The following is a 53,536-nucleotide window of genomic DNA, read 5'->3' on the forward strand; positions in this document are numbered from 1 at the left end:
TGCGTTGAAAATGCTAGCGACCTTGGCGTGTGGATCGGCCAGAGCCGCTCGCGAATCGCTGGCGATAAATTCCTGCTTGAGCACCCGCTCGACCTGAATCATCGCTTCCCGCGAGACTGGCTGCATAGCCAGCGTCCGCGTGATAATGTTGATGGCTGCATCGCGCGACATGGCGGCGAGCACGGCGGCAGCGCGATCCGGTCGAAGCTTCGACAGAATAACCGCGGCCGTCTGCGGCTGTTCAGCGGCAAGATAGTTCGCGAGTTGATTTTCGGGAATCTTGGACATTCGCTCCCATACTGGTTGGCTCTGGTCGTCACCCGAGATATCCCGCAGAATCGACTGAGCGCGGTCGCCGGGCAGCACGGCGCTGAGTAGCCGCTGGGCTGTCGTCGGCGATCCTTGCACACCGCCTGCGTCGGCCATGCCATCCAGAAAATCCCGCAGCAGCCGCTCAGCCGTGCCGCCCGCGACGGGACCGAGGTCGATCATCGCCGCCGCGAGGCCGCGGGTCTCCTGTTCGTCGAGCTGCTCCCAGATTGGTCGACCCGTAGTGGGACCCAGCACGAGCATCAGTGCAGCCGCGCGCTGCATCGGGTCTAGCCGTCGCAGATCGGCCGGTGGCTGACTGCGGCGGGGTTCGGCAATCGCGTTCATGTCGGTAAGGCTCCCGGTCTATCTGTGGGCTATATAGCGCATAGGGCATGGCCAGACAGCGGCCGCGCAACACCATAGACAATCGGCAGGGAATGCATGACCAGTCTGACCGCAGCGCTGCAGCTTCTCGCGCCAAGTACGTCCGCGGCGGTTACTCCGGCGTCTCGTGCGGTCGTGAGCGTAGCAACCGCAGCACCCCGCTCCGCTACCATCGAACGTGCCCGACAGGGTTTCACCACGCCGCAGGTGGCTGCGCCTTGGGCTGCGGCAACAAGACCGCATGAACGACTCGCCCGGCAGCTACTGGCGCAGCCAGTCGCGGTCGCTGGCCGCATTCCCGACGCGCGCAGCGTACCTGACGAGCTGAGGCAATTGTTCGAGGCTTGGACTGCGGTTGATCGCATGCGTGCGCTGACGACCATGGCGGCCAACACCATTACGGCGCCTGACCGAGCAGCTGCAGCACAGCGTTTTGATGCGCTGGCAGATGGCCTTCGCAACAGGCTCAGCAGCAATGATGGCAGCCCGGTGCAGTTGTTCTGGAATGAAGCAGCCGTCAGTGCGCGCGCACGTGGCGTCGTGGTCAGCTCGACCAGCTTTCGCGGCGTCGCAGTCGCAGAAAATCGCGGCGATCCCGTTCCCTTGCCCGTAGGTGCGGAACTGCGCCTTGAACTTCGGGGGCCTACGCGCACCGACTATATGAACATTACTCTCGATGCCGGCATGACGCTCGACATGATCGCAGAGCGACTGAATATGGCAATCATCGCCGCGCCCGGCCTGCATGGGGCGCGTTTCGCTGTGGAAAAAGGCGAGGGTTGGGGCCTGGTCGTTCACGGCAACAGCGATGATGTCATTTTGCATGACCTATCTGCAACCATGCAGGCAGCGGTGATCGGTGGGGCGAGCCTATCGCGGATGGGAATGGACGGGGGCGTGCAAACCCGCGAAGTGGTGGGTGGGGTACGCGATGCCACAGGCCGTGACATGGGCTTTGTCGCGACAGCGGCAGTCGGCGACGCGGACGGGTTTCTTTATGCAGCTGGCATCGTCTCTCAGGGTGATAACAGCCGGCATCTCCTGCTAAAGCTCGATCAGAGTGGCGCGCTTGTCTGGCAGGTGGATGCGCCTGCGGTTCGCGAGCAGGGCCTGCTGTTAAGCCAGCAAGGAATCCTGCTGATGCCCGCGGACACCCAGGGTTCCGTGCTGGCGTTCGATCAGCACGGCGATCGCATCATGGCACTGAAGCATCTGACCGGCGAAGCCCTGACCACGACGGCGGCGGCCGCGGACCCATATTTGCCGGGTGCTACGTTGGTCGCCTTACGCAGCGCTGGTGGCTCATCAGAGGTGCGGCGGATCGACGCCACCGGAGCCACGCTTGCGCGTATGGTGATGCCGGGTACCTTTTCGCAGATCTCACATCTTATTGCTACCGAAGAAGGTATCTTGGCGGCCGCTAGCATCGACGGTCGTGCCGAAATGATTGTGATCCCTAGCGACCTTTCGGCCGTGGCGTCCGCTAACCGGCTTGACCTCGGGCCTGGCCGGATTGCAGCAGCCGCCACTAACGCCGGTGTCCGCGCGATCATCCGCATCGGAAGCGATGGTCTGCGGGAACTGGTTACTCTTGCACCAGCAAGTCCGCCCGCCGTGAACGCGCGCGCGACGCTGGACTTCGCGGCGACGGGCGTCGCCATTGGCGACCATGGCATCACCCTCGCCGGCCGTAGCGGCGACCGGATCGTGAGCGAAATACGTGAAGCCATCGGCATCGCGCCGCTCACCCGGACGGAATGGACGGCACTCTCGCGAAGCGGCGAGAACTCATCGCCGTTGGTTGCGCAGTGGCGAGCCGGCCGTTCAACACTGGCCGCGCTAGGGTTGCGTCCGGGGCAGCTGGTTGACGGCGACGGAAGAGTTTCTGTCGCGCGCGCTCAAGGGCCCGCCCCTGGCGACAGTTTTACCATCGACGCGGGCGGTCGCTCGATCACGATCAGTCTCCGCGTCGAGGATAGCCTGAATACGCTATCCCGCCGGATTGCGACCGCGCTGGGCGCCGTTGGGACCGCGCGTGTTGCCACCATCGACGGCCGGCAGGAACTGCGGATCGAGGCCCGCACACCGGAGGGTCTGTCGCTGCGTTCGGGGCCGACCGGCCGTGACCTGCTGTCGGGGCTGGGAATAGCTCCACAGCGAATCGCGTCACCACGTGTATCCCGCGCTGGTGATGCGGTGGTCCAGCCCGGCGGGACGTTTGCGCTGCGGCTAGACGGACTGCCAGGCGTTTTGTCGCGAGAGGCAGCGGCGGATAGCCGGCGTCGGCTCGATGTGGCCGAGGCCCAGCTGCGAAGCGCGTATCGATCGATGTTCTGGGACGCCGGCAAGGAGACACGGGCTGCCGGCCCCGTCCGTGTACTGTCGCCAGCCGAAGCTGCGCGCATCGAAAGCTACACTGCCGCACTGCGGCGTCTAGGTGGGTAAGGCATTGCCATGAAGGATTTTCGCAATCTTCCGCTAACCGGCGGTCTAGAGCGGGCGATGCAGCATCTCGCATTGCGCCAGCGGGTCATCGCGGAGAATGTCGCCAATGCCAGCACGCCGGGATACCGGACACGCGATGTCGCTTCGCCGGATTTCCGCCGGATGCTCAACCAGACGGCGCGAGCAGCGCCTACCGCGGGCTTGGGCATCCAGCGGCCACAGGTGGCTGGCATCGAGCGGCCAAATGTAGGCCGGCAAGGTAGCGCTGATAAAGGTCATATTGTGGCAGCTGGTGGATCTTCTGAGGTGCGCAACGACGGAAACGACGTAAGCATCGAAGCGCAGCTGCTACAGATGGCTGACACTCAAAGCCAATATGCGACAGTAGCTAACCTGTATCGCCGGTCGAGGCAGATCATGCGGATCGCTACCGGCCAGCGATAAGATCGCCTAGTCAGGCGTATGTTAACCTTACCCTAAAGTTTCGCCGCGTGCACCCGTGAAAGCAGATGCACCACTAGTGGTGCGGCTTTTTAGGGGTTTCAATCATGTCCGATTATCATGCCCAGCGACCCGTCACCGTACAGAGTGACCGGCGCCGCGAGGCGGGCGAACGCATCGAAGCATTGGTTGCGATCGCCCAAGCGAACGATTGCCGTCGCCACGGTGATGTCTCGCGGCAGCAGCGATGCCTTTATGATAACGCCTTTGTTGAATTGCGCAGCCTGGTCGCGCCTATCTGTCGCGCTGCGATCCGCCGTGCCCGATTGCTTGACCACGCCGACGATGCGCAACAGGCAGCCGATCTGGCGCTGATGGCAGCGATCGAACGCTACGTGCCGGGAAACTCGGCGTTCACGACCTTCCTGCACTACCAGTTGCTTGACCAACTCAAGCGGATTGTTCGAACCTATTATGGTACGGTTAAAGAGGACGGCGTGGAACAGCGCGTGGCGCCGGTCGCGCTGCCAGTTCTGAACGCCGGCGAAACCGAGGAACAACAAGCCGAATCCGTTGACGATGATGCCCTCCTGCGAATGGAACATCATGTCGGTGCAATGCTTAGTCGCAAGGCGCTGTCGTCCCTCCTGACGCTATTCGAGATGCGGACTGTCGACGTCCTGTCGCGGGCTGCCGCCGAGCCTGCCCTCGATCCCCATCGGGTAGCGCAAGCGATGCGCCGCACGTTCGAGCTGTTGGAGGTGGAGGAATGTGACGCCGATACCGCTGTGCAGGTACTCGGCATCAATCGCGAACGGGCACGCGAAATCGCCACCTGCGTGCGGCAGCAGCTTGCCCAGATCGCGACCGTCCGGCTTTCGGAGGCACGGATGGCTGCCAGGGCCGGTGCGCCGGTCGCGTCGCTGACCAATCTGCCCCCAATCAGTCGTCCGCAACAGCGTAACCTGCAGCGGCTGGCGCGTCTGCTGATACCCTCCGCGCCCTTGTCGCTCGCTGCGTAAACAAGGCTTGTCGCCGCCGGGCTGACAGCCTGGCGGCCATTTCTCCATTCTGAGCTCGATCAGCCTCGGGCCTTGAAGTCCCTGTCTGCCGCCATGATCATGGTAATGACCCGCGCTACCGCCTCGAAAAGCTCGGGCGGAATGCGCTGATCCACTTCGACAGTCGCATGAAGCGAACGCGCCAGTGGCGGATCCTCTACAACCTCGATACCGGTCTCCTGCGCCCGCGTGCGCATGGCGAGCGCCAGAGAGTCAATGCCCTTGGCAACGACGAGCGGTGCGTCGCCCACCGCATGATCATAACGCAGCGCGACGGCAAAGTGGGTAGGGTTCATGACGAGTACGGTGGCGCGTTCCAGCGCTGCCATCGTGTTACGCCGTGAGCGTTCTATTGCGATGGCACGGCGCCGAGCCTTGAACAGCGGATCACCCTCCATGCTTTTGTGTTCATTCTTCACGTCCTCGCGGCTCATGCGCTGCCGCCGCGCCCACGACAGCCGCACCCAGATCAAGTCGATGAGCGCGACGGCGGCTGTTGCGATGACAACACCCCAGACCAGCTTGTTAACCAGCGCTGCGATTCGGTGCGCAAGTGCACCCACAAACGGGGTGTCGGCCACGATCAGCGTGGCGACATCGGGCAGGAGCATGGCGATGACCCAGCCAACGACGACGATTTTCAGCAGGGTCTTTGCAAACTGGACCAGAGCTTCGGCACCGAACAGCCGCTTGAAGCCGGCAAGGGGCGAAATACGCGAGAGTTGAGGCTTGATGCGTGTAGCCGATACCAGCAGGCGGCCTTGGGCTGCGCCGGCGACGCCAACCGCGACCATCGCAATAGCAAGCGGAATCGCGAGCATCGAGACCAAATGTGCCAAAAGGGCCGAGATCAATGCTCTGCCGCCATCGGCACCCAGTGTGAACAGCTCGGCTCTGCCCCAAAAGCTGATGGCAAACCGCCCGATCCGATCACCGGTGAGATCTAAGCCAAACGCGGCCAGCGCGAGCACCGCACCGAACATCGCCAACTGACGAACATCGGCCGCAATCGGCACATCGCCCTTTTTCGCTGCATCGTCGATCTTCTTTTCGGACGCAGGCTCGGTTTTCTGGCTCTGTTCGGTCTCGTCGGCCATCAGCCGAACAGGCCGCCGGCGGCATCGCCAAGGGCGCGCGCGAAGAAGGAAAGCGAAACTCCGAGGCACATTAGTAGCAGCGCAAGCCCCAGCAACAGATTGGCCGGCTGAGCAATGAAGAAAATCTGCAGCTGTGGCGTAAGCCTGGAGAGCAGGCCGAGCGCGAGGTTGAAGAGGAGGCCATAAGCGAGAAAGGGCGCCGACATGCGTAGCGCGATCTCGAACGACTTGCCAAGCATGGCAGCGGCCGCAATCGGCAAGTCCATCGTCAACTGGCCAAGATTCAAGCGATAGCTAGCTACTAATCCGCTGATCAGCACATGATGAAGATCGAGCACCAGGATCATGAGCAGCCCGGCGAGCACGATGATTCGGGTGACCGCAGTGGTATCACCGCCGGCGGCGGGATCGAAGAAGATGGCGCCGGCGATCCCGATCGAGCTTGCGATGTAGGAGCCGGCGATGACCGCTGCGGTATAGACCAGCCGCACCAGCAGGCCGAGCCCCGCCCCTACCGCGCTCTCCATCACGACACCAAGCGCGAGATACTGATAACTCTGCACGACGGGTACGGCATGCGGCAGAGCCGCCAGCGTCAGGCCGATTGCGATCATCATGCGCACCCGCATCGGCACGGCTTCCTCGCCCACGGCCGGCATCAAAGTCAGAAAGCCAGCAATCCGGGAGAAGGTGAGTGCGAACAGCGCGGCTTGGCCTTCAAGCCCCAACTGCGACAGCAAGGCCAAACCCGGCTCCAACGCGACCACGCGCGCAGCGTCCAGGGACTGAAGCGGAGGCACGTCCGCTGTCAGCCGCCTGCGACCAGTGACATCGCATGCCGCGCAAAGCTTCCGAGCGCCTGTCCCATCAGACTGGCGCAAAGCGCGAGAGCACCGCCAACCGCCAGCAGTTTAGGAACGAAGGTCAAGGTGGACTCTTGCACCTGAGTCAGCGCTTGGACAAGGCCGATCACAACGCCGACCGCCAAAGCTGTGGCCAGCAGCGGCCATGATGCTCCCAGTCCGGCGAGCAGCGCGCGGTGCAACACATCGGTAACAGCGTCCGGCGTCATGGCTCAAACCTGCATGCGAATGATGTCGTTGAACGCAGCAACCGCCCGGTCGCGTGTGGCGACCAAGGTTTCCAAGGCAACTTCGGCAGCATTGAAGGAGGCAGCGGTGGCAATCAGGTCGCCTTGACCGGCTGCCGATTTCGCGCCTTCCATTTCTGCCGCGACGCCTGCGGCACGGGCGGTGTCAACCATCCCCGATAGCATCGCGCCGAAGGACCCCGCATTGCCGGCGTCGGATGTTTGCGCCGCGGTACCACTGATGGTGCGACCGACCGTAGAGGCGTACGCTGAGATGCCTTGTGTTCCGATGCTCTCTACCATGACACTGTCCTTCCTGCCGAATTGGGTGAGGTGACGTACGTTACTTGAGCAGTTCCAGCGTGCGACTGGTAATGCTGCGCGCGGCTTCGATCACGCTGATGTTGGCTTCATAGCCACGCTGCGCCAGCCTCATATCGGCGCTTTCAATCAACCCGTTCACGTTGGGGCGCAACACATAGCCCTGGGAATCGGCTGCTGGGTTGCCCGGCTCGAAGGCACGCCCAAAGGCTGTATCGTCAGCGACGATCCGTCCGGCGTTGACCAAGCGCGCTCCGTTGTTGCGATCCACGGTGACCCCAAACGTCACCATGCGACGGCGATAGGGATCGGCGCCAGGCGTTGTGCCCAAGCTATGCTGGTTCGCCAGATTTTCAGCCACCACGCGCATTCTGAGCGACTGGGCACGCAATCCGCTTTCCGCTACCCGCAGGGTCGTCGCCAACTCGTTGGTCATGTCGTCCCTTCCATCCTGCCCATATCGTTTCCGACGGGAGCACCTCTATCCCCGCTATATAGCTGGGGGCACAGGGATGCCCGGGAGAAAAGCGTGCAGGGCCTATTCGCCGCCGAGGCTTCCGTCGAGATTGACCTTGATCCTTGCATCCTGACGCTGGGTGCTATCCGCAATCTCGGTCGTGGCGCTGTCATTCCAATAAGCCGTAGCGCCGCCGACCAAGTGACGCTGCGGGTGAATGGCGAACCGGTGGCACGCGCAACCATCAGCATGACCGATCGCGCGCTCCATCTTCGCCTGGGCGCGATCTGACAGATAGGATTATGCAGATGGATATCGCATCCGGTTTCGGCACCCTCGGCGTCTTGCTGCTTGTTGTCGGGCTGATCGTTGGCGGCGCGTTCATCGCTCGTCGTATCGGCTTCGCGGACACAGTGCCTGCCAATCCTCTTTTCTCAGCTCAATTACTGGGAGGGGGCAAGGGCCGGACTGAGACGTTGGCTCGCTTGCCGGGCCGCCGTTTGGTGGTGGGAGTCACGGTAGAGGGTGCCCGCTATCATATCTTGATCGGTCGTGATGGCGCCTTCGCCTTGGGGCAGGTGCCAGTCGCCTTCGCGCAAACGCTTGCCGCACAGTGCCCGCAGGATCATCCCTGATGCGTCGGATGATCATTATCGCTGCGGCACCGGTGATGCTGCTGCTGCTCGGCGCTGCCGCTCCGGCACCATCTGCGGGATCGGGTCCGTCGCTCACAGGCTCGGCGATGTCGCTGATTGTAGCGCTGACGGTGCTCAGCCTCGCGCCCGCCATCTTGATGACGATTACATCTTTTGTGCGTATTGTTGTGGCGCTTTCGCTGCTCCGTACCGGTTTTGGTGCGCCCGGTGTGCCCCCTAACATGGTCATCGTCGCGCTAGCGCTGTTTCTAACCCTGTTTGTAATGAAGCCGACATTCGACATTGCATGGACCCAGGGCGCGGCACCCTATCTCGCCGGCTCGCTGACCGAGGCCGAAGCGTTTAAGCGAACGATCGAGCCGTTCCGCACTTTCATGCTGGCCAACACGCGTGAGGGGGATATGCGACTGTTCATCGACATGGCGGGCACGACACCGCAATCGCGGGCTGACATTGACCTTCGCACTCTTATTCCCGCCTTTCTGATTTCGGAGCTAAAGCGTGCGTTCGAAATAGGCTTCCTGCTGCTGCTGCCGTTTCTCGTTATAGATTTGGTGGTGGCGTCAGTCCTGATGGCATTAGGCCTCATGATGCTACCGCCAGCGACCATCTCGCTCCCGGCCAAGCTCATTTTCTTCGTGCTTGTCGATGGCTGGGCACTGGTGGTCAGCAGCCTGGTGCGGTCCTATGCGGGGATGGGATGACGCGGCGCGAGCTCAACGGACCCGCACCGATTGGCCTGCGCTGGGTCACGTGTTCGGCTGTTGGTCCCGTTAAACAACTATGTCCATGATCCGGTTCGTGCCGGCGCCGTCCCAAATGGTGAATTCGCCCATGGGATCGACTATCATCTGAATGTCGAAAAAGATCGAGAAGTGCGACGCGCGACGCGCTGCAATCAGATGCTGCTATCGACCGCAACCGGTGCGAAACCTTGGCTCAACAGCGCACCGCCGCTCGTATAGCGGCTAACACGTCGATGGCCTTTCCGGGCATGTTCTTGCTCGATGGCACCGATTAGGCCGCGCAACAGCTCCAGCCGACGGCCGACCACCTGCGCATTCTGTTCGGCAGCTCCCTGCACATCCTGTAAAACAGCAATTACGGATGGGCGGTCTTGCAGTCCATCCGCCTCGGAACGAATGGTATCGACCAGAAAGCAAAAACGATCCGCGACCAGCCGCTTCGTACGCGCGATAGCGGCGAGCTGTTCAGGCGGGTCATAGCTAGCGATCGCATGCTCCTCGTCGCCGAAAATCGCGATCAGCGCGTCGGCCACGTGGCGAAGTTCATCGGTCGTCAGCATGCAGGTCAAGGTCGGCCTCCATCGGCGCGGCGAAGTTCGATTTCAATTGCCGGTGCGATTCCGAGCGCCCCAGCCGACGCCATGTCCCGCCCGATGGCGTCAGCCAGCACTCCTTGCCAGATCTGGCCGGGGCCGTCCTCTCCCATTAGCGAACCACTGTTGGCAGCGTCGAGCATAATGTTAACGAGCTGCCCGGCGACGAGCGCTTCAAATTCACGGGCGGCGGTCCGATGACCGGCCACCGCGGGTACTGGCCCTGGCAGGACTGCACCCGCTGCGCGGTTCTGTGGAACAACTTGGCGCACGTCCACCTCAGCGCACCTCAATGGAGGCCTGGAGCGCACCCGCGGTACGCAGCGCTTGCAAGATTGTGATCAGGTCCCGGGGTGACACCCCAAGCGCATTAAGCCCGGCAACCAGCGATTTAAGTGACGCAGTGCCATCTAAGGTCGCGAGTTTTGCACCACTTCCGTCATCAACCTGGACATCGCTGCGCGGCACTATCGCTGTCTGGCCGCCGGCAAAGGCATTGGGCTGCGAAACCACAGGACGCTCGGTGACAGCGATCGTCAGCGCACCGTGGGCGATCGCCACCTTGCTGACCCGGACATTCTCGCCGATCACAACCGTTCCCGACGCCTCGTCGATGACGACGCGCGCGACCTGGTCGACGTCCACAGCCAGATTTTCAATCGTGCCAACGGCGGCTGTCATTCCTCCTAATTGACCAGCCGGTATGGCAACCTCAACCGTCGCATTGTCGAGCGCAGTCGCCGCAAGCCCAGCACCCCGGATTGCAGTTGCGACCCTAGAGGCGGTGGTGAAATCGGGATTGCGTAGGGCAAGACGGAAATTGCCGGTATCGGGCAGTGCGAAATTGATTTCTTGCTCAACGATGGCGCCGCCTGCGATCCGTGCCGATGTAGGAGAGCCGCGGCTTACGCTTGCGGCAGCGCCACGCGCGGCGAAACCGGATACAGCCACCGGACCTTGTGCAACAGCATAGACATTGCCGTCCAACCCTTTAAGATTGGTTGCGACCAGTGTGCCGCCCTGCAGGTTGGAGGCATCTCCGATGGCTGACACCTGCACGTCGAGTGGGGTTCCGGCGCGAGCAAAGGGTGGCAGGGTAGCTGTGACCATTACTGCGGCGATATTCTGCGTGCGTGGCTGAGTGTCGCGCACATTGACGCCCATGCGCTCGAGCATCGCGCCGAGCGATTCTTGGGTGAAGGGCGCATTGCGAAGGCGATCGCCGGTGCCGGCAAGCCCGATAACAAGCCCATAGCCAACTAAGTGATTACCGCGGACACCGACGACGGAAGCAATGTCCTTGATTCGCTCGGCATGAGCCGCGTGAGCGAAAAGCGTCACAGCGCCTACCGCTAACAGATGCAATACAGTAGCCGTAGCTGGCCGCCTGTCTATACACAGCTTGCGCATCATGCTGCCTCCACGCCTGTCACCGCGACCGCTTTGACCTCGGCGCCCAATGTCTGCCGCGCCGCCTTTAGGATAATTGTTCGAAGCAGTGCGATGTCCAGTGCGCCGGTCCGTTCGGACAGCCCCAGCGGAGAACGCCAGACAACCATGTTAATGGCGTGGAGAGTATGCGGTAGTAGCTTACGAGCCGGCTCCGCGTCAGCGGAAGCAAGCTGCACCTGCGCTTTCACGGTCATATATCCCATGAATGCACCTTCGCCGGTCGTGACCGGGATTGTCAGCGGCTCCAGCGCGATCCAGGCCAGATCGACGGATTTGACGACAGGTGGGGCGCCCTGGGGTGAGCCGGTCGGCGCTGCCCAAGCAACAAGCATTGCTGAGCCGCCGCCGGCCAAAGTCCCAAGCATGATCGCTAGGCCAACAATTACCATGGGTTTCATCGCCGGTCTTTCTTCATAACTAGGCGCTCGGCTTCATCACAGGCATGGCATCGTCCTCGTCCAGCACGATCACGGAAATACGCCGGTTTTCCGGGCGGGCGGGATCGTCTGGAAATGCCAGCCGGGTGTTGGCGAAGGCGACCACCTCCGACACGCGCCCGGCTGCGACACCGGCGTCTGTAAGCAGACGGCGCGCGACGTTGGCGCGATCCATCGACAGGCGCCAGTTGGGGTCGGTAAGGCCGCCAACGCCGTCGCTGTGCCCTTCGATTGCGATCCGCGCCCCACGCGCACCCAGTCGCTCTCCAATGGCCTTAATCACCAGGAGGCCATAGGCATTGGGTTCGGCTGTTCCGAGCCGGAACAATGGACGGGCGCGAGTGTCCATCAGCTCGATGCGGGTGCCGCGTGGATCAGCAGCAATCCGCAGATTGTCGTCGATCCCCATGGTGATGGGTGATGCCCGAAGCGCCATGCGAAGGTCATTGGCAATCGAACGTACGTTGACGGCAGCGGCGGGTTCGCGCGGCGCGCGGCCCGGGCGAACTTCGGCTGCATTGCGAACAGCGCTCACTAAGTCACTGCCGGTGCCGGTGCCGGCGTCGGCTGCGGGTGGCATCGGCGAAAAATAGCGCGCGATACCCTTTAATCGGGCCTTGTCAGGCGAGGATAGCAGCCACAGCAGGAGGAAGAAGGCCATCATGGCAGTCACGAAATCGGCATAGGCCACCTTCCACGCACCGCCATGGTGGCTGCCGGCGATGATCTTGCGCCGTTTGATGATGATCGGTCGCGGTACCGGGAGCGTGGTGATCTCGGTCATATTCAGGCCGCGCCCCGCGCGGTGACGAGCGACCGCTTCTCCTTGCAGGCTACCTCCAGCTCCGTGAAGCTCGGTGCGGCATAGACCGGCACCTGACGTCGACCGATTTCAACACTCACTTCGGGAGCGACACTGTCAAACGCGAGCAGCAGAACCGTGCGCGCCACTGATAGCGGCTTAGCATCATCATCAAGCACTTGGCCCAACCGCGAAGCCAGCGGACCGACAACGCAATAGGACAGCAGTACGCCCAGGAAGGTGCCGACCAGCGCCCCTCCGATCATCGCACCCAGCACCTCAGTAGGCTGGTCGATCGAGCCCATCGTCTTGATGACTCCAAGCACGGCCGCGACGATACCAATCGCGGGCAGACCGTCAGCCATTACCTGTAGGGCATGCTGCGGCTGGGCGTGATCATGATGCCGGCGCTCCAGATCCCGCTCGGTTGCGGTATCCAGATGCTGTCCTTCGATCTTTTCGATGCCCGCCATGCGCACATAGTCGCAGACGAAATCCACCATATCCCTGTCGGCCAGGATGCGAGGAAATGCTTTGAACAAGCTGCTGGCGTTGGGATCCTCCACATCCGCCTCCAAGGCGGCGGCGCCCCCGCTGCGCATCCGGGCAGCAATGACATAAAGAAACACCAGCAGTTCCCGATAGTCGCCGGGCTTCCATTGCGCACCTTTTAGCGCCTGCATGATACCTTTTCCGGCGCCTTTCAGGATCTTTGTCTTGTTTGCAATGACGAACGCGCCGATTGCCGCTCCCATGATGGTCGCCATCTCATAGGGCAGTGCATAGCTGATGATGGTGAAATTGCCGCCAGCGACGACAAATGTGCCGAAGACGGCTGCCAGCACGACGACAAGTCCCACTGCGGCAAGCATGACTGTTATCCCTTCCGCATTTTTCCCAGAACCAACTGCCAGCGTCCGGCTATCACGGTTCAAGGGGTTATAGCCCTTCCCCATCGCCCATCAGGAGAATGATGATGTCGATCAACGCCTATCGGAAGACGACGGTGGCCGCGGAAACGCCGCAGCAGATGGAACAGCGAGCGCTTTCCGAAGCGATCGTCAGGTTGCGCACAGCGCAGGATCAGGGGTTGAAAGGGCCGCCGCTGGTTGCGGCTCTCGAATTCAACCGGGAGCTGTGGCGCTTGCTGGCGAATGACTGTCTTGGCAAAGGTAATGGCTTGCCGGCTGCACTCCGGGCGGCCATCGTCAGCATCGCATTGTGGGTGCAGCGCCACAGCAGTGATGTTGCCGCAGGACGGGAAAGTGTCTCCGACCTAATCGACGTGAACCAGGAGATTGCCCGTGGTCTGGCTGCCCAGAGCACGTTGCGCGCGGCATAGGGAGGGACCGCATCGGTGGGCGTGGCGGCGTGGCGGCCCAACGGAGCCTCCGGTGTGTTACACCCGTGGGCTTTTTCGCGCTGGGATCCGACACGAGATAAAAACCGGGGTGTGCTACGTCGCACACCCCGGTCCATTGCCTAGCCATCAAGACCCGGCCGTACGGATTGCTTTAGCGGAACAAGCCCATGATCGCCTGCGGTGCCTGATTAGCGATTGACAGCGCCTGGATGCCCAGTTGCTGCTTCACTTGCAGCGCCTGGAAGCGCGCCGATTCCTTGGCGAGGTCAGCATCAACAAGTTTGCTGACGCCGCTTTCGACCGCATCGGTCAATCGGGTGGTAAAGCTGATCTGCGCATCAATGTCGCGCGAGGCGGAGCCAAGGGTGGACAGCGCCGTGTTGACGTTCGCCTTCGATGTGCGAAGGGTTTCCACCATGGTCCGGGCATCGGCCGCGGTCGCAACGCCGTCGGCGGTCGTCAGCGTGATCACGGCACCGGCGGTTGCGCCGAAGCCGAGATCGACATTGGCAACAGTCAGGTTGTCGGACTGGAAGCCTGCGGTCCCCGGATCGCCGTCCAACGTCGTCCGCAACGCAGAAACAGTGTCAGTTCCCGGATTGGTCGAGCTCGCACCGCGCAGCAAGTTCGTGTTGTTGAACACCGAGCTGTTAACGACCGAGTTGATCTGGTCGCGCAGTGCAGCGAAATCACGATTGATCGCGGCACGGCTGGCAGTATCGATGCCCTCATCCGAAGCCTGCAGTGCCTTGGCTTCCATCTGGTTCAGGATGTCGGAAATCTGCTCGGCACCCGAGACGGCCACATCTACCACGCTCTTGGCGCGGCTCAGCGAGCCCGAAACTGACTGCATGCCGGCGACGTCGCCGCGCATGCTTTGTGCGATGGTGAAGGCAGCGCTATCATCCTTGGTGCTCGCCACCTTGAAGCCGGTCGTGATGCGGTTTTGGTTGACGGCCATTTCACCAGCAGTGCGGTTCATCCCCTGTAGCGCGACAGCTGCACCGAAATTGTTATTGATTGTGAACGACATGCTTGCTCTCCTGAGCGTTACGCCACCGTCGGTGGCGGGCCTTGATTTCCCGGCCAGAGGCCCCGGAACCGACCGGGGTCGAGCATATTCACGGCAAGATCTGGAACATCTTTAGTGCATCAAAATGGGCTGATGGCGTCGATCAGCTGCTGGCCCCATCGCGGCTGCTGGGCGTCTTGAATGAGTCCCTTGCCACCGTAGGAGATGCGCGCATCGGCGATCTGCGAGTGGCGCACACTGTTGTCGCGCGCGATGTCCTGCGGTCGGACAATGCCCTCGATTACGAGATCGCGCAGTTCCTGGTTCACCCGGGTTTGCTGGCGCCCACGGACCTGGAAATTGCCGTTCGGCAGAACAGCGACGACGACCGCCGCTATGGTCATAGCGATCGCCTCTGACCGGGCGACCTGACCTTGGCCGCTGTTCCCCGACGCCGTTTGCGCTTGCACAAGTTTCGCCGGATCTCGACCACCCAGAAGCTGGCGCAACGCGCCTTCAAGGCCGAACAGATTCGATACTCCCCCTGATTCTGACCCATCCCGCTGGCGTTGCGTACCCTGACGCAGCTGCGCGCTGTCACTTATGTCCACTCGCACCGTCAGGATGTCACCTTCACGGAAAGCGCGCTGATCGCGGAACAAAGATCCCTGGGCTGGATGGAATAGGGATCCGTTCACGCCCGGTACCAGTAGCGGCGCGGCAGACGTGCCTCTTGGCACCTGAATGACTGCAGGACGCTCCGCTGTGCGTCCAGAGGCAGCCGGTTCGGCCAAGCTGGACTGCCAAGGCGGGGCCACGGGTGGCGGTGCAGCAGTAAAGGTCGGCCCACGGCCGATGGATTGAACCCGCTCGACCGTGCCGCAGCTGGCAAGCGCAAGGCCAAACAGAGGACCGGTGGCGGCTACAAACCGCCGGCTAAGGACGTTGCTTTTCCAATACATTTCATCTCTCCTGGTGCGGAGTCGGCTAACGCGAAGCCTGTGGTGTCTGCCGTGCCGCGCCGATGATGACACGGCCGGCAGCATCAGCGATGCCCTCGACCGTCCGCCCATTGACGGACGCGCGGACCATGCCCCCAACCACCGCGCTGGTGAGAGCCCGGCCAGGCGTGACAATCTCGAAATGCGGTCCGGCTACCACAACCGGCACCGGCGAACCCCGTCGGACGACATGGTCAGGGGCCAGGTCATAGGCGAACAACGGCCGCCCCGCGGGGACGGCACGGGCCACCTTTCGCCCGATAGCCTCGGCTGCGGAAAGTCCGCGATTGGACGGGGATGCGGTAATATGAGCAGGCGTGACAGTGGTGCCGGCGGCGATGGGTACGGCGGTGATGGTTCCGAGCATTTCAGCATGTGCGGACGACATGAGAAGGACGGATGCAGCCATGAGCATGACGATGCGGAAGTCGGCGGCCGCAGTGATGCCAACCTGCATCAGCGGACCATCGCCGACGTTTGCAGCATCTCATCAGCGGCTTTAACAACGCGGCTGTTCAAATCATAGGCGCGCTGGCCCTTGATAAGTTCCGTCATCTCCGCAACTGCCGAAACATTGGAGCTTTCGAGGAAGCCCTGTGACAACAGACCGAAACCCTCTTCTCCCGGCGTACCGTTGATTGCATCACCCGATGCCGCGGATTGCCGCAGCATATTTCCGCCAATCGCCTCAAGCCCGGCATCATTCACAAAGGTCGAAAGCTCCAACTGCCCGAGGGTCTGCGGCTCCGTCTCACCCGGCATCTTTACTTGCACTTGCCCAGTGCGGCCGATCATCACATCGGTCGCCTGCGGCGGCACTGTGATGCTTGGCAGAACGCGATAGCCTTCGGAGGTAACCAACTCCCCGCTTTCGGAGACCTGGAACGAGCCATCGCGGGTATAAGCCTCTTCCCCACCTGGAAGCTGGATGCGGAAATAACCTCGCCCCTCGATCGCAAGGTCATAGCGATTGCTGGTCTGGGCAAGACTGCCCTGTTCATTAACGCGGTAGACGCCTGCTGCACGTACGCCGCTGCCAATGTGGATGCCTGTTGGAGCCCTCGTGTCCTCGGCGCTGGTGCCCGCGCCGACGCGCGCTTGAGCAGAATAGAGCAGATCAGCGAACTCGGCGCGCTGGCGCTTAAAGCCGGTCGTCGTCATGTTCGCGATATTGTTCGCGATCACATCTACATTCAGTTGCTGTGCCATCATCCCAGTGGCCGCGGTCGACAATGCGCGCATGGCTTCAAAATTCCTTCCCTTTGCTTCGATCAGAATTGCGACCGCCCGAGCCGCTCGATCATCCGGCGCTGCAGGTCGCCGATGCCATCGCTCATCCGCTGTGATGACTGATAGGCGCGCTGCGCCTCTATAAGCGCCGTTGATTCCACGACCGCCGACACATTGGACCCCTCCAGACCGCCCACAGCCAGCCGCACGGAATTGGGCGGCAATGCGACTGCATCCCCGATGGTCATCACGGTGTTGCCACGTGGATCGATTGTCCGCACCGAGCCCGTCCACACACCGACGCGACCGACCTGTTCGGTGCCCGCCATCACCGTACCGTCCGGCAATATCGCCACCCGCGCAGTTGCTTCCGGTGGTACTTGGATCGGCCGTCCATCCGCGTCGGCCAGGCGGCCGCCGATAGTCTCCAGAAAATAGTCGTCGCTGATTCGAATGGCGCCTGCGCGGGTATGACCAAGCATGCCATCTGCCGAGACGACACCAAAATAGCCCTGGCCGACTATAGCAATATCGAGCGGATTGCCGGTCTGCTGGAAGGGCCCATCGCGCATGTCGGGCGCAACCCCATGGTCCAGCACTTGGAAGACGGGACGATGGCTGGGATCGGTGGCGTTGTCCATTGCGCGGATCGCCGTCGCGAACATGGTTTGCTCGCGCTTGAAGCCGGTGGTGTTGAGGTTGGCAATGTTGTTAGCGATGACATCGACACGCCGCCGCAGCGCCATCTCATTGCCCAGCAGAACAACCGAACCGATATCCACGACGACAAGCTCCCGTTAGATAGATGCAACGTTATAGCCTGCGTCGCAGCACGCCCCGGTTCGAATTTCCGCCGACGGCTGAAACGCCTCTGCGCTATTACTGCTCGTGATCGTAGTAGGTAGCAGGAAAAAGTTAATGGCGAGGATAACAACGCTAGGGGACCAGGCTGATGACACCGTGGCTTCGGTAACCCCGAAGCCGAAGCCCAAAGCTCTACTGCTAATCGGTGCTGCCGTGTTGCTGACTAGTGCATTGGGAACCGGCGGTTTTGTGACGTGGCAGTCGATGTCGGGTAAAGCGGCCGAAGCCGACGAACTGCCGCCGCCTGTCTACGTCGAAGTGCCGCCGATGGTCGTCAACTTGGACAATGGCGGTGGTCCAGCCCGCTTCTTGAAGGCGCGTGTTATGATCGCCGCACGCGACGAGGCGGCCGCCGAACAGCTGCGGGCAAGACTGCCTGAGATCAACGACAGCTTCATTGCCTTCTTCCGCGACGTTCGCCCTGTCGATATGGTTGGAGCTCAAGGCCCGTTCCGCATCAAAGAAGAACTGCTGCTGCGCGCCACCGCGGTCGCGCGGCCACACAAGGTGGACGATGTACTTATCCAGGAACTGGTACAACAATGACGTCGCATCATGGTAACCACGCCGGGCCAATGGATTCCCCACAAGGGACGGCAGGAATTTCAGCTTTGCTCAACCCGCCTCCGCCAAGTCCGCGTCGGCTGCCGATGATGGCAGGATTGCTCGAAAAACTTGCGCGAACAACCTCGACCGCTTTTCGCAATGCCATTGGCGACAGCGCTGAATTGCGACTGACGCGGTTTGCAACCTGCCGGTTCGAGGAGGTTCGCGACCAGCCCTGTCCGCCGTGCGTGTTCGCGATCGGCCATGTCACCCCTTGGGAGACACGCATCCTGATCCGAATGGAAGCGACTATCGTCAAGTCAGCTGTCCATGCCATGATGGGTGGGGCGCGTAAAACCGCTCCGTCATCTGAGAGCGCTTCCCTTTCCGCCATTGAACGCGGGTTCGGCCAGTATCTGGCAGCTATCATTCTGGAGCAGCTGGAGCGCATGTTCGACGGCCTTGCGGCACTACGCTGCATGTTCGAACGGATTGAGCACGATGTCCATCTGGCAGCCGTCATCCCAACAGGCACAGGCGTGCTGATCGCCGATTTTGCGCTCGAACTGCTGGGCAGTCAGGGTACAATGACCATCATTCTGCCGCTGGCGCCCCTGGAGCCGTTGCGACCGATCCTATCGCAACCTTTTGTTGAAGGGCAACTAAACGCCGACGACGATTGGCGGGTCGGACTTCAAGTTGCCCTGGACAATATCGAGCTGCCCCTAGAAGTCGAGATCGCGACAATCACGTTGCCGCTGGTCACGATTGAGCGGTTGAAGAAGGGCGACACGCTTACTCTCCCCGGGTGTCGCGGCCAGCGGGCTAGTTTGAAATCGGCAGGCCAGACAGTTGCAGATGGAAGGCTATTTTCAAGCCGAGGTATCTACACCCTGCTCCTCGACCCGAGTATCCATCCGTCTTGCAGGAGTTACTGATGACCATAGAAATGCTTCGTATCGCGACTGATGCGGCGATTGGCATCGGGTTGGTTGTGTCGCTGAGTGTACATGGGCTCGTCTGGCAGCGATTGCGACGACTGAAGGTAGATGCGGAACCCATTCGATTGATGGTGGCTGAACTGAATGCCGCCAGTGACCACTGCAACGATTCAACCGCTCGCTTGCTCGCCGCACAGATCTCGACGGAAGCCATACTCACCCTTTCCAGTCGGTGCGAAACATCGCTGGCAGAACTGCGCGAGGTCGTGGCCGTCGCAAACTCCGTTGCCGATCGGATCGACATGGCCTGTGCGGCTGCGCATTTGGCACGGCGTGATTTGGAGTTGTGCAAGTCATGAGGGCGGCTATGTTCATGGTTACTGCACTGGCACTGATGGCCGCCGGCGCCGGCGGCCGTATTGCACTCGCTGCCGATGGCACGGGGCGGCAACTGGCGTCGGGGGCCACTACCGGTACCAGTGCCACCACGCGCCTTGGCGCTGCGGTTGAGGATAGCCTGATCGCACGCGGAAATGCGTTGGACGCCCGAGAAAGGCGTGCGGCGCTTCGTGAACAGGTAATCGCCGGGCTGGAACGCCGACTTGTGGCACAATCTGCGGCCCTTGCCACACAGCAGGCCGATATTGCGCGCGCCACAGCCGCGCTGCAATCCGCCCGGGATGCTCGGGTACAGATGCTCGCCCGCGTATACACGGCGATGAAACCGCGCGACGCTGCGCGCCAAATGAGCGAGTTGCCGCCAGAATTGCTGGCGGCAGTCGCCGGCGAGATGCGAGAGCGGGCACTGGCGCCCGTCATGGCAGCGATGCCGCCTGCCGTTGCCGGACCGCTGGCGATAAAGCTTGCGGACCGGAAGAATGACCGCTTGGCAACACCTCCAGCGAATTCGGTAGAAGATCATGTGGGAGCGGCGCAAGCTAGTGCCAGCTAAAGTGCATCGTGCGAACTTGGGATTGATTCTTGTAAAATGACAAACGACAGCTATGAGACATAGCCATATTCCGATCCCCTGGGAATATACCATGAGGATAGAAAGGGCTCAATCTTCGGTGGCGCGAACCGAGGTTACCAAAATCCGCGCGGTGCGAAATCCGGCGAGATGCAGCGCTTCTTCCATAGCAACAGCCACGCGTTTTGCATTAACAGGACGTTCTGGATGGGCTCGTAAACGAGCGAATTCCGCGAGCTGGAGCAGCTGCAATTCGCGTATCGTGCCGCGGCGTTCGTCGAACCGCACTTCGTCTTGCGAAGCGGCGAGTATCACTGTGGACTGCACCGACAATGTGCCGATCACAAGATCGCCATCGATGATCGGAACATCCATCAGAAGTTGCGGCTTTATGATGGTGTTTTGAGCGACCGGCGCATCCGCCGTTGTCGGTGTCCCCATAAGCGCCATCGCAAGAGTGCCAAAGATTGCGAGCAAACGCCATGACAGCTTCGACCAAATATGCCCGTCCATATGGGCTATAACGACCTGCCATCCACAGCCTTTAGCCGCTGCCCGCAGGAGCCGTCATGCCCGACCTTTCGTGTCCGTACCACACCAGTGAATATCGACATTACCCGGCCGATCCGCATAGGCATAATTTGCGTGATCATGGCGAGCGTCTGCTTAGGGAGCCGGGTTGGATAAGTCGGTGTTCGATTGGAGTCGTCAATCGACTGACGACGGCTATCGGCCTTGTTATCGTCACGCTGCTGTTGGCCATTCCCATACCGTCTGCCGGGCGCACCATGGACCCCGGCACTGGAGCGGGTACCGTATCGCAGCGTAGCCCAGCAGCTGAGCTTGCTGCTCCAGCGGACAGGGTGGCCGCCCGGCTTGCCTATGCGCGTGCCATGCTTGCCGCAGGACGGGCTGCCGAGGCGCGCGGCGCTCTTGCCGCTATTGCCGCTAACTCACCCATTGATGCGGGTGCACGGGGTACTGTGTTACTTGCTGCCCGCGTGGCGCTTCGCGCCGGTCGCTTTGAAGAAGCGCAGAACCTTGCCGCCGGTCTGCCGCAGTCGCCCACCGCGTGCGGCATCGCCCTGGTCGCCGCCGAGCGGCTTGCTCGTACGGCAGCGCTTCCGCTTCTTGCCTGCGCGGCGCCTTTGTTTGGGGCGGCCGGTGCCTCAGATCCGCCGCTTGCTCATTCCGTGCGACTTGCGACTGCGCGGATACTGTTGGTCGCTAACCGCCCCGTCGATACCTTACGCATCCTTGACCAACAACCCCGCGGTGACCCTGAGATGCTGCTGATCACAGGTCGAGCGCGTGCAGCCGTCGGTGATGTGGAAGGCGCGCTGGGCGCGTGGAAAATCGTGGCGGCCTCCGCCGACCGACGGCTGTCCGCTCACGCCCGTATCGATTCGATCGCCCTGCAGTTGCAGACCAAGCGGATGACATCAGACGAGGCCCTGAAGGCACTCGAAACCCTGCGCTTTGCATGGCGCGGGGGCGAGGCGGAGAGGCACCTCCATGCCACCCGCTTCGACATCGCGGCACGTGCCCGTGACTGGGAGATGGCGCTGGATGCGGGCGCTACTCTGCTGACGCGGTTCAATTCAAATGCCTTTATCTCTGGTGTCCAAGTGGCTCCCACGGTCAACTGGATCATTGCGACGATATTCGGTCCAGCGTCGAACACACCTTTGTTGCGGATGGTTGATATCTACTGGACCTACCGGGATGTGATTCCACGCGGACCGGACGGCGATGCATTGGCCCGTGGGGTGGCACGTAGGCTGGCCCAAGCCGGTCTTTTCGCTCGCGCGGCCGATATCATCGAGCATCAGGCGACGCTTCGTAAAGGCCAGCCTGCGGAGGCTGTGTTAGGGGCTCACGCGGCAGCGTGGCGTCTCAAGGAAAATGATGCCGCCCGCGCTTATGCTCTGCTTGACAATACGGATGTCGCGAATGCGCCATCGGATGTCGCCCTTCTTCGGCGGCGATTGTCGATCGTTGCCGCACTTCGCAGTGGGCGAATGGTGGAAGGTGCGGCGCTCATTGAGACTATTCCGGCGGAAAACGCCAGCTTCCGTGCGGAGGCGCTGTGGGCCACCAACGATTTCCGGGCATTCCTGACCGAGACACAAGACCTCGACCCAGCAGGCACAGCAGGCCGTGAGCTCGCCTTAATGCGTGCAGTCGCCCGTGCTAGGATCGGAATGCCCTCGGCTACGCCGAATGATGGCGCCACGGTCGCCGAAGCCGTGCTCGCGTCAGAAAAGCCGATGACTCCAAAGGATGTCCGCAGAGCAATCGAGGAAATTCCTGTTTTACCCGGAGACCGACTTCTTACACTAGCCTGGGGATGTTCAGCTCGCCTGACAGCAGAACTGGACTGTGAATGAAAAGGTGTTGCCGGATATTGCCAACTTTTATATCCGTATAATTATTGATGGAGTTCGAAATGCTTGTTTTGATATTAGCATTAGTATGCTCTAATTTATAATATATGAATTATACGTCCATAGCTAGCTGTAGGGGATAAGCTGCCTGGCTACGCGACCGCGTCTGTCGCCCTATGACCTCATGCGACATGTCTTCCAGGCAAAGCTTGACCGCCTCAAGAGTTCGAGGTGCGAGTGTGACGTAGGAACGGCGGCGATCGTTAGTATCTATTGAGCGCTTTAGCCATCCATCTTCGGTCAATCGTCCGATCCAGCGTAGGCCAGTCGTCGAAGGTACACCGGCAGCAATGCACACGCTTGAGACACTATGTCTCCTGCCACGCATGTGCGAGACGAACAGGTCGAGGAAAATGTCCCATGCGGGGTCGGCAAAAAGGTCTTCAGGAAAACGTTTTGTACGCAACCTGCGAACCTTCAGCAGCATTTCCGCAGTCGCGACCAGAGCTTCGCGTGCCACTGGCGGTTTTTCGGCTACTCCCATAGGATCCTGATGCCAGCGCACCAGTCCGGCGGGTCTGCTATCTTGAAGGCTTGCGCGATCAGATCGCGAAGATTGGGCGGCTGGAAGGCGATAGTCGAGCACGGCTGATTGCGGCCGACATGACGTAGAGCCGGAACTGATCCAATGTGAGAGACGTCGCGATGCACCTGTGTGCGCTGCCCAACAGTCTGATAGAGATGCATACTGCAGAGTCATGATCAATACCCTCTGAACTATCAGTACGACGAGAACGGCGCTCTCAGGCCGCCAACGCAAGCTGTTCAGCGTCGGCCATCCTGGCGGCGCCTTCACAGAAGACAATGGGCATGTCCCGCCGCATGCTAGCCGCGTCGTCACTTGTGACAAGAATGTGATCCAGCACATCGAGCTCCACAACGTGCGCTGCAAGGACAAGAGAGCGTGTCGCAACGATATCTTTTTGACTGAATGTACATGCGCCAGATGGATGATTGTGTACAAGAATTAACGAGGACGCGTCGCATTGCAGCGCAGCCCCGAGAATCTGACGTTGGCAGATGAGCGATTGGTGAGCGTCACCATCACTAATGTGATGGTTTTTAATAAGACGATACTGCGCATCCAAAAACAGGACACGCACATGTTCGCGGGCACTGTGCCCTTGCACAAGCCGCAGATAATCGATCAGCGATTCGGAATTGTCCAAGACTGGTCGATCATCGATCCTTGCTTTGGTCACAGAAAAGAGAAGATCCTTTAGCCGTTGAAGGATCGCGATCTCCGATCGTGTTGCACCATGCATCGCTAAGAGGCCATGCGACGCGGTAATGGCGCGCGCGCCGCCGCCCAGAGACCGCACCAAATGCCGGGCTGTCGCACCGGTTGTGCCGGCATTGCAAAGCAACTCGATTGCCATAGCATCAGCACTGGTTAATGGATCGCTGATGGCTGTGCAGGGGTAGTGCTTGGTGAAGCTATCTTGGCGCTCAAATGTCATGGAAATATCAGCCATGGTGTTTTCCTTGATTCGCGCCATGTGCCGAGTGCCAGTGCGACAAGGACCGGATAGGCCCAGATAGCAATGCTGTCGGCATAAACGAGCGGGTTTGGAACCGGGGAAATGTGCAGCGCGTGGATCAGCACTGATTCGCTTTGAAAGGCAGTTGCATATAGGGGCCAAAAACGATTGGCGGTAAACGCAATTCCTCCAAAGCTTACCATCACTCCCATGTCGATCAGGAGAATTCCCTTCTCCACCCTGTCGAACCCTGCACGGTCCGTGAATGGTGTCAGGAACGATGCTGCTAAGATGGTCACGACAGCAAGGCGCTCAGGGGCGCTGCCCTTCCAGACTGCGTAAAAGCAGATAGGAAACAAGACAGCGGCGAACAGGATTTCATTCCAAGTCATGCCTCTGCCCCGTCTCCAGACCGCCTCAAGCAGCCTGGTCCACTAGCCGCAAAGTAGGCGCAGACATGATGTGTCGGCGCCCAGGCTTATCGGAAAAACCGCCAAAAGCAACCGCGTCCAGCCCTAGCTTCGATTGGGCGTCAGCAAGCTCGCTGTGCGCGCCTGCCAATTGCTGCCGTACTTCGGCTATCTTATCGACAGCTGCTGTCATGCGACGAATGGCAACCTGACCAAATCCAATTGAGAGATTTGCATTGCGCCGAGCAACTGGCATGAAAGCGATAAACAAAGCGAGCTTTTCTAAGGCATTATCTACAGCCTCCTCGGTATCGAACAGTTGCTCTGCAATCTGTCTAGCAATTGTGGTAAGATCATTCTCGTTCATCAACGTTACCCTCTCTTTCGTGTCGGCTGGAAACTCGACTCATGAAGATGTTTGTAGGCATGAATACTGGAAATAAGTGAACTGACAGTTAGTGCCGCGAAGGCAGCAATGGCAAAAATCACCACCATTCGTTTGCGCCAGCCGTCCGTGTTGTCCAGAGTCCAGTTGATAATCCAGTTCCAATTTCCTCCAACCATGCCATCATGGATCGACGACAGGGCCACATGGCCCGGCGAGGCATCGGGTTCTGCAAGCTGATATGCAGCACGTATTTGCATAGGCTCGCTTGTTCGATAGTTCACCGGTACATCAGGTCTTGCCGAGGCGACCCAATGCACTCCCGCCAACGCTTCAGCTATGACCGTTGATTGAGACTGACCATCAGTGAAGGATTTGAGCTGCTCATGATGTGCAAGCGCGCGTGCCAATGCTGTCCGTGACGGGGCCCCCGTGCGTGTAAGCATATAACGCAAACGCATATCGACCGCATTAGGCGAGATCGACAGCGCCTTTGCGATCTCTTTTGAGGTCAAGTGCTTGTTAACAAGACGAATTATGATCTTGGACGCTTCAGGCAGTTCTGCCACACGGGCCAATAGATCGGTATTCTCCATGATCGGCTACCCCTTGAAACAACCTGTTGAAAGGTTGTTTCATTTTCAAACCGACCCCATTGCGGCGCTAACAAAGTGGCGTAGACCGTGCAAGCAATCTTTCACATTAATTAACCGATAGACGGTTAATGGATACTATCTAGAATGGGCTGACAGAGGTAGCTCGGTCCATCTGCACAGCTTAGGCTCATGACCCATTAGAGGGATTCTCAAGGTGGTTGGTTTCTGGTTCACTGGCGGCATTGGGAGGTGCTGCCCTGGCGGAGTTTCGGTGGTTGTCGGAGGCGCAGATGCGCCGGATTGAGCCCTATTTTCCGCTGTCGCACGGCATTCTGCGGGTGGACGACCGGCGGGTAATCTTGGGGATCATCTTCGTCATCGGGAATGGGCTTCGGTGGCGGGATGCGCCGGCACAGTATGGCCCGCCCAAGACGATCTACAACCGGTTCATCCGCTGGAGCCGGCTCGGTGTGTTCAACCGCATCTTCGCCGAGCTGGCAGCCAAGGGACGAAAGCCGGACATGCTGATGATCGATGCCACGCATCTGAAGGCCCATCGCACCGCTGCCAGCCTGCTCAAAAAGGGGCTGTTCTCCACGTATCGGAAGGACCAAGGGCGGCCTGAACTCGAAGCTGCATGCGGTCTGCGACGGCAAGGGCCGGCCGTTGGGGATGATGCTCTCCGAGGGCCAGATGAGCGACTACAAGGGAGCCGCCCTGATGTTCGCCAGCTTGCCCAGGGCCAAAGCGATGATCGCCGACAAAGGCTATGACGGCGACTGGTTCCGCCAAGCGCTGGCGGCGCGCAAAACCGTCGCCTGCATCCCTTCGAAGTCGAACCGGAAAGCCCATATCCCGCACGATCCAGTGCTCTACCGCCAGCGCCACCTGATCGAAAACATGTTCGGAAAGCTGAAGGACTGGCGCCGCATCCACACCCGCTACGACCGCTGCGCGCACACCTTCATGTCCGCCATCTGCATCGCCGCCACCAGCATCTTCTGGTTGCCGCAATGAGTCCTGAGCCTATGTGTTTGATCCCAGATTTTGATGGTGCATTATTCTCGCCTGCATGGAGGGAGGCACTATGGGACAGGTTCTGCACGGGGGCGCCACAACGACAGAGGCAGTCCGTCGAGCGATACAGCATAGTCAAGAGAGCCTGAGGGCGTTGGCGAAGCGCCACGGGGTAAACCAGAAGACGATCGCCAAGTGGAAGCGGCGCACGTCGACAGCTGATTTGCCGACCGGCCCGAAGGTAGTGCGCTCCACGGTGCTGTCGATCGAGGAGGAGGCGGTGATCGTCGCGTTCCGAAGCCACACGCTGCTGCCGCTCGATGACTGTCTCTATGCCTTGCAGGCAAGCCTGCCCCATCTCACGCGCTCGTCCCTTCACCGCTGCTTGCAGCGGCATGGCATCTCCCAGCTGCCGTCGGTGGAGGGCGACAAGCCGAACACGCGCAAGTTCAAGACCTACCCGATCGGCTACTTCCACATCGATATTGCTGAGGTGCGCACGGCAGAAGGCAGGCTTTACCTGTTCGTTGGCATCGACCGTACCTCGAAGTTCGCCTTCGTCGAGCTGCATGAGAAGGCCACCACCAGGATCTCGGGTGACTTCTTGCGCCATCTCATCGAAGCCGTGCCCTACAAGGTGCATACCGTTCTCACCGACAACGGCATCCACTTCACGACACCTGGCGCTGGCGGATCAGCCGCCCCGCTTATCAAGGAAGCCATCGCTAACGGTGAGCGGTTCTGGGCGCACTCCTTCGAACTGGCCTGCGCCCAGAACGATATCGATCACCGGCTCACCAAGCCCCGCCATCCCTGGACCAACGGCCAGGTCGAGCGCATGAACCGGACGATCAAGGAAGCAACCGTCAAGCGCTTCCACTACGAAACGCACGACCAGCTCCGGCAGCATCTCGCCGACTTCATCAGCGCCTACAACTTCGGCCGCAGGATGAAGACCCTCAAGGGCCTCACACCCTACGAGTTCATCTGCAAATGCTGGACTTCCCAGCCAAACCGATTCACCATCAATCCAACCCATCAAATGCCGGGACTAAACATCTAGAACTCAACCCCCAGTTCCGCCCCGTAGGTGCGCGGGGGTCTTGCGGCGGAGAAGGTGAAGAGGCCGGCGACGGGCAGCGTGCTGTTGAGGCCGCGGTCGTCGGTGAGGTTGCGGCCGAAGACGGACATGCGGATTTTCGTGCCGCCGACGTCGAAGCGGTAGCCGAGGCTGGCATCGACCACGTTGCGGGCGCCGGCGAGGCCGCGGGGGTCGTTCGCCTGCGGGTTGCCGAAGGCGCCCACGATCGTCGTCTGGTAGCTGCTGACATAGCGGTAGCTGGCGGCGAGCATGAGGTCGCCGGGACCGACGGGGAGCACATAGTCGAAGCCGAAGGAGGCGCTGACATCGGGGGTGCGGCGCAGCTTGCGGCCGGAGACGTCGACGATCGCCGCGCCGATCAGGGTGGGGAAACTGTCATATTTCGCATCGAGCAGGCCGAGCGAGCCATTGAGGGTCAGCTCGTCGGTGGCGCGGGCGCGGAACTCGGCCTCCAGCCCCTTGATGGTGGCGCTGGCGGCGTTGCTGACGATGGTTTCCTGGCCCGCGGGCGGCGGGGCGGCGCGGACCACTTCTTCCTGCTTGTCCTTGTACTTGGTGTAGAAGCCGGCGATGTTCAGCGTGACGCGGTCCTCCAGAAACTCGGTCTTCAGGCCGAGTTCGTAGCTGTCCACCTTTTCCGGGTTGTAGGGGGTGTTGGCGGAGGACAGCGTCTGGGCGCGGCCGTTGAAGCCGCCGGCGCGGTAGCCGCGCGAGTAGCTGGCATAGCCCAGCACATCATCGGAGAATTTATAGTCGAGGCTGGCCTTGGGCGTGAACTGTTTCCATTTGGCGCTGGGGGTGGCGATCAGCGCCGGAATGCCGGTCTTGAAGATGTCGTTGCTGATGCGCTTCGTGTCCCAGGTGTAGCGGCCGCCGACGGTGAGGTTGAGACCCTCGGCGAGCTTGACGACGACGTCGGCGAACAGGGCCGCGGACTTGCCCGTGTGGTTGACGCGGTTGCCGCCCTGCGCCGGCAGGCCGGCGGCGGCCTGGAGGAAGGGACCGAAGAAGGTGGTCTGGTCGAGGGTGTAGTTGCTGTTGAAATAATAGCCGCCGACGACATAGTTGATCGCCTCGCCGACCTCGCCGCTGGCGCGAAGCTCCTGGCTGAACTGGCGGTAGGTCTGTTCGCGGCGGGTGTCGAAGAAGTTGATGCTGGTGGAATCGAAATCCTGCCGCACGGTTTCGACGCTGGAGCGCCAGCCGGTGACGCTGGTGAGGGTGACGCTCCCGAGCTTGTAGTTGGCGTTGATCGTCACATTGTCGCCGTCGTTCCTGGCGAAACCGGGGACGTTGCTGAAGGTGGTGTAGAGGTCATCGCCGGTGTTGCGGTCGCACTGCGCGTTGGGGATGCCGGTGGGGCGGATGAGGCCGACGCCGGGGACGGGCACCTGAAGGCAGATCAGGTCGACGCCGGTCCTGCTGGTGGCGGACTGGTCGATCTCGGTGTTCTCGTTGACGCGCTCGTAGGTGACGGTGGCGTCGAAATCGCCGAGTTCGAGGCGGGCGGTGAGGCCGTAATTGTCGTAGCGGCGGCCGCCATAATCCTTGCCGAGGGTGACATTGTTGTAGAAGTCGCCGCTCTCGTTGTGCAGCCAGAAGCCCTTGAGGCTGAGCGCGTCGCCGATTTTGGGCAGGTTGATGACGGTGCGGAGGTCGCGGCGGCCATAGTTGCCGACGGTGCCCTGGATTTTCGCGCCGAGGACGCCGGTGGGCTTGGTGCGTTCGATATTGATGACGCCGGCGGTGGTGTTGCGGCCGAACAGCGTGCCCTGCGGGCCGCGCAGCACCTCGATCTTCTGGAAATCGAAGAAGTCGAGCAGTTGCCCGGTGTTGGTGCCGAGATAGACGCCGTCGATCAGGACGCCGACGGCGGGGTCGAAGCTCTTCTCGATATCCTCGAAGCTGATGCCGCGGATGGCGATGGCGGCGGCCGATGGCCCGGCGTTGACCGCGTCGATGACGAGGTTGGGGGTGCGGCCGACGAGGTCGCGGATGTCCGGCGCGGCGGCGTTCGCCAGCGTGGCCGGCGAGATGGCGCTGACCGCGACGGGAGTATCCTGGATACTCTCCACCCGGCGGCGGGCGGTGACGAGGATGTCTTCGAGCCCCTGGTCCGCGTTCGCGGCCGGGGCGGCGGGCGCGGCGGTCTGGGCGAGGGCAGGCGCGGCGGCGAGGCCGGCGAGCGTGGCGGACGCGAGCAGCGCGGTGCGGAACAGGGTCATCGGTGGCTTCCTCCCAAAAGTCGGCGCACGCTCTTGCTGGCGTGATGCGCGTTGGTGCGACTTTCTGGCGCGGCGGGTGCGGTTGGCCACTAGCAAACAGGGCAGGGCTGTTTTTTGCATCAGGCCTGTGGCCCGGCGGACGCAGGGCGGTGTGGCCATCCTTCCAATGGCCGTCGTTCGACAGGCTGAGGATGAGCGGAATTTCCGCAAACGGCTGCCGGAGTTGCGCGGTGACGACGGTGATTGCATGATAGCGGCATGTGGTTGTTGAGCCGATTGTTGCGCCGGGCGATCCGGGTGGGGGAACTGATCTTGGTGGATGCGGCGGGTGCCGAGCATCGCTTTGGCGTGCCGCATCCGGACTGGCCGCCGGTCCGGGCGCGGATCACCGACGCGGCGACGGCGCGGGCGATCGGATTGAACCCGGCGCTGGGGGCGGGCGAGGCGTGGATGGACGGACGGCTGGTGCCGGAGGGAGGCGACATCCGGCCGCTGCTGGACCTGGTGGCGTATAATTTGCGCTGGGACGGGGACAATGCGACGCGGGTGGGGCTGTGGCGGCAGCAGGCGATCGCGGCGAAGGTGGACCAGGTGAACTTCGCGCGGCGCTCCCGCCGGAATGTGGCGCATCATTATGACCTGAGCGACCGGCTGTATGACCTGTTCCTGGATGCCGACCGGCAGTACAGTTGCGCCTATTTCGATGGCGATGTCAGCCTGGAGCAGGCGCAGGCGGACAAAAAGGCGCATATCGCGGGCAAGCTGTGCCTGATGCCGGGGCAGCGGGTGCTGGACATCGGCTGCGGCTGGGGCGGGATGGCGCTGTACCTCAACCGCGTCGCCGATGTGGACGTTCTGGGGGTGACGCTGTCCGAGGAGCAGCTGAAGGTGGCGCGGCAGCGGGCGGCGGCGGCGGGGGTTGCCGACCGGGTGCGGTTCGAGCTGATCGACTATCGTGCCGTCGAGGGCCGGTTCGACCGGATCGTGTCGGTGGGGATGTTCGAGCATGTCGGGCGGCCGCATTATGGCGAATTCTTCCGCAAGCTGTACGCGCTGCTGGCCGATGACGGCGTGGCGTTGCTGCACAGCATCGGGCGGGTGAGCGGGCCGGGGGCGACGGATCCCTGGACGGCGAAGTATATTTTCCCCGGCGGCTATACGCCGGCGCTGTCCGAGGTGATGCCGCATGTCGAGCGGGCCTGGCTGTGGCCGACGGACATCGAGATCCTGCGGCTGCATTATGCCCGGACGCTGGAGGCCTGGTATGAGCGGGCGGCGGCGAAGCGGGCGGAGATCGAGGCGCTGTATGACGCGCGCTTCTGGCGGATGTGGGCCTTTTACCTGTGGGGGGCGCGCAATGCGTTCCAGTATGACGACCATATGGTGTTCCAGATGCAGCTGGCGAAGCGGCGCGATGCCGTGCCGCTGACGCGGGATTACATGGCGGCGGCGGAGGCCGGCTATCGGTCGAAGGGGGGTTAAGCCGGGTTAGGGATGATTTGCCGGTGGCGGCTGCATCGGTGCCGCGGGGGGGTTCGTAGTCTGTCCGGGTCGTTCGTTCGAGAGGATATGACGATGAAAGCGATGCTGACGGGCGCACTGGTGGCAGTGCTGGGGATGGGGCCGGTGGCGGCCTCCACCCTGTTGACTTTCGGCCAGGCCAATCTGGATTACCGTGGCGGTGGCGGTGTGCCCGGCGTGGGCGTGCCGCTGAGCGACTGGGGGGTGCTGGAGGTGAGCGCGCTGGGGAGCGCGGCGCCGTCCTATGTCAACCTGGTGGTGGATGGCGAGTGGCGCATCCAGAACATGCCGTTCCAGTCCTTTGGCGGGGCGGGGGCGATGGCCAGCAACAGCTATGCCTTTTCGCTGGGCAATGCGCCGGGGCAGGCGGTTGCACAGGTGAATTACGGCTTTTCGCTGAGTGCCGGGCCGCTGGCGGCGGCGCCGGGGATGGACAGCGTGGCGCGGGTGCTGCCGCTGGACATGGTGATGGGGCCAGCGATCGGTGATGGCGCGTTCCAATATGTCGGACTGCCGATGGCGATGAAGGGCGACGAGGTGGAGAAGGAGGCGAAAATCGAGAAGTTCGAGCAGCAGCAGTGCGGCTCGATGCTGTGCGCGCCGGCGGGCGTTTCCAACGGGCTGAAATGGCTGAACGGCAAATATGACCTGAAGATGGACAAGGACGACATCAGCCTGGAGGCGTTGCAGAAGGGGTTGAAGGTGAACCCGCCCAATGGCGCGGCGATCAACTGGGGCAAGGACAAGGCGGCCTATCTGAAGGACAAGAAGCTGCCGGTCGAGAGTTTCGTGCTGGAGGACTGGTCCAAGGTGCTGGACCTGATGGACAAGGGGGCGGCGGTGGAGCTGTCGGTGTTCGACCGGCGGGAGGTGATGATGGGCAAGCGCAAGGTGGTGCAGCGCATCGGCCATGTGGCGAGCGTGGTGGGCCTGACGAAGTTCAAGGATGGGCGGTTCAGCGTGACGGTGGCGCATGACACCGACCAGAATGACCCGAAGAAGGGGCTGAAGGAGCAGACCGGAATCTATGATCCGAAGAAGGCCAACATCACCAACATCTGGGGGATGGACATGCCGTCGCCGGACAAGATCTTCTTCGTGGTGCAGCGGCCGGTGAAGATGGCGCCGCCGCCGCCGGTGCCCGAGCCGGCGACCTGGGCGATGCTGATCGCCGGGTTCGGCATGGTGGGCTTTGCCATGCGGCGGCGGGAGGCGGTGGTAAGGGTGATGGCGTAGGACGCGGCGCCGGGAACCCACCCCCCGCTCGCTGACGCGAGTCGCCCCCTCCCTTCTCTGTTCGCTGCGCTCACAGGAGGGAGGGGAGGGCCCACCCCCGCTCGGCTGTCGCCGAGTCGCCCCTCCCGTGAACGGGAGGGGTGTGGCTATGGCGTCAGGGTGGCCCTGGCGAGGATGTCGAGGTGGGCGAGCATGGGCAGGGTGGGGGTGCCGCTGGCGCGGGCGGCGGCGATGGCGCGGGTGAGCGGCGCCGTGTCCGCCTGCGCCAGCCAGGCCTCGGTCGCGGCGAGCGGGTCGGCGCCGGGCGGCGTGATGGCGCGGATCTGGGCGAGGCGCATGGTTTCGAAGCCGCGCACCAGCGAGGCCGCGAGCATGCGTTCCCAGCTGTCGGCGGGGGTGAGCGTGGCGGCGGCGCCCTTCGCCCAGTCAAGGCCGAGCGCCTCCCCGAGGCGGGTGTAGGCGTTGGCGGCGGCGGATTCATCGACATTGAGGTCGCCGGCGAGCGCGGCGATGCCGGCGGCGCCGGAGAGGGCATGGAGCTGCGCCAGCCGGTCGGCGAGCGCGGTGGGGGTGCCGAGCGCGGCGAGGGTGGCGCGGACCCGCTCCACCTGGGCGCGGGGTTCCGGGCGCAGCAGCGTGTCGAGCTGGGTGCCGAGCGAGGCGAGGCGTTGGCCGAGGCGGTCGACGAGGCCGGACGGGCTGTCGGCACCCGAGCGGCGGACCAGGTCGGCGACCAGTTCCCGCGTGGCGAGCGCGGCCTGGGCGTGCAGCGCCAGGCTGGTTTTCGCAGGGACGGCGGCGCTGTCGATGCCGCGCCACAGGCCGGGCAGGTCGTAGAGCGCGCGGGCGGCGACGAAGGCCGAGGCGATGCGTGGCAGCGGACAGCCCATGTCGCCGGCAAGGTCGTGCGCCAGGGTGAGGCCGCCACGGTTGACGAGCAGGTTGGCCAGCTTGGTGGCGATCAGCTCGCGGCGCAGGCGGTGGCCGCGGATGTCGTCGGCGTGGGCGCCCTGCATCGCGGCGGGAAAGGCGGCGATCAGGTCGGCTTCGAGCAGCGGGTCGGCGACGACATCGCTGGCGACGAGTGCGTCCTTCAGCTCCATCTTGGCATAGGCGAGGAGGACCGCGAGTTCCGGGCGGGTGAGGCCGACCCCGAGACGCTTGCGCTCGGCAAGCTCCTGCGGGGTGGGCAGCCCTTCGACGCGCGGGTCGAGGCGGCCGTTCGCCTCGAGGGCGTCCATCAGGCGGATGTGGGCATCGAGCGCGGCGCCGCCGGCGGCCTCCGCGACCGAGAGGGCGAGGGTCTGGGCGCTGTTGTCGGCGAGCACGAGCGCGGCGACATCGTCGGTCATCGAGGCGAGCAGCGTGTCGCGGTCGGGGCGGGTGAGGCGGCCGGCGGCCTCCGCGTTGCCCAGTGCGATCTTGATGTTGACCTCGTGGTCGGAGGTGTCGACGCCGGCGCTGTTGTCGATGAAATCGGTGTTGAGGCGGCCGCCGCGGCGCGCGAAGGCGATGCGGCCGGCCTGGGTGACGCCGAGGTTGGCACCTTCGCCGATGGCGGTGGCGCGGAGGTTCTCGCCGTCGGCGCGGTGCGCGTCGTTGGCGCGGTCGCCGACCTCCGCATGGGTTTCGGCCGCCGCCTTCACATAGGTGCCGATGCCGCCGAACCAGAGCAGGTCGACTCGGGCGTGGAGGATGGCGGACAGCAGTTCCGACGGGCTGACGCTGTCGGCGCTGAGGTCGAGCAGTGCCTTCGCCTGCGGGGTGAGCGGGATCGCCTTCCGGTCGCGCGGGACGATGAAGCCGCCGGGGCTGAGCAGCTCGGCGTTGTAATCGGCCCAGCTGGAGCGGGGCAGGGCGAACAGCCGCGCGCGTTCAGCCCAGCTGGTGGCGGGATCGGGCGCGGGATCGATGAAGATGTGCCGATGGTCGAAGGCGGCGACCAGTTTCAGCGCCTTCGACAGCAGCATGCCGTTGCCGAAGACATCGCCCGACATGTCGCCGACGCCGGCGACGGTGATCGGGTCTGTCGCGACATCGACGCCGCGTTCGGCGAAGTGGCGCTCGACCGAGACCCAGGCGCCGCGGGCGGTGATGCCCATCGCCTTGTGGTCGTAGCCGACGCTGCCGCCCGAGGCGAAGGCGTCCCCGAGCCAGAAGCCCTGCGCCTCCGCGATGGCGTTGGCGGTGTCGGAGAAGGTGGCGGTCCCCTTGTCGGCGGCGACGACGAGATAGGGGTCGTCACCATCGCGGCGGACCACGCCGCCGGGCGGGATGATGCCGGCGGGGCCGATGTTGTCGGTGATCGAGAGCAGCGCGCGGATGAAGATGCTGTAGGCTTCGGTGCCTTCGGCAAGCCAGGCATCGCGGTTCGAGGGGGCGGGCAGCAGTTTCGGGTAGAAGCCGCCCTTGGCGCCGGTGGGGACGATGACGGCGTTCTTCACCATCTGCGCCTTCACGAGGCCGAGCACCTCGGTGCGGAAATCGTCGCGCCGGTCGGACCAGCGCAGGCCGCCGCGGGCGATCGGCCCGCCGCGCAGGTGGATGCCTTCGACGCGGGGGGAATAGACCCAGATTTCGCGCCAGGGCAGCGGTTTGGGGAGGCCGGGGACGGCGTGGCTGTCGAGCTTGAAGGCGAGCGCTTCGGGCTGGACGAAGGCGTTGGTGCGCAGCGTGGCGGCGATGAGGGCGTGGAACAGGCGCAGGATGCGGTCGTCGTCTATGGCGGTGACGGCATCGAGCGCGGTGGCAAACGCGCTGTCGGCGGCACTGGCGTCGCCCGTCGCTGCCTGATCGGGGGTGTGGCCGCCGGGGCCGTGGTCGGCCCGAAAGCGGGCGAGGAGCGCGGCGGTGGCGACGGGGTGGCGTTTCAGCGCGTCGACGACGGTTTGCAGGCCATAGGCGACGCCGGTCTGGCGCAGGTAGCGGAACCAGGCGCGCAGCCAGTTCGCCTCCTCCGCGCTGAGGCTGGCGAGGGCGATGAGGGCGTTGAAGGGATCATTTTCCTGCGCGCCGGTGAACACGGCGTCGAGTGCCGGGGCGACGCGGGCGGTGAGCGCGGCGAGGTCGGGGACGGCGACCGGCAGTTCGAGGCGGAAATCATGGATCCAGCCGAGGCTGCCGCCCTTCAGGTCGTACGGCACTTCCTCGATCACGCGGAAGCCGAAATTTTCGAGCACGGGCACCGCGTCCGACAGCGGGATGATGTGCTGGAGCCGGTAGATTTTCAGCCGCAGCGTGCGGTCGTCATCCCCCGGCTGACGGTAGAGGGCGATGTCGCGCTCGTCCGGCGAGCTGAGGCTGGCGAGGCGGAGGATGTCCTCGGCGGCGTCGGTGGCGGTGAATTCGTTGCGGTAGGCGGCGCTGAAGGCGCGGCCGTGGGACAGGGTGAGACGCGCGGCGCGGATGGCGCCGGTGCGCTCGACCAGCGCGGCTTCGATTGCTTCCTCCCAGCCGCGGACGAGGTGGGCGAGCGCGGCGTCCAGGCCGGCTTCGTCCGGCGGGGTGGTGATGCCGTCCAGCATGTAGTGGACGCGGGCGAGGCCTTCGGAGCGGAGTTCGACGTCGAAGCGGCTGATCTGGCCGCCGGTTTCCTGTGCCAGCATGGCACCGATGCGGGTGCGCAGGTCGGCGGAGTAGCTGTCGCGCGGGACATAGACGAGGACGCTCATGGTGGCGTCGGCGGCGGCGCGGGCGAACAGGCGCGGGCGCGGGCGGTCGAGCAGGCTGAGCAGGCCCTGCGCCATGGTGGCGAGGCGGTCGGCGTCGATCTGGAACAGCTCGTCGCGCGGGAAGGTTTCGATGATGTGGGAGAGCGCCTTCCCGGCATGGCCGCGCGGATCGAAGCGCAGGCGTTCGGTGACCTCGGCGACCTTGCGGCGGACGAGCGGCACGCGGCGCGGCGATTCGCTGAGCGCCGAACTGGTGAAGAGGCCGATGAAGTGGCTGGTGGCGACCGCGCGCCCCATGCTGTCGAAGCGGCGGACGCTGATGAGGTCGAGCGGGACGGCGCGGTGGACGGTGGAGCGCAGCGGCGACTTGGCGATGGCGACGGCGTCGGCGGTGGCCGGGTCGGCCGGGGCGGGCCAGCGGTCGGTGGCGCTGAACAGCCCCAGCGGCCCGCTCTCGTCGAGGCTGCCGAGCAGGGTGAAATTGTCGGCGGCGAGCCATTCGAGGAAGGCGATGGTTTCGGCCAGGATGTGCGGGGCGAGCGGGGGCGGGCTGTCATTGAGGCTGCGGGCGGCGGCGCGCAGGCGGGCCAGCATCGGCTGCCAGTCTCGGGTGGCGATGCGGACATCGGCATAGACGTCGGCGAGGCGCTCGGCGAGGGCGGCGCGGGCGCGGGCGGGGGCGCGTTCCACATCCATGACGATCAGCGATTCGGGCGGGCCGCTGCCGATGCCGGTGATGGCGCCGGCGGCATCGCGGCTGACCGGGATGACGGGGTGGAGCAGGCGCTCGATGGCGAGGCCGGCGGCGCCGACGGCGGCGGTGGCGCTGTCCACCAGGAAGGGCCGGTCCCCGGTGTTCAGGATGAGGCGCATGCGGCGGGCGCCGGCTTCGCCTTCGCTGGCGCCGAGATGGACGATGTCGGCGTCGGGGGCGCGGGTGCGGATGGCATCGGCGGCGGCGGCGGCGAGCAGGGCGAGGGCGTGGCGGTCGAGACCGTCCAGTTCGCCGGGCGGCGCGGCGCGGGTGAGCCAATCGGCCAGTTCGGGGGCAAAATCGGCGGTTTTGGGGGCGGATTGGCCCATGATGGCTCCAGAAGCAGTCGGAAAACCCGGCTGCTATGCGCTTTCGGCGTGACCCGTTCAAGACGGGTGCGAATGGGATCAGTGCGCGGGAAGCGAAGAATATTTGGCCATGGCCGCAAGAAATTCGGATTGGAGGGCGCGGGTCTCGGCCGCGCCGAGCAGTTGCCGCCAGCTGGCGACGAGGATGGCGCTGTGGTCGGCGAGCGGCAGGGCGACGGCGCGCAGCAGCAGGGCGCCGTCATGGCCATCGAGCGGAAACTCGCCGTCGATGCGGGCGGGCCAGCCGCGCCGGTGGGCCAGGCGGGCGAGCGCGGCGGCCTGTGAAAGCAGGGGCGCGCCGGTTTCGGGCCGCGGGTCGAGGGGGGCGCCGGGGAGGGCGGCGCGCGGCAGCAGGCGGCGGATCGCGCAGCCGGCGGTGACGAGGCGAGGCGCGCCGTCGAGCGCGGCGATGTGCAGCGCGACGGGGCCGAAGGGGTAGGCGAGCAGCGTCTCGGCGTGCGCGCCGGCGGGCAGGGCGTCGGGGCTGTGCAGCCGGGACCAGAGCGCCTCGGCACGGCGGACGAGGCGGCGTTCGATGCCCATTTCGGCGACCAGGGGCAGGGGCGGCAGCGGCAGCGGCGGGGGGCTGGGCCGGGTGTGGAACATGCGGCGGGTCCGATGATGGGGGTGACGATGGCAGTGACGGCGGGGAGCGGCAAAGCTTGAATCGCATGGGGGCACTGGCAATGTCGGCGCGGCGACCGTAAATGGGGGCGGAATCAGAACAAACAGGCGAGGCATGATGGACGCGTTGGTGACGGCGGAGTGGCTGAAGGGCGAGCTGGGCAAGAGCGATGTGCGGGTGGTGGATGCGAGCCTGTTCCTGCCCGACCATGGCCGGAACGGCCGGGCGGAGTTCGAGGCGGCGCATATCCCGGGCGCGGTGTTCCTGGACCTGGACGAAGTGACCGATGCCTCCTCGGGCCTGCCGCACATGCTGCCGAGCCCCGAGAAGTTCGCCAGCCGGGCGCAGGCGATGGGCCTGGGCGATGGCAGCCGCATCATCGTGTATGACAACAGCCCGCTGCATTCGGCCGCCCGCGCCTGGTGGATGTTCACGCTGTTCGGCGCGCACAATGTGGCGGTGCTGGACGGCGGGCTGGCGGCGTGGAAGGCGGCCGGTGGCGCGATCGAGAGCGGCAAGCCGGTGATCCGGCATCGCCACTTCACCGTGTGGGCGGACAAGGCCGGCCTGCGTGACCTGGCGGCGATGCGCGCCAACCTGAAGACGCATGAGGAACAGGTGGTCGACGCGCGGCCGGCGGGGCGTTTCGCCGGCAGCGAGCCGGAGCCGCGGCCGGGCCTGCGCGGCGGGCACATGCCGGGGGCGAAGAGCCTGCCCTCCTCCGAGCTGTTCAACGAGGACGGCACCTACAAGGATATCGATGGCCTGAAGGCGGCGTTCGCGGCGGCGGGGGTGGATCCGATGAAGCCGCTCGTCGCGACCTGCGGCAGCGGGATCACGGCGGCGAACATCGTGTTTGCCGCGCACCGCCTCGGCAACGGCAAGGCCGCGCTGTATGATGGCAGCTGGGCCGAATGGGGGGCGCTTCCCGATACGCCGGTGGTGACGGGCGCCGCTTGAGCGAGGCCGACACCTGGCTGGTCGAGGCCGGGCGACGGCGGGCGTGGACGCACGGGATCGTCAATCCGCCGCTCTATCGCGCCTCGACGGTGCTGTATGAGACGATCGCCGCGATGGACGCGGCCAACCGCGATGTCGATGCGAACCTTTATTATGGCCGCAAGGGGACGCCGACGACCTGGGCGCTGCGGGAGGCGCTGACCGGGCTGGAGCCGGGCGCCGAGGGCACGATGCTGATGCCGAGCGGGGTAAGCGCGATCACCGCGGCGATCCTGAGCTGCGCCAAGGCGGGCGACCATGTGCTGCTTCCGGACAGCGCCTATGACCCGACCAGTGCCTTTGCCGACGGGCTGATGCGGCGGTTCGGGATCGAGCCGCAATGGTATGACCCGCTGATTGGGGCCGGGGTGGCGGGGTTGTTCCGGGCGAACACCGCGGCGCTGTTGCTGGAGAGCCCGGGCAGCCTGACCTTCGAGGTGCAGGATGTGCCGGCCATGGCCGCGGTGGCGCGGGAGGCGGGGGTGGTGACCATCCTGGACAACACCTGGGCGACGAGCCTGTATTTCCAGGGGATTCGCCATGGCTGCGACCTGGTGATGCAGGCCTGCACCAAATATGTGGTGGGGCATAGCGATTCCATGCTGGGCAGCGTGACGGCGAACGCGGCGCGCTGGCGCGACCTGCAGAAGACGGTGTGGCAGCTGGGGCTGTGCGTGGGGGCAGACGACGCGGCGCTGGGCTTGCGGGGGCTGCGGACCATGGGCGTGCGGCTGGCGCGGCATCAGGAGAGCGGGCTGAAGGTGGCGCGCTGGCTGGCGGCGCATCCGCTGGTCGACCGTGTGCTGCATCCGGCGCTGGAGAGCTGCCCGGGGCATGCGCTGTGGCGCCGCGACTTCAGCGGGGCTTCGGGGTTGTTCGGTGTGGTGCTGAAAGCGGGCAGCCGGGCCGATGCGGCGCATCTATGCGACGGCATGCGGCATTTCGGGCTGGGTTTCAGCTGGGGTGGCTATGAGAGTTTGATGATCCCCTGCTCGCCGGAAAGGCTGCGGCGGGTGACGCGGTGGCAGGCGCCGGGGCTGTGCCTGCGACTGCATGTGGGGCTGGAGGATGTGGGCGACCTGATCGCCGATCTGGAGGCGGGGCTGGCGCGGTTCGCGGCGGCTGTGGGGGGAAGCTGAATGAGCGCGGACGCGATGCTGGCGAGCGATGATGCGGTGGGGCTGGCGGCGCGGGTGGCGGCGCGAGAGGTGAGCGCGGGCGAGTTGCTGGAGGCGGCGATCGCGCGCGGGGAAGCGATGGACCCGGTGTTCAACTTCCTGGCGCAGCGCTGCCATGAGCGGGCGCGGGCGGCGGCGGCGGCGTTCGATGCGGTGCCCCAAGGCCAGCGACCCGGGGGTCCGCTGGCGGGTGTGCCCTTTTTGGTGAAGGACCTGGGGGTGGACATCGCGGGTGTGCCGACCTGGGCTGGCAGCCGCTTCATGGCACAGGTGCCGGCGCGCAATTCGACCTTCATGGACCTGGCGGACGCCGCCGGGCTGATGACCTTCGGCAAGACGACAACGCCGGAGCTGGGGCTGACGGTGACAACCGAGAGCGTCGCCACGGGCATCACCCGCAACCCGTGGAATCCGGGGCGGGTCGCCGGCGGGTCATCGGGCGGGGCGGCGGTGGCGGTGGCAGTGGGCGTGGTGCCGCTGGCGCAGGCGAGCGACGGCGGGGGTTCGGTGCGGGTGCCGGCGTCCTGCTGCAGCCTGCCGGGGCTGAAGGTCTCGCGCGGCCTGATCCCCACCGGGCCGGCACATGTGACCGCGTGGAACGGCCTGTCGGGCATCGGGCCGATTGCCCGCAGCGTGCGGGACCTGGCGGCGTTCCTGGATGTGTTCGCCGGCGCCGAACCCGGGAGTCGAGTGCAGCCGCCGCGACCGGCCGCGGGATTTGCCGCCGCGCTGCGGACGCCGCTGCGGCGGCTGCGGGTCGCGGTGATGCGTCAGTCGGGGTTCGGGGTGGCCAATCATGCCGATGTCGACCAGGTGTTCGAGGCGGCGGTTGCCCGGCTGTCGGCGTTGGGTCATGGCCTCGCGGAGGATCGCCCGGCGATCGACATGCCGGCATTGATGGCGGCGAACATCACCAATATCGCCGCCTGCACCGCCGCCGACATCGACGCACGCGCCGCCGCGCTGGGTCGTTCGTTCCGCGCGGACGAGCTGGAGCCGGCGGTCGCCAACTGGCACCGGATGGGGCATGCCCGGAGCGCGCCGGCGTTGCAGGCGGCGCTGGGCGTCATCGAGGCGGCGGGGGCGGCGATGGATGATTTCTTCGGGCGGCACGATATCCTGCTGACCCCGACGCTCGCCTGCCCGCCGGTAGAGATCGGCAAGCTGAGCCTGTCCAACCCCGACGTCGACGAATTCACCGCGACCTACACCGCTTTCTGCCCCTTCGCCGGGCTGGCCAACCTGACCGGCACGCCGGCGATCACGCTGCCACTGGGGATGTCGGCCGATGGGCTGCCGATCGGGGTCATGGCGCAGGCGCGCTTTGGCGACGATGCGCTGTTGCTGCAGCTGGCGGCCGAGCTGGAGGCCACAGGGGCGTTCACGGCGCGCTGGCGGGGGTAAGACCCGGCGATCGCTCGGCGGCAGCCTGCAAGGCCTCGGCGGCCCATTGATTGAGGCTTTTGCCGGCGAGTTGGGCGGCGCGGGCTGCTTTCGCGTGCACCTCGGGCTGGACCCGGAACATGACGCGGCCGGAAAAGGGTTTCTCGGCCACCTTGCCCAGGCGCGCGCAGGTTTCGACGTAATCGTCGACGGCATCATGGAAGGCGCGGATGAGCGTTTCGGTGTCTGTCGCGTGGAAGCCGACGACATCGTTGATGCCAGCGAGGCGGCCGGTGAAGATCATGTCGTCGGGATCGAATTCGATGCGGGCGCTGTGGCCGCGATAATGGATGATGCCGGTCATGGGGTTACTCCAAGTTTCGCCAGATAGTCGCGGGCGTCGCGCACCTGATAGCGTTTGGCTTCCTTGGCCGGATGCGGACGATGGAAGCTGGCGATCAGCCCGTCGCGTTCGAACCGTACGCGCGAACCATTGCCTTCGACCACCATGCAGCCCGCGGCCAGCAATAGCGCTTCGATGTCCGCCCAGGCCAGCGACGGACTGACGGGATCGGTGAAGACGGCGCGAAGCGTCCGCTGCTGCTTGCTGTTCACGCTAGCATATTGTGCAAGCGTTTGGCGATGTCAAGGATTGGCGCGCAGCAGCAGAGGGCCGAAGGGGGTGGGCTGGGTGAGGGTGAGGCGGCCCTGGCGGGTGAGTTCGAGGGCGGCGACGACGTGGCTGGCGAGGCTGCTGCGGGCGAGTGCCGGGTCGGGCGTGTCGGGGAGGAAGCGGCGGAGGTCGGTCCATTCGAGGGCGGTGCCCAGGAGGCCGTTCAATCGTTCCAGCGCCTGTTCCAGGGTGACGATGGCGCCGCGGGCGTGCGGCGACCAGATCTGGGTGGCGCGGCGGGCGTGCAGGGCGCCATAGGCGCTGAGCAGGTCATAGAGGCTGGCCTCGTGGACGCTGTGGCGGACGACACGCAGGCCTTCGGGGTTGCCGCGCATGGCGACGTCGCGGCCGAGGAGGTCGCGCGCCATGAGCTTCGCCGCGGCATCGCGCATGGCTTCGAGGCGTTGCAGGCGATGGGCCAACCGTGCCGCGAGTTCCTGCGGGTCCGGGTCGGCCTCTGGATCGGCCGGCAGCAGCAGCGCCGATTTCAGGTAGGTGAGCCAGGCGGCCATCACCAGATAATCGGCGGCGACCTCGAGGCGGAGGCGACGCGCTTCGGCGATGAAGGCGAGATATTGGTCGACCAGCGGCAGGATGGGAATGGCGGCAAGGTCGATCTTCTGCGTGCGGGCGAGGGTGAGGAGCAGGTCGAGCGGGCCTTCGTAGGCGGCGAGGCTGATGGTGAGCGTGTCGGACGCCTCGGGGACGCGCGGCGGGTCTTCGGCGAAGTCGGTCATGGGCGGCGGCGCAGGGGCGGCTGGCCCCCTCCCGCTCGCTGGCCCCCTCCGCTCGGCTGCGCCGAGTCGCTCCCCCGTGCCGGGGGAGAGCCGTTCAGGTGCTGCTTACCAGACATCGACGGGCGATGCGGGCTGCATGACCGGTTCGCCAGCCTCGATCAGCGCGAGCAGCTCGTCCCGCGTCGCCGCCGGGTCTTGCGCCGGGTCGGTCGCTGTCGGCCAGGCCATCGCGCGGGTGAGGCGGTCGGTGGCGGCCGGGGTGATGGGGGGGCAGGCGTCGGCGATGGCGGCCATTTCGGCGAAATCGGCGAGGCAGTGGAGGGCGATGTCACAGCCGGCGGCGAGCGCGTTGGTGGCGCGGGCGGCCATGTCGTTGCCGCCCGGCTGGCTGCCCAGCGCATGCATTTCCAGCGCGTCCGTCATCAGCAGGCCGTCGAAGCCGATGCGGGTGCGGATGATGTTGTGGATGATGGCGGGGGAGAGGGTGGCGCAGAGCGCCGGGTCCCAGGCGTCGTAGAGGATGTGCGCGGTCATCGCCATGGGCGCGTCCTTCAGCCGGATGAAAGGCGCGAGGTCGGTCTCCAGCTCGCCTGCGCCGGCGGTGACCCGGGGGAGGGCGTGGTGACTGTCCTGCGTGGCGCGGCCGTGGCCGGGGATGTGTTTCAGGACACCGACGGTGCCGCCTGCGTTGAGGCCGTCGAGCGTGGCGCGGGCCAGCGCGGCGACGCGCAGCGGTTCGGTGCCGAAGGCGCGGTTGCCGATGACGTCATGCGCGCCCGGCACGGGCACATCGGCGACGGGGGTGCAGTTGACGCTGATGCCTAGCGAGGAGAGCAGCTGCCCGAGCGCCTCGCCGTTGGCGCGGGCGGCGGCCATCGCGCTGATCGGGGCACGATCGTAGAGTCGGCCGAAGTCCGCCGCGGGCGGGAAGGCGGGGAAGGCGGGGGCTTTCAGGCGGGCGACGCGGCCGCCTTCCTGGTCGATCAGGATCGGCAGGCGCGGGTTGCCGCTGAGGCTGCGCAGGTCGTCGGTCAGCGCGCGGGTCTGGTCGGCGGAGATGATGTTGCGGCTGAACAGGATGTAGCCGGCGGGGTTGCAGGCGGCGAACAGCGCGCGCTCGTCGGGCGTGAGGACGGGGCCGGCGAGGCCGAAGAAGACCGGAAGCATGGGACCCCTTAGGCGACCGCGGCGAAAATGGCAGCCCCGGAGAGGATGGCGAGGATGGTCCAGGTGCCGGCGGTGCCGATGACGCGCGACGTGTTGGGCGCGGGGCGGGCCATGCCGATGGCGTGCAGGATGCGGATGACGAAGAGCAGCATGGCGAGGCCGGCGAGGAAGCGCACGTCGGCGCCGGCATTTTCCAGGAGGCCCATCAGGATCAGTGCGAAGGGGACATATTCGGTGAAATTGGCCTGGGCGCGGGCGCGGGCGAGCAGTTCGGCATTGCCGCCATCCCCCAGCGAGATGCCGTCGGCGCGGCGCACCAGCGTAACCCGCACGGACAGGATGATGAGCAGCAAGCCAAAGGCGCCGGCGGTGATGAGCGTGATGGGCATGGTCGAACTCCCCAGATCGATGCCGATATGGTGCGCGCACGCGGGCGATGGCGCAAGCGCCGCGCCTGGAATTCGCGGCGATATGGAATCCGCGCCTGGAATTCGCGGCGATAAGGAATCCGCGCCTGGAATTCGCGGCGATGAGGAATCCGCGCCGGGAATTCGCGGCCAGATGACATTCGCGTGCAGCGCGTATCTTGCGTTATGGCGCGATTGCTTTAAGGAACCGCGCTCGATTCGAGCCGATGCGCGGGGGCGTTCTCCGTGCCCAGAACAGGATTATGGTGCCCTTATGGCCGTTCCCAAGCGTAAAACATCGCCCTCGCGGCGCAACATGCGGCGCAGCCACCACGCGCTGGTGGCGGTGCAGCATCAGGAATGCAGCAATTGCGGCGAGCTGAAGCTGCCGCACCATGTCTGCGCTGCCTGCGGTTTTTATGATGGCCGTGAAGTGATTGCGCAATCAGCCTGATGGACTTTGCCGGGGGGCGCGCTTAGGCATCCGGGGTGAACAACAATCCGGTCATCGCGCTGGACGCCATGGGGGGTGATGTCGGCCCGGCGATCGTGATCGCCGGCGCGGAACTCGCCCGCGAGCGTTATCCGGCGTTGCGGTTTCGCATCTTCGGACAGAAACCCCGCATCGAGGCGGAGTTGAAGACCGCGCCGCGCATTGCGGCGGAAGCCGAGATTGTCGATGTGGACGGCGTGGTTGCCGGCACCGACAAGCCGAGCGCGGCGATCCGCCGGGCGAAGTCCACCAGCATGGGGCTGGCGATCGAGGCGGTGAAATCGGGCGCCGCGCAGGCGGCGGTGAGCGCCGGCAACACCGGCGCGCTGATGGCGATGGCGAAGCTGGCGCTGCGCACCATGGAGGGGATCGAGCGGCCGGCGCTGGTGGCGCTGATGCCCACGCTGCGCAGCGATTCGGTGGTGCTGGACCTGGGTGCCAACACCGAATGCGATGCCGAGAATCTGGTGCAGTTCGCGGTGATGGGGGCGGCGTTCGCGCGTACCGTGCTGGCGCTGGAACGGCCGAAGGTGGCGCTGCTGAACATCGGCGAAGAGGATATGAAGGGCACCGAGGAGCTGAAGGATGCCGCCGCGCTGCTGCGGGCGGCGGGTGCCGACCTGCCGATGGAGTTCAGCGGTTTTGTGGAGGGCAATGGCATCGGCCAGGGGCTGCTGGATGTGATCGTCACCGATGGTTTTTCCGGCAATATCGCGTTGAAGACGGCGGAGGGGACGGCGAAGCTGGTGACCGGCCTGTTGGGCAATGCCTATCGCAGCAGCTGGCTGACCAAGATCGGCTATCTGCTCTCCCGCTCGGCCCTGCGCGCCCTGCGGGACCATCTCGATCCGAACAATCACAATGGCGCGGTGTTCCTGGGGCTGAATGGCGTGGTGGTGAAGAGCCATGGCAGCGCCACGGTGAAGGGGTTCGCCAACGCCATCGGCGTGGCGCATGACCTGGTGACACAGGACATCCAGGCGAAGATCCGCGCCGACCTCGCCAATTTCAGCGCGCATCGCCCGGCGATGGTGGTGGCCGCGAAATAATGGCGCGGCGCAGCGTCATCCGCGGCACGGGCAGCGCGCTGCCGCCGCGGCGGGTGACCAATGCGGAGCTGGCGGCGACCATGGACACGTCCGACGAATGGATCGTCGAGCGTACCGGCATCCGCGCCCGGCACATCGCGGCGCCCGGGCAGACGACCGCCGACCTGGCGGTGGAGGCAGCGGAGAAGGCGCTGTCGGCGGCGGGGATGGCGGCGGCGGACATCGACCTGGTGATCGTGGCGACCGCCACGCCCGAACAGACCTTTCCCGCGACGGCGACGCGGGTGCAGGCGCGGCTGGGGATGGTGCGCGGCGCGGCGTTCGATGTCGCTGCCGTGTGCAGTGGTTTCATCTATGCGCTGGGGGTGGCGGACGCGATGCTGAAGAGCGGCGCGGCGACCACGGCGCTGGTGATCGGCGCCGAGACCTTCAGCCGCATCCTGGACTGGGACGACCGGGCGACCGCCGTATTGTTCGGTGACGGCGCGGGGGCGGTGGTGCTGCGCGCCGAGGAGGGCGAGGCCGGCATATTGGCAAGCGCGCTGCACAGCGACGGGCGGCATAACGAGCTGCTGTTCGTCGATGGCGGCGCGGGATCGACGGGCACGGTCGGCAAGCTGCGGATGAAGGGGCGGGAGGTGTTCCGCCACGCGGTCACCAATCTGGCGGCGGTGTTGGAGCAGGTGCTGGCGGCGGCGGGCGCGCGCGCGGCGGATGTGGACTGGGTGATCCCGCATCAGGCCAACGCGCGCATCCTGGAGGCGACGGCGCGGAAACTGGGGCTCGATCCGGCGCGAGTAGTGGTGACGGTGGGGGAGCATGCCAACACCTCGGCGGCGTCGGTGCCGCTGGCGCTGGACGTGGCGGTGCGCGACGGCCGGGTGAAGCGGGGCGACCTGCTGGTGCTGGAGGCGATGGGGGGCGGTTTCACCTGGGGCGCGGTGGCGGTTCGTTATTGAACCTGTTCATGGCTGGAAAAGCCGGGTAGGCTTGGGTCCAGGACTCGGACTGGAGGGTGCGGGATGGCGCAGACATTGACGCGGGCGGACCTGGCGGAGCGCCTGCATGCCGAGATCGGGCTGTCGCGGGCGGAATCGTCCGATCTGGTGGAAGGCGTGCTGAACGAAATTTCGGCCGCGCTGCTGAACGGGGAAAATGTGAAGCTGTCGAGCTTTGGCAGCTTCATGTTGCGCAAGAAGGGGTTGCGGATCGGACGCAATCCCAAGACGGGCGTGGAGGTGCCGATCCAGCCGCGTACCGTGCTGACCTTCCGGCCGAGCCAGTTGTTGCGGCAACATATCAACGACTGATGACCGACAAGAGCGACAGCGCCTTTCGCACGATCCGCGAAGTGTCCGAGAGCCTGGGCGTGCCGCAGCATGTGCTGCGTTTCTGGGAGACGCGCTTTCCGCAGCTGAAGCCGCTGCAGCGCGGGGGCAACCGGCGCTATTACCGCCCGGCGGATGTGGCCCTGGCGGCCGCCTTGCACCGGCTGCTGCACAGCGAGGGCTATACGGTGAAGGGCGTGCAGAAGCTGATCGCGACGAAAGGTGTCGGCGCGCTGAGCGGGGAGACGGGGGCGGAGCCGGCAGCAGAACCGGTCCCACCGGGGGCCGGCGGGGTCGATCTGGCGGCGCTGCGGGCGGTGCGGGATCGGCTGGCCGCGGCGCTGGCGGCCTGAGACGATGAAGGCGATCGCGCTTTTTTCCGCCAAGGGCGGGGTGGGCAAGAGCAGCGCGGCGGTCAATCTGGCGCATGTGGCGGCGACGCAGGGCGGGCGGCGGACGCTGTTGTGGGATCTGGATGCGCAGGGGGCGGCGAGTTTCACGCTGCGCCTCCATGCCCGCCCGAAGGCACGCGCGCGGGCGGCGATTGCCGGGGAGGCGAGCCTGTCCGAGCTGATCCAGGCGAGCGACTATGCCAATCTGGATGTGCTGCCGGCGGATGATTCGCTGCGCCGGCTGGAGGGCGACCTGGCGGCCGCGGACAAGCTGAAGCAGTTGAAGAAACTGCTGAAGACGCTGAGCGCCGGCTATGACCGGGTGATCATCGATGCGCCGCCGGGGCTGTCGGAACTGGCGGAGCGGCTGTTCCGGGCGGTCGACCTGATCGTGTCGCCGCTGCTGCCGAGCCCGCTGTCGCAGCGGGCGCTGGAGCAGTTGCGGGCGCGGCTCGGCAAGCTGGAGGATGCGCCGGGGCTGTTGCCGGTGTGGAGCATGGTGGACCGGCGGAAGGCGCTGCACCGGCTGACGGTCGCCGCTTCGCCCGAGGTGCCGGTCCTTCCCTATGCGGCGGCGATCGAGGGGATGGCGGTGAAGCAGGCCCCGATCACCGCGAGCGCCCCGGGGAGCGCGGGGAGCCTGGCGTTCGTGGGGCTGTGGCGGGCGATCGAAGCGCGTCTGGCCGCGTGAGGTCCGCAAGATCGGCGGGCGTGTCGATGTCGTGCAGGATGCCGGGGTCGTTCACCGGAATGTCGAGCGGGTGCGGCAGGGTGGTGCCGAACAGCGGCCGCGCGCCGCGGTCGCCGGTGAGGGTCATGAGGATCGGCCAGAGCGGGCGCCGGAAGCCGGCGGGGTTGCCGGGCCTGCCCTGATAGCTGGGGATGACGGCGGACGCGGCGGCGAGGGCGGTGGCGAGGGCCGCGTAGGTGGCCGGCTGAATGAGCGGCATGTCGCCGAGCGCGATGAGGGCGCCGGTCCATTGATCCGGAGCAGCGGCAAGGCCGGCGCGCAGGCTGGCGCTTTGGCCGTCCGCGTGATCGGGGGCGTGGGTGGTGGCGATGCCGGGGCGCAGGGCGGCGTGGACCGCGTCGGCATGGGCACCGGTGACGATCAGGCAGGGCAGGCCGGCCGCCGTAATGGCGGCGAGGCTGTGGGCGATGAGCGGTTGGCCGTCGACGAGCGCGGTGAGCTTGCTGTGGCCCATGCGGCGGGCGCGGCCGGCGGCGAGCAGGATGACGCCGATGGTCATCGCCAGCCCCAGGGGAGCGCCGCGGCGGCTTCGTCGAGCAGGCCGCCGGCGCCCATGGCGGCGATGTCGGCCGAGGTGACGGCGAGGCCGGCGGCGAGGCGTTCAAGCACAAGGTCGAGACCGTTGCGTTTCGGGCTGCGGGCGCAGCCGGGGAGGCCGATGACGGGCGTGCTGCCGAGTTGCCCCAGGACGAGCAGGTTGCCCGGGTCGGCGGGCATGCCGACGCGGATGAGGGTGCCGCCGACGGCGAGGATGGCGGCGGGGATGACGTCCGCGCGGTCGGCGGTGGCGGTGGCGCCGGCGACGAGGATGAGCGCGGAGGGCGGGGCGGCGGCGAGCGCGTCGGCGAGGCTTACGCCGTCGTGCGGGATGGGCGGGCCCTGGGTGAGGGTCATGCCGAGCGCCGCGACGCGGGCGCCGGTGACGGCGCTGGTCTTGGCGATGACCTTGGCGGGCATGGGCGTTGTGTGGATGAGGTGCGCGGTGCCGCCGCGCCAGGGGGCGAGGGCGAGCGGGGTGGCGGCGAGGGTGGCGGCGGCGAGGGTGGCGGCGGCAACGGCGAAGGGGATGATCTTGATGGTGGCGACGACCTGGTCGGCGGCGACCGGCATGAAGGGGGGCAGGGTGGCGAGGGTGAGGGATTCGTCGACGGCGTTCACGGCGGTGACGTCCGTGGCGAGGAACAGGCCGGCGCGGGTGGCGTGGAGATTGACGCGGCCGTGCAGCGGGGGCGCGGCGCGGAGGTCAGGCCCGGTGAGGGCATCGGCGAGGGCGGCGGCGGCGGCATCTTCGGCGACGTCGTGCGGGTCGAGGCGGACGATGGTGAGGCTGGGGAGATGCGCGGCGGCGGCGGCAAGGATGGGGGTGACGGGGGTGGCCTTGGCGATGCGCCGGCCGTTGAGGGTGATGGCGTGGGCGAGCAGGCCGCCGATGGCCTCGGCGGGGGGGCAGGTGGTGAAGATCATGGCGCCTGGCGCCAGGTGGCGATCATCTGGGCGGCGATGCTGAGCGCGATTTCGGCAGGGTTGGCGGCGCCGATGGCAAGGCCGGCGGGGCCGTGGATGCGGTCGAGCTGTTGCGGTGTGAAGCCCTGGGCGGCGAGGCGTTCGCGGCGGGCGGCGTGGTTTTTGCGGCTGCCGAGCGCGGCGACGTAGAAGGCATCGGAGCGCAGCGCGGCGGCCAGCGCCGGATCGTCGAGCTTTGGATCGTGGGTGAGGGCGACGATGGCGGTGGCGCTGTCGGGCTGCCAGTCCGCCAGCGCCTCATCCGGCCAGCGGCTGTCGACGCTGTGGCCGGCGAAGCGGGGGCCGGCGGCGAAGGCGCCGCGCGGATCGACGATCAGCGGCGTGAAGCCGAGTGCCTCGGCGAGCGGCACCAGCGATTGCGCGATGTGGACGGCGCCGACCAGGATGAGGCGCAGCGGGGGGTCATAGCGGTGGGTGAAGACGCCGGTGTGGCCGGGGGCATCGCCGACCGTTGTGCGTCCGGTGGCAAGGTCGGTGCTGAGCGTGAGCGTGGTGCCGTGTGACCGCGCCTGAGCGATTGTGCCCAGCAGCGCGGGGGGGAAGGCGGAGTCGGCGATGGCTTGCAGGAGGACGCTGATCCGCCCGCCGCAGGCGAGGCCGACTTCCCAGGCGGTTTCGTCGGCCACGCCGAAATCGAGGCGGCGGAAGCCGGCTTCGTCGATCACGTCAGGCGCTTCGGCGAGCACGGCGCCTTCGACGCAGCCACCCGAGACGCTGCCGAGGAAGAGTCCGTCGTCGCGGATGAGGAGGTGGCTGCCGACGCGCCGCGGGGCGCTGCCCCAGGTGGCGATGACAGTGGCGAGCGCGACGCCGTGGCCGTCGGTACGCCATTGCGTGGCGGCGTCCAGGATGTCGGTCAGCTCGTCGCTCATCCGCGGGTCAGCAGCCAGGCGAGCAGCGCGAGGACCAGGAGCACAAGCGCGCTGCCCCAGACCAGCGGGGAGATGCCGCGACCGGGGAGGGTTTCGGCATCGTGCCGCGGCGTGCTGCCATCAGTTTCGACGGGCGGGTGGGCGAAATCGCCCGGCGGCGGGCCTTCGACCTCGGCCTTGAACTTTTCGAAGAAGCTTTCGGCATAGCCCTTGGCGGCGCCCTCGATCAGGCGGCTGCCGAGCTGGGCGAGCTTGCCGCCGACGGTGCTTTTGGCGAGATAGGCGAGATGGGTGCCGCCGTCGGCATCGCTCAGCACGACTTCGGCGCTGCCCTTGGCGAAGCCGGCAACGCCGCCCTTGCCTTCGCCGACGAGGACGTAGCGGTTGGGGGGATCGAGTTCGGTGAGTTCGACGTCGCCGCTGAATTTGGCGCGGACGGGGCCGACGCGGGCGTTGAGCACGCCCGAGAAGCGGTTGTCGCCGCTGGCGGTCAGGCTTTCCACGCCGTCGATGCAGCGGGCAAGGATGGCGGGATCGTTGAGCGCGGCCCAGACGGCGGCGCGGGGCGCGGCAATGCGCGTTTCGCCTTTCAGTTCCATTTCGGGCCTTTCATGAAATCGAATTAACCTTTGCGACTTGCGTCATGGCAGGACTGTGTTAGCTATCGGCGAGGGGCAAGTGAAGCGGTGCGTGCGATGAGCGAACGGGGAGAAGACGCCGGCAGCGGCGAAGGTGAATTGAAGAATGATATCGATTGCAGCGCGCCCGCGCTGTCCGGTCGGCTGAAATGGTTCGACGCGGTGCGCGGCTATGGCTTCGTCGAGGTGGCGGACGGGGGCGGCGACCTGTTGCTGCATTACAGCGTCCTGAAGGCGGTTGGCCGGCGCACGCTGCCCGAAGGTGCGACTGTTCGCGCCGCGGTCATCGAGGGTGAGCGGGGGCGGCAGATTTCCGAATTGCTCTCGATCGACCTGACGACGGCGGTGGGCCCAGATCCCGACCTGCAACACCGGCGCGAGGCGGGGCGCACCGATCCCCTGGATTTTCTGGACAGCGCGGGTGATTTCATTCCGGTTCAGGTTCGCTGGTTCAATCGGGTGAAGGGATATGGATTCCTGCTGGCGGATGACGATCCCGATGGACCGGAGATATTCGTGCATATGGAAACGGTAAGGCGGGCGGACCTGATGACGCTGGAACCCGGCCAGCTGCTGCGGGCGCGGGTGAGCAAGGGGCCCAAGGGGCCGATGGCGGTTGTGATCGAAGATGATGAGGAATAGCGCGCGCGCCGCGCTGGCGGCGCTGGCGCTGCTGCTGGCGGGGGTGGGCGCGGCGCAGGCAGCGACGCAGGCGGCGCAGGTGGCAGCGGTACCGAACCGCGGGCTGAAGGTCGTTCCGTTGACGCTGGTGACCGGGGCGGGCGAGCATCGTTATCGGGTGGAAGTGGCGGCGACCCCGGCGCAGCAGGCGACGGGGATGATGTATCGCCGCAAGGTGCCGGCGGGGACGGGGATGCTGTTTCCGGTCAACCCGCCGCGCAGCGCGAGTTTCTGGATGTCCAACACCTGGGTGTCGCTGGACCTGATCTTCATCGGGGCGGACCGGCGGGTGCTGAGCATCGCCGCCAATGCGGTGCCGCTGTCCGAATCGCTGATTGATTCGGGCGGGCCGGTGATCGCGGTCCTGGAACTGGCGGGTGGCGAGGCGGCGCGGATCGGGCTGCGGCCCGGCGACAAGGTGCGCTGGTAGGGTTGCGCCACCAGGGTTGCTTTGCCGCCCGTGCAGCCGGTAAAGCGGATGGCATGTCGATCCTGTCGAAGATTTTCACCTGGTGGAACGGCTCCACCATCGGCACCAGCCTCTATACGATGCGTTTCGGCCGTGAGGTGGGACGCGATGGCGACGGCAATGTCTATTTTCAGAGCGCTGACGGCGCGCGGCGCTGGGTGATGTACGCCGGAGTCAATGATTCGAGCCGGGTGCCGCCGGAGTGGCACCTGTGGCTGCACCATACGCGCGACGCCGCGCCGACGGATGTGCCGTTGCCGGTGAAGGCGTGGGAGAAGCCGTGGCGGCCGAACCCGACGGGGGTGGCGCCGGAGCTGCCGTCAGGCGCGCTGGCGGCGGGCGGCCGGCGCGCGCGGTCGAGCGCGGATTACCAGGCCTGGTCGCCGGAATGACCGCTTTGCTGAAGGAGCATGTCGCCGAGGCGCTGACCGGCCTGCTGGTGGTGCTGGTGGCGGGCTGGTTCGCTTTCTATGGCTGGACGCACAGCGGGCGCGGGGCGGCGGCGAATGGCTATGCGGTGACGGCGCGTTTTCCCAACGTGACCGGCGTGAATGTGGGCAGCGATGTTCGCGTGGCGGGCATGAAGGTGGGGACGGTGACGGCCCAAGTGCTGGACGCGAAGAGTTTCCAGGCGGTGCTGACGCTGACGCTGGATCCGGCGGTGAGGCTGCCGGTGGACAGCAGCGCGGCGATCACCAGCGAGGGGTTGCTGGGCGGCAGTTTCATCGCGCTGGCG

The 53,536-nt window shown here is 65.2% G+C and carries 62 protein-coding genes and 1 pseudogene (2 of these 63 only partly in view); 29 read left to right on the plus strand and 34 right to left on the minus strand.

Translation table 11 applies throughout. The annotated features are described in order from the left end of the window. On the minus strand, positions 1-657 hold the 5' portion of the coding sequence (locus H3309_RS04155; RefSeq protein ID WP_182297513.1) for a flagellar motor switch protein FliG. It extends 390 nt beyond the left edge of the window; the window shows 657 of its 1,047 coding nt (coding positions 1-657); its start codon is at positions 655-657; the stop codon falls past the left edge of the window. Positions 658-1,077: 420 nt separating this feature from the next. Here H3309_RS04155 and H3309_RS04160 point away from each other — a divergent pair, with 420 nt between their 5' ends. The 3 genes from H3309_RS04160 (at position 1,078) to H3309_RS04170 (ending at position 4,604) form a co-directional block, all read left to right on the plus strand. Beyond that, on the plus strand, positions 1,078-3,141 hold the full coding sequence (locus tag H3309_RS04160; protein WP_182297514.1) for a hypothetical protein: 2,064 nt from the start codon (positions 1,078-1,080) through the stop codon (positions 3,139-3,141). A gap of 9 nt (positions 3,142-3,150) precedes the next feature. Beyond that, the gene (locus H3309_RS04165; RefSeq protein WP_182297515.1) at positions 3,151-3,585 is read left to right on the plus strand and encodes a flagellar basal body protein; all 435 of its coding nucleotides are present in this window, start codon (positions 3,151-3,153) and stop codon (positions 3,583-3,585) included. Positions 3,586-3,689: 104 nt separating this feature from the next. Then, entirely contained in the window at positions 3,690-4,604 is a 915-nt protein-coding gene (locus H3309_RS04170) for a hypothetical protein (RefSeq protein ID WP_182297516.1), read from the plus strand. A gap of 59 nt (positions 4,605-4,663) precedes the next feature. Here H3309_RS04170 and H3309_RS04175 read toward each other — a convergent pair whose 3' ends face one another. From H3309_RS04175 to flgC, 5 genes are all read right to left on the minus strand, one after another. Next, positions 4,664-5,740, minus strand: coding sequence for an EscU/YscU/HrcU family type III secretion system export apparatus switch protein (locus H3309_RS04175; protein ID WP_182297517.1), 1,077 nt, complete (start codon positions 5,738-5,740; stop codon positions 4,664-4,666). Continuing rightward, a complete protein-coding gene (locus H3309_RS04180) occupies positions 5,740-6,486 on the minus strand; it encodes a flagellar biosynthetic protein FliR (protein ID WP_182297518.1) in 747 nt (248 codons plus the stop codon). The genes H3309_RS04175 and H3309_RS04180 overlap by 1 nt, the downstream gene beginning before the upstream one ends. A gap of 62 nt (positions 6,487-6,548) precedes the next feature. Beyond that, on the minus strand, positions 6,549-6,812 hold the full coding sequence (locus H3309_RS04185; protein WP_182297519.1) for a flagellar biosynthetic protein FliQ: 264 nt from the start codon (positions 6,810-6,812) through the stop codon (positions 6,549-6,551). 3 nt (positions 6,813-6,815) lie between these two features. Beyond that, complete coding sequence (locus tag H3309_RS04190) at positions 6,816-7,133, minus strand: flagellar hook-basal body complex protein FliE (RefSeq protein WP_182297520.1); 318 nt, start codon at positions 7,131-7,133, stop codon at positions 6,816-6,818. A 40-nt stretch (positions 7,134-7,173) separates the two neighbouring features. Next, positions 7,174-7,587, minus strand: coding sequence for a flagellar basal body rod protein FlgC (flgC, locus tag H3309_RS04195; RefSeq protein ID WP_182297521.1), 414 nt, complete (start codon positions 7,585-7,587; stop codon positions 7,174-7,176). Positions 7,588-7,680: 93 nt separating this feature from the next. On the opposite strand from flgC, the gene H3309_RS04200 reads away from it, so the two are divergent. The 3 genes from H3309_RS04200 to fliP are packed head-to-tail and all read left to right on the plus strand — an operon-like array spanning position 7,681 to position 8,968. After that, a complete protein-coding gene (locus H3309_RS04200; RefSeq protein ID WP_182297522.1) occupies positions 7,681-7,899 on the plus strand; it encodes a FliM/FliN family flagellar motor C-terminal domain-containing protein in 219 nt (72 codons plus the stop codon). Between the two features lie 17 nt (positions 7,900-7,916). Continuing rightward, a complete protein-coding gene (locus tag H3309_RS04205; RefSeq protein ID WP_182297523.1) occupies positions 7,917-8,243 on the plus strand; it encodes a hypothetical protein in 327 nt (108 codons plus the stop codon). Beyond that, the gene (fliP, locus tag H3309_RS04210; RefSeq protein WP_182297524.1) at positions 8,243-8,968 is read left to right on the plus strand and encodes a flagellar type III secretion system pore protein FliP; all 726 of its coding nucleotides are present in this window, start codon (positions 8,243-8,245) and stop codon (positions 8,966-8,968) included. The genes H3309_RS04205 and fliP overlap by 1 nt, the downstream gene beginning before the upstream one ends. Positions 8,969-9,162: 194 nt before the next feature. On the opposite strand, the gene H3309_RS04215 is transcribed toward fliP, so the two are convergent. From H3309_RS04215 to motA, 5 genes are all read right to left on the minus strand, one after another. Beyond that, on the minus strand, positions 9,163-9,579 hold the full coding sequence (locus H3309_RS04215; RefSeq protein WP_182297525.1) for a hypothetical protein: 417 nt from the start codon (positions 9,577-9,579) through the stop codon (positions 9,163-9,165). A gap of 303 nt (positions 9,580-9,882) precedes the next feature. Further along, complete coding sequence (locus H3309_RS04220) at positions 9,883-11,016, minus strand: flagellar basal body P-ring protein FlgI (protein ID WP_243453841.1); 1,134 nt, start codon at positions 11,014-11,016, stop codon at positions 9,883-9,885. Beyond that, the gene (locus H3309_RS04225) at positions 11,013-11,453 is read right to left on the minus strand and encodes a flagellar basal body-associated FliL family protein (protein WP_182297526.1); all 441 of its coding nucleotides are present in this window, start codon (positions 11,451-11,453) and stop codon (positions 11,013-11,015) included. Before H3309_RS04225 ends, H3309_RS04220 begins: the two co-directional genes overlap by 4 nt. Positions 11,454-11,472: 19 nt before the next feature. Then, a complete protein-coding gene (locus H3309_RS04230) occupies positions 11,473-12,276 on the minus strand; it encodes a flagellar motor protein MotB (RefSeq protein ID WP_182297527.1) in 804 nt (267 codons plus the stop codon). Between the two features lie 2 nt (positions 12,277-12,278). Beyond that, positions 12,279-13,229 (minus strand): flagellar motor stator protein MotA, encoded by a 951-nt coding sequence (gene motA / locus H3309_RS04235; protein ID WP_317983334.1) that lies wholly within the window; start codon positions 13,227-13,229, stop codon positions 12,279-12,281. 35 nt (positions 13,230-13,264) lie between these two features. Between motA and flaF the strand changes: the two genes are divergently transcribed. Further along, positions 13,265-13,636: a flagellar biosynthesis regulator FlaF gene (gene flaF / locus H3309_RS04240; protein WP_243453842.1), complete on the plus strand. Its 372-nt coding sequence runs from the start codon at positions 13,265-13,267 to the stop codon at positions 13,634-13,636. A gap of 172 nt (positions 13,637-13,808) precedes the next feature. On the opposite strand, the gene H3309_RS04245 is transcribed toward flaF, so the two are convergent. The 5 genes from H3309_RS04245 to H3309_RS04265 form a co-directional block, all read right to left on the minus strand. Then, positions 13,809-14,690: a flagellin gene (locus H3309_RS04245; RefSeq protein WP_182297528.1), complete on the minus strand. Its 882-nt coding sequence runs from the start codon at positions 14,688-14,690 to the stop codon at positions 13,809-13,811. A gap of 119 nt (positions 14,691-14,809) precedes the next feature. After that, positions 14,810-15,742 (minus strand): flagellar basal body L-ring protein FlgH, encoded by a 933-nt coding sequence (locus H3309_RS04250; protein ID WP_317983335.1) that lies wholly within the window; start codon positions 15,740-15,742, stop codon positions 14,810-14,812. Next, positions 15,657-16,127, minus strand: coding sequence for a flagellar basal body P-ring formation chaperone FlgA (flgA, locus tag H3309_RS04255; RefSeq protein ID WP_182297530.1), 471 nt, complete (start codon positions 16,125-16,127; stop codon positions 15,657-15,659). The genes H3309_RS04250 and flgA overlap by 86 nt, the downstream gene beginning before the upstream one ends. Beyond that, positions 16,127-16,912 carry a flagellar basal-body rod protein FlgG gene (flgG, locus tag H3309_RS04260; protein ID WP_182297531.1) on the minus strand — a complete coding sequence of 262 codons (786 nt, stop codon included), beginning with the start codon at positions 16,910-16,912 and terminating at the stop codon, positions 16,127-16,129. The genes flgA and flgG overlap by 1 nt, the downstream gene beginning before the upstream one ends. Positions 16,913-16,941: 29 nt before the next feature. Then, a complete protein-coding gene (locus H3309_RS04265; protein WP_182297532.1) occupies positions 16,942-17,682 on the minus strand; it encodes a flagellar hook-basal body protein in 741 nt (246 codons plus the stop codon). Positions 17,683-17,917: 235 nt separating this feature from the next. Here H3309_RS04265 and H3309_RS04270 point away from each other — a divergent pair, with 235 nt between their 5' ends. From H3309_RS04270 to H3309_RS04285, 4 genes are all read left to right on the plus strand, one after another. Continuing rightward, a complete protein-coding gene (locus H3309_RS04270) occupies positions 17,918-18,310 on the plus strand; it encodes a flagellar basal body-associated FliL family protein (RefSeq protein WP_182297533.1) in 393 nt (130 codons plus the stop codon). 104 nt (positions 18,311-18,414) lie between these two features. Beyond that, positions 18,415-19,248, plus strand: a complete 834-nt coding sequence (locus tag H3309_RS04275) for a FliM/FliN family flagellar motor switch protein (protein WP_182297534.1) — start codon at positions 18,415-18,417, stop codon at positions 19,246-19,248. After that, on the plus strand, positions 19,248-19,610 hold the full coding sequence (locus H3309_RS04280; protein WP_182297535.1) for a hypothetical protein: 363 nt from the start codon (positions 19,248-19,250) through the stop codon (positions 19,608-19,610). Before H3309_RS04275 ends, H3309_RS04280 begins: the two co-directional genes overlap by 1 nt. Before the next feature lie 8 nt (positions 19,611-19,618). Beyond that, positions 19,619-20,203, plus strand: a complete 585-nt coding sequence (locus tag H3309_RS04285) for a MotE family protein (protein ID WP_182297536.1) — start codon at positions 19,619-19,621, stop codon at positions 20,201-20,203. 108 nt (positions 20,204-20,311) lie between these two features. Here H3309_RS04285 and H3309_RS04290 read toward each other — a convergent pair whose 3' ends face one another. Then, a complete protein-coding gene (locus H3309_RS04290) occupies positions 20,312-20,734 on the minus strand; it encodes a hypothetical protein (protein WP_182297537.1) in 423 nt (140 codons plus the stop codon). Positions 20,735-20,790: 56 nt separating this feature from the next. On the opposite strand from H3309_RS04290, the gene H3309_RS04295 reads away from it, so the two are divergent. Continuing rightward, positions 20,791-22,611, plus strand: coding sequence for a tetratricopeptide repeat protein (locus tag H3309_RS04295; protein WP_182297538.1), 1,821 nt, complete (start codon positions 20,791-20,793; stop codon positions 22,609-22,611). A 109-nt stretch (positions 22,612-22,720) separates the two neighbouring features. On the opposite strand, the gene H3309_RS17760 is transcribed toward H3309_RS04295, so the two are convergent. Genes H3309_RS17760 through H3309_RS04320 form a run of 5 tightly spaced genes read right to left on the minus strand, consistent with a single transcriptional unit; the run spans position 22,721 to position 25,540 of the window. Further along, positions 22,721-23,368: a winged helix DNA-binding protein gene (locus tag H3309_RS17760; protein ID WP_398399626.1), complete on the minus strand. Its 648-nt coding sequence runs from the start codon at positions 23,366-23,368 to the stop codon at positions 22,721-22,723. 43 nt (positions 23,369-23,411) lie between these two features. Continuing rightward, positions 23,412-24,143: a JAB domain-containing protein gene (locus H3309_RS04305; RefSeq protein WP_182297540.1), complete on the minus strand. Its 732-nt coding sequence runs from the start codon at positions 24,141-24,143 to the stop codon at positions 23,412-23,414. Further along, a complete protein-coding gene (locus H3309_RS04310) occupies positions 24,125-24,541 on the minus strand; it encodes a hypothetical protein (protein ID WP_182297541.1) in 417 nt (138 codons plus the stop codon). The genes H3309_RS04305 and H3309_RS04310 overlap by 19 nt, the downstream gene beginning before the upstream one ends. A 25-nt stretch (positions 24,542-24,566) precedes the next feature. Continuing rightward, positions 24,567-24,926 (minus strand): hypothetical protein, encoded by a 360-nt coding sequence (locus tag H3309_RS04315; RefSeq protein ID WP_182297542.1) that lies wholly within the window; start codon positions 24,924-24,926, stop codon positions 24,567-24,569. A gap of 5 nt (positions 24,927-24,931) precedes the next feature. Beyond that, the gene (locus tag H3309_RS04320; protein WP_182297543.1) at positions 24,932-25,540 is read right to left on the minus strand and encodes a sigma factor-like helix-turn-helix DNA-binding protein; all 609 of its coding nucleotides are present in this window, start codon (positions 25,538-25,540) and stop codon (positions 24,932-24,934) included. Positions 25,541-25,797: 257 nt separating this feature from the next. On the opposite strand from H3309_RS04320, the gene H3309_RS04325 reads away from it, so the two are divergent. Both H3309_RS04325 and H3309_RS04330 read left to right on the plus strand, forming a co-directional pair. Then, positions 25,798-26,557, plus strand: a protein-coding gene (locus H3309_RS04325; protein WP_243453903.1) for an IS5 family transposase whose coding sequence is annotated in 2 segments (ribosomal slippage) — positions 25,798-26,115 and positions 26,117-26,557 — 759 coding nt in all. Because the reading frame shifts where the segments join, the coding sequence is not laid out codon by codon here. A gap of 70 nt (positions 26,558-26,627) precedes the next feature. After that, entirely contained in the window at positions 26,628-27,620 is a 993-nt protein-coding gene (locus tag H3309_RS04330; protein ID WP_182297544.1) for an IS481 family transposase, read from the plus strand. Here the strand turns inward: H3309_RS04330 and H3309_RS04335 are convergent. Continuing rightward, positions 27,617-29,884, minus strand: a complete 2,268-nt coding sequence (locus H3309_RS04335; RefSeq protein ID WP_182297545.1) for a TonB-dependent receptor — start codon at positions 29,882-29,884, stop codon at positions 27,617-27,619. The two genes, H3309_RS04330 and H3309_RS04335, sit on opposite strands and share 4 nt — an antisense overlap. A 258-nt stretch (positions 29,885-30,142) precedes the next feature. Here H3309_RS04335 and H3309_RS04340 point away from each other — a divergent pair, with 258 nt between their 5' ends. Then, positions 30,143-31,366: an SAM-dependent methyltransferase gene (locus tag H3309_RS04340; RefSeq protein ID WP_182297546.1), complete on the plus strand. Its 1,224-nt coding sequence runs from the start codon at positions 30,143-30,145 to the stop codon at positions 31,364-31,366. A gap of 1,173 nt (positions 31,367-32,539) precedes the next feature. Then, positions 32,540-32,641, plus strand: a pseudogene (locus H3309_RS17705) (PEPxxWA-CTERM sorting domain-containing protein); the annotation flags it as partial. A 146-nt stretch (positions 32,642-32,787) separates the two neighbouring features. On the opposite strand, the gene H3309_RS04350 reads toward H3309_RS17705, so the two are convergent. Next, positions 32,788-37,395, minus strand: a complete 4,608-nt coding sequence (locus H3309_RS04350; protein WP_182297547.1) for an NAD-glutamate dehydrogenase — start codon at positions 37,393-37,395, stop codon at positions 32,788-32,790. 78 nt (positions 37,396-37,473) lie between these two features. Next, positions 37,474-38,040 (minus strand): hypothetical protein, encoded by a 567-nt coding sequence (locus H3309_RS04355; protein WP_182297548.1) that lies wholly within the window; start codon positions 38,038-38,040, stop codon positions 37,474-37,476. A gap of 136 nt (positions 38,041-38,176) precedes the next feature. Between H3309_RS04355 and sseA the strand changes: the two genes are divergently transcribed. Genes sseA through H3309_RS04370 form a run of 3 tightly spaced genes read left to right on the plus strand, consistent with a single transcriptional unit; the run spans position 38,177 to position 41,640 of the window. After that, complete coding sequence (gene sseA, locus H3309_RS04360) at positions 38,177-39,019, plus strand: 3-mercaptopyruvate sulfurtransferase (RefSeq protein WP_182298486.1); 843 nt, start codon at positions 38,177-38,179, stop codon at positions 39,017-39,019. After that, entirely contained in the window at positions 38,974-40,197 is a 1,224-nt protein-coding gene (gene metC / locus H3309_RS04365; protein WP_182297549.1) for a cystathionine beta-lyase, read from the plus strand. Before sseA ends, metC begins: the two co-directional genes overlap by 46 nt. Further along, positions 40,198-41,640: an amidase gene (locus H3309_RS04370; RefSeq protein ID WP_182297550.1), complete on the plus strand. Its 1,443-nt coding sequence runs from the start codon at positions 40,198-40,200 to the stop codon at positions 41,638-41,640. Here H3309_RS04370 and H3309_RS04375 read toward each other — a convergent pair. The 5 genes from H3309_RS04375 to H3309_RS04395 form a co-directional block, all read right to left on the minus strand. Beyond that, the gene (locus H3309_RS04375; RefSeq protein ID WP_182297551.1) at positions 41,618-41,983 is read right to left on the minus strand and encodes a type II toxin-antitoxin system HicB family antitoxin; all 366 of its coding nucleotides are present in this window, start codon (positions 41,981-41,983) and stop codon (positions 41,618-41,620) included. The two genes, H3309_RS04370 and H3309_RS04375, sit on opposite strands and share 23 nt — an antisense overlap. After that, positions 41,980-42,234 carry a type II toxin-antitoxin system HicA family toxin gene (locus tag H3309_RS04380; protein ID WP_182297552.1) on the minus strand — a complete coding sequence of 85 codons (255 nt, stop codon included), beginning with the start codon at positions 42,232-42,234 and terminating at the stop codon, positions 41,980-41,982. Before H3309_RS04380 ends, H3309_RS04375 begins: the two co-directional genes overlap by 4 nt. 30 nt (positions 42,235-42,264) lie before the next feature. Continuing rightward, on the minus strand, positions 42,265-43,029 hold the full coding sequence (locus H3309_RS04385; protein WP_182297553.1) for a segregation and condensation protein A: 765 nt from the start codon (positions 43,027-43,029) through the stop codon (positions 42,265-42,267). A gap of 105 nt (positions 43,030-43,134) precedes the next feature. After that, positions 43,135-44,196 (minus strand): beta-N-acetylhexosaminidase, encoded by a 1,062-nt coding sequence (nagZ, locus tag H3309_RS04390; protein WP_182297554.1) that lies wholly within the window; start codon positions 44,194-44,196, stop codon positions 43,135-43,137. An 8-nt stretch (positions 44,197-44,204) separates the two neighbouring features. Next, on the minus strand, positions 44,205-44,585 hold the full coding sequence (locus H3309_RS04395) for an MAPEG family protein (RefSeq protein WP_182297555.1): 381 nt from the start codon (positions 44,583-44,585) through the stop codon (positions 44,205-44,207). Between the two features lie 292 nt (positions 44,586-44,877). On the opposite strand from H3309_RS04395, the gene rpmF reads away from it, so the two are divergent. The 6 genes from rpmF (at position 44,878) to H3309_RS04425 (ending at position 48,556) form a co-directional block, all read left to right on the plus strand. Next, positions 44,878-45,057 (plus strand): 50S ribosomal protein L32, encoded by a 180-nt coding sequence (gene rpmF, locus H3309_RS04400; RefSeq protein ID WP_182298488.1) that lies wholly within the window; start codon positions 44,878-44,880, stop codon positions 45,055-45,057. A 35-nt stretch (positions 45,058-45,092) separates the two neighbouring features. Then, on the plus strand, positions 45,093-46,145 hold the full coding sequence (gene plsX, locus H3309_RS04405; RefSeq protein WP_182297556.1) for a phosphate acyltransferase PlsX: 1,053 nt from the start codon (positions 45,093-45,095) through the stop codon (positions 46,143-46,145). After that, positions 46,145-47,104 carry a beta-ketoacyl-ACP synthase III gene (locus H3309_RS04410; RefSeq protein WP_182297557.1) on the plus strand — a complete coding sequence of 320 codons (960 nt, stop codon included), beginning with the start codon at positions 46,145-46,147 and terminating at the stop codon, positions 47,102-47,104. The genes plsX and H3309_RS04410 overlap by 1 nt, the downstream gene beginning before the upstream one ends. A 63-nt stretch (positions 47,105-47,167) precedes the next feature. Beyond that, positions 47,168-47,455: an integration host factor subunit alpha gene (locus tag H3309_RS04415; RefSeq protein ID WP_182297558.1), complete on the plus strand. Its 288-nt coding sequence runs from the start codon at positions 47,168-47,170 to the stop codon at positions 47,453-47,455. Continuing rightward, positions 47,455-47,826 carry a MerR family transcriptional regulator gene (locus H3309_RS04420; protein ID WP_182297559.1) on the plus strand — a complete coding sequence of 124 codons (372 nt, stop codon included), beginning with the start codon at positions 47,455-47,457 and terminating at the stop codon, positions 47,824-47,826. Before H3309_RS04415 ends, H3309_RS04420 begins: the two co-directional genes overlap by 1 nt. Before the next feature lie 4 nt (positions 47,827-47,830). Further along, positions 47,831-48,556: a ParA family protein gene (locus H3309_RS04425; protein WP_182297560.1), complete on the plus strand. Its 726-nt coding sequence runs from the start codon at positions 47,831-47,833 to the stop codon at positions 48,554-48,556. Here H3309_RS04425 and H3309_RS04430 read toward each other — a convergent pair. Genes H3309_RS04430 through H3309_RS04445 form a run of 4 tightly spaced genes read right to left on the minus strand, consistent with a single transcriptional unit; the run spans position 48,474 to position 51,611 of the window. Next, positions 48,474-49,115: a nucleotidyltransferase family protein gene (locus H3309_RS04430; protein WP_182297561.1), complete on the minus strand. Its 642-nt coding sequence runs from the start codon at positions 49,113-49,115 to the stop codon at positions 48,474-48,476. The two genes, H3309_RS04425 and H3309_RS04430, sit on opposite strands and share 83 nt — an antisense overlap. Beyond that, complete coding sequence (locus tag H3309_RS04435; protein WP_182297562.1) at positions 49,112-50,080, minus strand: molybdopterin-binding domain-containing protein; 969 nt, start codon at positions 50,078-50,080, stop codon at positions 49,112-49,114. Before H3309_RS04435 ends, H3309_RS04430 begins: the two co-directional genes overlap by 4 nt. Beyond that, positions 50,077-51,012 carry an XdhC family protein gene (locus tag H3309_RS04440; RefSeq protein ID WP_182297563.1) on the minus strand — a complete coding sequence of 312 codons (936 nt, stop codon included), beginning with the start codon at positions 51,010-51,012 and terminating at the stop codon, positions 50,077-50,079. Before H3309_RS04440 ends, H3309_RS04435 begins: the two co-directional genes overlap by 4 nt. Next, on the minus strand, positions 51,009-51,611 hold the full coding sequence (locus H3309_RS04445; RefSeq protein WP_182297564.1) for a CoxG family protein: 603 nt from the start codon (positions 51,609-51,611) through the stop codon (positions 51,009-51,011). The genes H3309_RS04440 and H3309_RS04445 overlap by 4 nt, the downstream gene beginning before the upstream one ends. Before the next feature lie 96 nt (positions 51,612-51,707). Here H3309_RS04445 and H3309_RS04450 point away from each other — a divergent pair, with 96 nt between their 5' ends. The 4 genes in view from H3309_RS04450 to mlaD are tightly spaced (at most 53 nt apart) and all read left to right on the plus strand, a layout consistent with a single transcriptional unit that may run on beyond the window. Then, the gene (locus H3309_RS04450; protein ID WP_182297565.1) at positions 51,708-52,292 is read left to right on the plus strand and encodes a cold-shock protein; all 585 of its coding nucleotides are present in this window, start codon (positions 51,708-51,710) and stop codon (positions 52,290-52,292) included. Further along, a complete protein-coding gene (locus H3309_RS04455; RefSeq protein WP_243453844.1) occupies positions 52,279-52,761 on the plus strand; it encodes a DUF192 domain-containing protein in 483 nt (160 codons plus the stop codon). The genes H3309_RS04450 and H3309_RS04455 overlap by 14 nt, the downstream gene beginning before the upstream one ends. Before the next feature lie 53 nt (positions 52,762-52,814). Next, positions 52,815-53,192 carry an NADH:ubiquinone oxidoreductase subunit NDUFA12 gene (locus tag H3309_RS04460; protein WP_182297566.1) on the plus strand — a complete coding sequence of 126 codons (378 nt, stop codon included), beginning with the start codon at positions 52,815-52,817 and terminating at the stop codon, positions 53,190-53,192. After that, a protein-coding gene (gene mlaD / locus H3309_RS04465; RefSeq protein WP_182297567.1) for an outer membrane lipid asymmetry maintenance protein MlaD crosses the window boundary here: on the plus strand, positions 53,189-53,536 show its 5' portion. It continues 150 nt past the right edge of the window; only the first 348 of its 498 coding nucleotides appear in the window; its start codon is at positions 53,189-53,191; the stop codon falls past the right edge of the window. Before H3309_RS04460 ends, mlaD begins: the two co-directional genes overlap by 4 nt.

Source organism: Sandaracinobacteroides saxicola, assembly GCF_014117445.1.
Taxonomy (GTDB): Bacteria; Pseudomonadota; Alphaproteobacteria; order Sphingomonadales; family Sphingomonadaceae; genus Sandaracinobacteroides_A; species Sandaracinobacteroides_A saxicola.

Excerpts from the sequence above, each read along its gene's own strand:
- H3309_RS04395 (WP_182297555.1), bottom strand. The coding sequence starts at position 44,585 with ATGCCCATCACGCTCATCACCGCCGGCGCCTTTGGCTTGCTGCTCATC.
- H3309_RS04435 (WP_182297562.1), bottom strand. The coding sequence starts at position 50,080 with ATGATCTTCACCACCTGCCCCCCCGCCGAGGCCATCGGCGGCCTGCTC.
- H3309_RS04460 (WP_182297566.1), top strand. The coding sequence starts at position 52,815 with ATGTCGATCCTGTCGAAGATTTTCACCTGGTGGAACGGCTCCACCATC.
- H3309_RS04415 (WP_182297558.1), top strand. The coding sequence starts at position 47,168 with ATGGCGCAGACATTGACGCGGGCGGACCTGGCGGAGCGCCTGCATGCC.
- H3309_RS04320 (WP_182297543.1), bottom strand. The coding sequence starts at position 25,540 with ATGGAGAATACCGATCTATTGGCCCGTGTGGCAGAACTGCCTGAAGCG.
- H3309_RS04225 (WP_182297526.1), bottom strand. The coding sequence starts at position 11,453 with ATGAAACCCATGGTAATTGTTGGCCTAGCGATCATGCTTGGGACTTTG.
- H3309_RS04455 (WP_243453844.1), top strand. The coding sequence starts at position 52,279 with ATGATGAGGAATAGCGCGCGCGCCGCGCTGGCGGCGCTGGCGCTGCTG.
- H3309_RS04445 (WP_182297564.1), bottom strand. The coding sequence starts at position 51,611 with ATGGAACTGAAAGGCGAAACGCGCATTGCCGCGCCCCGCGCCGCCGTC.
- H3309_RS04185 (WP_182297519.1), bottom strand. The coding sequence starts at position 6,812 with ATGACGCCGGACGCTGTTACCGATGTGTTGCACCGCGCGCTGCTCGCC.
- fliP (WP_182297524.1), top strand. The coding sequence starts at position 8,243 with ATGCGTCGGATGATCATTATCGCTGCGGCACCGGTGATGCTGCTGCTG.
- H3309_RS04340 (WP_182297546.1), top strand. The coding sequence starts at position 30,143 with ATGTGGTTGTTGAGCCGATTGTTGCGCCGGGCGATCCGGGTGGGGGAA.
- H3309_RS04285 (WP_182297536.1), top strand. The coding sequence starts at position 19,619 with ATGTTCATGGTTACTGCACTGGCACTGATGGCCGCCGGCGCCGGCGGC.
- H3309_RS04295 (WP_182297538.1), top strand. The coding sequence starts at position 20,791 with ATGCCCGACCTTTCGTGTCCGTACCACACCAGTGAATATCGACATTAC.
- flgC (WP_182297521.1), bottom strand. The coding sequence starts at position 7,587 with ATGACCAACGAGTTGGCGACGACCCTGCGGGTAGCGGAAAGCGGATTG.
- H3309_RS04205 (WP_182297523.1), top strand. The coding sequence starts at position 7,917 with ATGGATATCGCATCCGGTTTCGGCACCCTCGGCGTCTTGCTGCTTGTT.
- H3309_RS04355 (WP_182297548.1), bottom strand. The coding sequence starts at position 38,040 with ATGTTCCACACCCGGCCCAGCCCCCCGCCGCTGCCGCTGCCGCCCCTG.
- H3309_RS04175 (WP_182297517.1), bottom strand. The coding sequence starts at position 5,740 with ATGGCCGACGAGACCGAACAGAGCCAGAAAACCGAGCCTGCGTCCGAA.
- rpmF (WP_182298488.1), top strand. The coding sequence starts at position 44,878 with ATGGCCGTTCCCAAGCGTAAAACATCGCCCTCGCGGCGCAACATGCGG.
- H3309_RS04230 (WP_182297527.1), bottom strand. The coding sequence starts at position 12,276 with ATGACCGAGATCACCACGCTCCCGGTACCGCGACCGATCATCATCAAA.
- H3309_RS04385 (WP_182297553.1), bottom strand. The coding sequence starts at position 43,029 with ATGACCGACTTCGCCGAAGACCCGCCGCGCGTCCCCGAGGCGTCCGAC.
- H3309_RS04220 (WP_243453841.1), bottom strand. The coding sequence starts at position 11,016 with ATGATGCGCAAGCTGTGTATAGACAGGCGGCCAGCTACGGCTACTGTA.
- H3309_RS04450 (WP_182297565.1), top strand. The coding sequence starts at position 51,708 with ATGAGCGAACGGGGAGAAGACGCCGGCAGCGGCGAAGGTGAATTGAAG.
- flgG (WP_182297531.1), bottom strand. The coding sequence starts at position 16,912 with ATGCGCGCATTGTCGACCGCGGCCACTGGGATGATGGCACAGCAACTG.
- H3309_RS04275 (WP_182297534.1), top strand. The coding sequence starts at position 18,415 with ATGATGGCAGGATTGCTCGAAAAACTTGCGCGAACAACCTCGACCGCT.
- H3309_RS04335 (WP_182297545.1), bottom strand. The coding sequence starts at position 29,884 with ATGACCCTGTTCCGCACCGCGCTGCTCGCGTCCGCCACGCTCGCCGGC.
- sseA (WP_182298486.1), top strand. The coding sequence starts at position 38,177 with ATGGACGCGTTGGTGACGGCGGAGTGGCTGAAGGGCGAGCTGGGCAAG.
- H3309_RS04160 (WP_182297514.1), top strand. The coding sequence starts at position 1,078 with ATGGCGGCCAACACCATTACGGCGCCTGACCGAGCAGCTGCAGCACAG.
- flgA (WP_182297530.1), bottom strand. The coding sequence starts at position 16,127 with ATGCAGGTTGGCATCACTGCGGCCGCCGACTTCCGCATCGTCATGCTC.
- H3309_RS17760 (WP_398399626.1), bottom strand. The coding sequence starts at position 23,368 with ATGACTCTGCAGTATGCATCTCTATCAGACTGTTGGGCAGCGCACACA.
- H3309_RS04170 (WP_182297516.1), top strand. The coding sequence starts at position 3,690 with ATGTCCGATTATCATGCCCAGCGACCCGTCACCGTACAGAGTGACCGG.
- H3309_RS04305 (WP_182297540.1), bottom strand. The coding sequence starts at position 24,143 with ATGGCTGATATTTCCATGACATTTGAGCGCCAAGATAGCTTCACCAAG.
- H3309_RS04315 (WP_182297542.1), bottom strand. The coding sequence starts at position 24,926 with ATGAACGAGAATGATCTTACCACAATTGCTAGACAGATTGCAGAGCAA.
- H3309_RS04420 (WP_182297559.1), top strand. The coding sequence starts at position 47,455 with ATGACCGACAAGAGCGACAGCGCCTTTCGCACGATCCGCGAAGTGTCC.
- H3309_RS04330 (WP_182297544.1), top strand. The coding sequence starts at position 26,628 with ATGGGACAGGTTCTGCACGGGGGCGCCACAACGACAGAGGCAGTCCGT.
- H3309_RS04410 (WP_182297557.1), top strand. The coding sequence starts at position 46,145 with ATGGCGCGGCGCAGCGTCATCCGCGGCACGGGCAGCGCGCTGCCGCCG.
- H3309_RS04425 (WP_182297560.1), top strand. The coding sequence starts at position 47,831 with ATGAAGGCGATCGCGCTTTTTTCCGCCAAGGGCGGGGTGGGCAAGAGC.
- H3309_RS04350 (WP_182297547.1), bottom strand. The coding sequence starts at position 37,395 with ATGGGCCAATCCGCCCCCAAAACCGCCGATTTTGCCCCCGAACTGGCC.
- H3309_RS04280 (WP_182297535.1), top strand. The coding sequence starts at position 19,248 with ATGACCATAGAAATGCTTCGTATCGCGACTGATGCGGCGATTGGCATC.
- nagZ (WP_182297554.1), bottom strand. The coding sequence starts at position 44,196 with ATGCTTCCGGTCTTCTTCGGCCTCGCCGGCCCCGTCCTCACGCCCGAC.
- H3309_RS04245 (WP_182297528.1), bottom strand. The coding sequence starts at position 14,690 with ATGTCGTTCACAATCAATAACAATTTCGGTGCAGCTGTCGCGCTACAG.
- H3309_RS04290 (WP_182297537.1), bottom strand. The coding sequence starts at position 20,734 with ATGGACGGGCATATTTGGTCGAAGCTGTCATGGCGTTTGCTCGCAATC.
- H3309_RS04165 (WP_182297515.1), top strand. The coding sequence starts at position 3,151 with ATGAAGGATTTTCGCAATCTTCCGCTAACCGGCGGTCTAGAGCGGGCG.
- H3309_RS04440 (WP_182297563.1), bottom strand. The coding sequence starts at position 51,012 with ATGAGCGACGAGCTGACCGACATCCTGGACGCCGCCACGCAATGGCGT.
- H3309_RS04375 (WP_182297551.1), bottom strand. The coding sequence starts at position 41,983 with ATGACCGGCATCATCCATTATCGCGGCCACAGCGCCCGCATCGAATTC.
- H3309_RS04370 (WP_182297550.1), top strand. The coding sequence starts at position 40,198 with ATGAGCGCGGACGCGATGCTGGCGAGCGATGATGCGGTGGGGCTGGCG.
- H3309_RS04250 (WP_317983335.1), bottom strand. The coding sequence starts at position 15,742 with ATGGGCGGACGGTCGAGGGCATCGCTGATGCTGCCGGCCGTGTCATCA.
- H3309_RS04190 (WP_182297520.1), bottom strand. The coding sequence starts at position 7,133 with ATGGTAGAGAGCATCGGAACACAAGGCATCTCAGCGTACGCCTCTACG.
- H3309_RS04430 (WP_182297561.1), bottom strand. The coding sequence starts at position 49,115 with ATGACCATCGGCGTCATCCTGCTCGCCGCCGGCCGCGCCCGCCGCATG.
- H3309_RS04310 (WP_182297541.1), bottom strand. The coding sequence starts at position 24,541 with ATGACTTGGAATGAAATCCTGTTCGCCGCTGTCTTGTTTCCTATCTGC.
- metC (WP_182297549.1), top strand. The coding sequence starts at position 38,974 with ATGGGGGGCGCTTCCCGATACGCCGGTGGTGACGGGCGCCGCTTGAGC.
- flaF (WP_243453842.1), top strand. The coding sequence starts at position 13,265 with ATGATGATGTCGATCAACGCCTATCGGAAGACGACGGTGGCCGCGGAA.